Raw genomic sequence first — 57,671 nt, 5'->3', positions numbered from 1 at the left:
GGCAAATAATTTCAGTGATGGATGAAATAGTTATAGATGACAATTCAGAAATTTATATTACCTACTGGCATCCACAAACTAAAAGACAGATTTTGACAGGCCTAAAAAAGAATAAGGTTAATAACACGATTTGGGATACTATCAAACCAGCTAACTTCGAAAAGAGCGCAAGTTCTTATTTTTCAACTAACACTGTGGTTGGCGGTGGCTCTCGTGATGATGGTGAAACTAAATGCTTACTTCCTGAAACATTAAAACTTCCTACAGGCGTTGGAAAAATTAGTCTCACTGCAGCAAACTGTGCCATAGCCGAGCAAATTGGCATGACTGCCAAGCTGGTCTACTTAAAAAAAGCAGAGTCTATTGATGGTTTAGCAATCAATACCGATACCATTGCACCAGGTATTTACGCCATCGAATTTAGATTTGATAAAAAAGTTATTCACACCTCAAAGTTAGAAATAACACCATTAGACGAAATAAAAGAAGCAATTCAAAAAGTGGCTTCAAACCAACAGCTTGCTAGTGAATACGATTTTGAGGAGATACAAATTATAGCAAGCTATATTAATGGCTATACACTTTTAGCAGATAAATTAGTCCATCGAAGGATAAATAGTTCGAATAATATAGAGAGCGATGCAGATCAAGATTCGGCTTGGCCAGCAATCATAAAAGATTTCATTTCAAATAGTTTCGTTCCTATAGCATTACCTCAAAAATAGTTATCAAAAGCTGACCAGGCACGCGGCGGATACTGCTTTAACATACTCCGCCGGGTTTCCCATAGTGCCAAAGATGCATTTTCGTGTTTCTCAAGCATGGCGGACAACGTATCCATAAAATAAACAGTTTCTATACTGTTTACCTTCCAGTGACTTGCCAAAACACTATTCGCGCCGGCTAAACTAAATGATTCAAGTAAAGAGCCTAAATTGCTTCTACTGCCAATAGACAGTGCTGTGTCACACGCAGCTAATATAACCCAGGTTTGGTTTATAGACATTGCCGCAATATCATTGGATAACAGCAAGCCATCGTTAAGTTCTTCTGTAGACTCTGGCGTTAAAGCCAGCGCTGGATACTCTAATTGATTACTACTGTTTGGAAATACTGTGTGGGTAGAGAAAATCGCAATATCCCAGTTTTCAGTCAGTTTTTCCCGGATATTTTGTTCAGTGGCTTTTTTTGCCGTCAGCAGAGTGCCATGGCTAGTGTTTTGTATAAAACTCTTTGCTTCTAATTCTGTTTCAGGCAATGCACTTAACGAAAGCAAAGAGTTTGATGCAGAACGACTATCTTGCTTATAAGCAATATTAAGACTATCTAACCCTGAATAATCTACTTTTGCCATAAGTAAATTGTTATAAAGCGGATTAGCAACAGCAAGCCGGCGCAAAAATTTATTTTTATTTGGTGAATATTCTGCAGTAAATAAGGAAAGATTAAGTAGTCTGGCCACATTGTACTTTTCGGCTAACCAGGATTTATTCTCAGGCTCTGTTAACACATTTACCGGCAATCCATTCAGCAACTCCTGAGAATATAAATAGACTTCCGATTTAGTAGTATTGATCAGTGTTCCCAGAGCTAAGTATGCCGATACATTCGCACTAGTTTGTGGAATATCCACATCATTGCTTATCACCGATTGACGTAATGCCGACACGCGTTCAAACCACTTTGCTTTACTAAAGTTATTACAGGTGCCTTTAGTCTGTGTATTTGTAATATTTACACCGCAAAATGTATTGTCAGTACTGGTGAACATAATGATCTGCCCGTTACCTGGTAAAAACTGTTTTATATCCTTAACTGCAACAGCCCGCTTAAAATTGGCACTCAGCAACTTCGGATACTCGACACTGATGCGTTTAGTTAACGCATTTAGTTGGTTTCTGACTTTAGCCAAGTGTGTATTTTCTGAAGAATAGTGGTTGGCGCTTAATTTAAAATACAAATTGGATAACTGCTCTTGTTCTACAAACGCCTTTCTGGCGTTTAAATCTCCTAAGCCATCAGCGTCAAATCTCGCAGGTGACCGCGCAACTGAACCAATTTCCTTAAGTTGAATCAGCTTTACCAAATGGTCCCAGCCATTACTCAAAGCTGGCCAGGAAATATTTTCTATTAGGTCATTGCTGCTCTGTCTTATGGGTAACAATACTTCAATCGAAAATTGCGGCGGCATTGCACCATAGTACTCATCAAGCAGCTGAAGATAATTTGCTAAATGTTGCTCTGATTCGACTTTTGAATTCTGACACTGCGCAATTAACGCGGTTGCAGCAATAAGGTTGATTTGCGATTCAATTTGGCTTTGCCGAAATTTTTCCTGAATAAAGCGGGCTGATGACGACGTACATCTGTTTTTTTCGAAAGGTAAGCGAGCCAAAGCATAGCTAAGATATAACTCATCAGTGTTTTCTCGCCCGATTTTATGCGTTATCCACCAGTCTAAATCTGATATAGCATCTTCATTTATGCTTTTGTTACCTTTAAATACCTGATACTGCAGCCAGCGGGTCAAACGTCTTAACTCGTCTCGGTACAACAAGTCACTATCGAGGCCATCATTGTTGGTATGGGCTGATTTTCTGTCCAAGCTAACGTAAAACACAGACAGGTCAGATTTTGGATTGTACCCTGACACGTCAATATCTATGATGCTATCCAGAGCAATAGCCAGCAGCAGCAATAAAGATGCAGCATCTTGTTTCAGCGTATTTGGCAGGTCTGTGTATTGCTTTGTGAGATCATCAAACTCATTTATCAGACTCAATGATATTTGAAACCGTCCATTGAGATAATTTGACTCTGCCAAACCCAGAATTGCCTTAGCGTATTTAAGCCGGTTCCATTTAATATTTTTAGCATAAAAATGTTTAACTTCAGTTAAATAGTCGACCGCTTTACTGCTTTCGACACCAAACTGAGACCAGAATATGCCTAACTCGTATTGTGCTTCCATTAGCGCTTTGTCAGATGCAGCACACTGTTTTAACCGCTCATGTTTGTTCACTAACAGTTTTTCAGCGGCAAGCGTATGTGAATACATTTTGCCTAAATCAACACTGCTTACTTCACCGTATACCAGACATTGAGATAAAACCCATGGGCTAAAAAGAGCAAGCAGTACCCCAAACACAGCATGTTTCATAGTGGCAAATATTGCAGTACTTTATGTTGCAAAACCGGCTCAAAATACTGTGCCGAAACCAGCGCCTGCTTTCGGCTATTTTTGCTAATCGATTTCTGAATATCGTCAACTTTTGCTTTTAACTCCTCAGGAGCTCTTTCTGTATTATCTGAAGCCACCAGATACAACGCATAAGCATTGCCAACAACATTTACTAATGCGTCAACTCCAGATTGATTCGCTAAGCTAAAACTGTCGGCCAACAGAGCTAAATTTGGCGCTGTCGCCACCGGACCAAACATTTGTTTAATTGACATATTAGGATTATTGGGTTGTGGCCGTACCACAAACGATTCGTGAATAACTTTAAACCACATACTTTCTGCTTCAATCGCCAGCTTTACGCTATTTGTATTGGCTAAACTTACCGCGTGCGCTACTTGTTTCTCAAACTGTTCTGGCTTGCTATCTACCACATATGCAAATATTGCCGCGGCATTTGCAGGCAGATTTTTATTGCCAGTTTTCTTTATAAGTTCATCAGCTTGCGCACTTGGGCTCTTATCTTGGTTGTCCAACTCCATAACATTCGCCATCCAAGGCATTGCATGCTGACGCATCCCCGCTTTTTGCATTAGCGGAAGCAGCTGCATTTCGTCGATCAATTTTTTAAATTCCACAACGTTTAATCCGCCAGCTAAGTTTTCCGCAGTAAAATGTGTCGAATAATAATCGACGCTTGCCACAAGCCAGGCCGTAGTACCGTCCGCATCACCGGAGGCTAAAACAGTATTCGCCCCACCAATGTATCGATATAAATTATTTATATGCTGATAAGCCAGTGTATACATGCCAGAAAGCATCATGGTGCCTTCTCGCATACGCCGGAAACCGTTATCATGCGACATTGGCTTTCCGTCTTCATCTACAAATTTGAACTCAGGCCCAAGCACCAGCTCTCTTCCCTCCAACCAGTGTTTTTTATACTGCTGCTTTTTTGCGGTGTTTAAACTTGCAAACTTCCGCTGTTCATCCAAAAATGGATTGGCCTTTTGTTGTTCAGAGCCGCGTGCTAAATAATCTTCAGCACAATGCGATAGTTTCACCATTGCATCGGAATATTCATTAGGTTCATCATCATTAATACCGGCATCCCGCTTAGCTACACCAAGCTTCCTCTTCATGTCCTCTGCCGATTCGTACATTTGCTTATTTAATTCTTTGGTATCGCCTTCAAACTTCTTATCTGAAAATTGACTCACCAAACTACCAACAGACTCCAATACAGCGTCACGCATTTTTTGTGTTTTTTCTGACTTACTGTGCGCTTCTAATTCAGGCTGTACCTGAGCCAGGCACTTTTTTGTCGCAGCATCTTCGGCTGTTACATCACGCTGCTGTTCACTCACAGCAGATGCTGATATTACCCGGGCGATGGCCTTGTCGTTGAAATACTGATCCCAGAGCAATTTTAATTCCAGCCCGTGTGCGGCTTTAGTTGCAGCCAAAGCACTTTCCAGAGTCGTCAACGTTTGCTCATACTCCATTTTTTCATGAGTTGTAAGGGCCAATGCAACCTGACATCCCATTTGCTTTGTTACATTGGGGTCAGCATCGCATAATTGCGGGGTTATCTGTTCGAAAGCAGTGAGACGGCCTGATTGTTGATAATCTGCATAAGCTTTGTCGATTAGGTTTATAGCAGCCTGAGCTGAAGCGGCGTTAAGCAGAAAAAGCATACTTACTTGCAGCGTTGTTCGCATCATAATCCCTTATTTAGTAAACTAGCATCCTAAACTGGCTAAAATATAAGCACTAAACTGAAATTAGTTCAACCCATTTGTTTCAAAACAGGGGGATAGATAAATTAAGCAGCACCTTATCGAACATAGAAATTATCTTTTATTTTCAACATTTTTTTGATTGTGAAAGTTCTCTACGCGCTTCATATCTACAATTTTCTTTATCACGTGGTAGAAAAACATCAGAATGTAAATCCAGAACGACACCAGCAAATACGATCTTATATAAGTTACACCGTTAACCCTGCCGGGATTTTCTACACCTCTTATAGTTTCGTGAATGACTTTAAAATCGAATAAATCAAAATAATATATGGCAAAAGTCGCAGGGAAACCCAAAAATGCAGCAACGCCAATCACTGAAATTGATATCTCCATTAAGTCATCGAATTTCAATCTGGATACCCCGGTAGTTAAAGAAGCAATTATCAAACTTATAAGTATGGCAATAAGTTGAACAACACCGACTACCGCTAAACCACCTAAAACGAAATATATAATTGCCATTTCATTACCTCTAACGAACCATTTTAATGAATTAAGGTACATCTCGACTCAATAAATGACTGTAGTACAAGCAATTAGCGATAGCCAGAATCTATATAACAAGCATAAGTGCAACCAAACACTATAAAAACAGCAAGGATTTCATAAGAAAAGAATTTAGCGATACGGCCGGTATTTATTACTTTTCATTTACCATCAGCATCTTACGTATAAACAACAAAGGCGCCAACGGGCGCCTTTGTTCAATGGCAAAAGCTTATTCCGTCGCTGTTACTTCCTGCTCTTTTACCAGCCATACTGACAACGCCCCCAGCACCATAGCAGCGCCGGCTAACATCACGATATATACTGCCTGGTTTTGAAATACCGAGCCTAAGATCCAGCCGGCAATTAAGCCGGAGATAATTTGCGGTGCGGCGATGGTAAAGTTGAAAATGCCCATATAAACGCCGGTTTTCTCCGGCGGTAAGGCGCCGGCTAAAATGGCATATGGCATGGCCAATATAGCGGCCCAGGCGATACCGACACCTAGCATAGGGATCATTAACCCCAGCGCGCCTTTAGGAATTTCAACCTGAGTAATTAACAGATTTACCTGAGTCATAGTCGGGTCGGTAAATAACACAAAACTTAAATAACCTGCGCCACCGGCCAGCAGCGCCATTGAGTAGACAAACTTACGGCCAAACAGGTTGGCTAATTTTGCCATCACTAATGAGAACAACACGGCAAACAGCGAGTAACCGGCGTATAAAATACCCACCCAGTCACCGGCTGCGCCTTTGGCGGCAGCGATATGCGCTGGCACGCCGCCCATCTGGTTAATATAGTCACCGTTATACCACTCAACGCCGACACCCCAGGTGTTTTGCGCAATAGCGGCAGGGAAGTAAGTCCACATAATAAACAGCGCAAACCAGCTAAAAAACTGCACCAGCGCCAGCTGTTGCATAATTTTTGGCATACCCAGCATGGTTTGCCAGAAGTCGCTTAGTTTCTCGCCCAGACTGCGGGATTTACGCACCTGCTCGGCCAGAGTTTGCGCTTCACTGTCCAGGCCTTTATAGGCATAGTACTGCTCTGGCGCATATTCTTTGGTACGAAACACTGTCCACAATACGCTGCCTAACAGCACAGTAGCACCGATATAAAAGGCCCACACTACTGATGGCGCTACTTCACCGGCTTTGGAAGCATTATCCAGCCCAACCACGTTAGTCAATACGAATGGCAAAATTGAGCCAAACACCGCACCGATATTAATCAGTAAGGTTTGAACCGAATAGCCCAGGTTACGCTGCTCTGGCGGCACCATGTCGGATACCAGCGAACGAAACGGCTGAAAAGTAACATTAAAAGCGGCATCTTTAATGGCGAAAATCAGCAAACCAAATAACATTGGCGGAATAAAGGCCACCACCATTGACGAGTTGGGCAGCAATACCATAGCCGCTGCAGCAATAACAGCACCGCCAAGCATAAACGGCAGCCGGCGGCCGAGCTTATTCCAGGTGCGGTCAGAGGCGGCGCCAACAATAGGCTGTACCAACAGCCCCATAATGGGCGCAGCCAGCCAGAATAACGATAACGACGATAAATCGGCGCCCAGATCAGACAAAATACGGCTGACGTTGCCGTTTTGCAGCGCAAAGCCAATCTGCACCCCTAAAAAGCCGAAGCTAAGGTTCCAGATCTGCCAAAAGGATAACTTAGGTTGTTTCATACCCGCTCCCCGGATGATTTTATTATTCTGTGTAAGCGCACAGATCGGTCTAAGCTACACGATAGCGCCCATTTTGCGCAAAATTGTGCATACGTATTCATCTTGTTGTTGCACTATTTTGGCGTTATTACCAAAGCTTAATCAGCATAGCAGTGCATCCGCGCGTTAAGATGGTGCACGCAATAAATAGCACGGGGACATAATGAAAACCTTTACGTTAAGTGCCATAGCGCTGTCATTGTTACTAGCCGGATGCCAGCCAGCCACTAACAGCACAGTGGCAGAAACGCCACAACTGCCTACTGAAACCGTCGCACAGAGCAAAAGCCCCTGGTGGCAGGACGCCGTGTTTTATCAGATCTGGCCGCGCAGTTTTTATGATACCAATGGCGATGGCCACGGCGACTTTAATGGCATGACCGCCAAACTGCCTTATCTGGCTGAATTGGGCGTTAATGCTTTATGGCTAACGCCGATGTTTGAAGCACCCTCGTACCATGGTTACGACTTTACCGAGTTTTATCAGGTAGAAAGCGACTACGGCACTATGGCGGAGTTTGAAGCCTTTATTAAAGCCGCAGATAGCCGCGGCATGAAGGTGATCCTGGATTTGGTGATTAACCATATCTCCAGTGAGCATGACTGGTTTAAACGTTCCGCTGCAGGCGAAGCGCCATACAAGGACTACTTTATCTGGCGTGACGATATGCCAGCAGCAGGCAGCGGCTGGGGCCATGCCTGGAGCAACAACGATAAGCCGGATGCAGTCTGGCATTACAACGATACGCGTAAAGCTTATTACTATGCCGCCTTTGGTGCCAGCCAGCCGGATTTGAATTTACGTCACCCCGACGTGGTGGCCGAAATGAAAAAGATGGCCAAATTCTGGCTGGATAAAGGCGTGGCCGGTTTTCGTTTAGATGCAGTGCGCTTTGCGATGGAAGGCGGGCCGGATGCGCAGGCAGATACGGCAGAAACCATAAGGTACTGGCAGGATTTTAACCAGTACGTGAAAAGCGTGAACCCCGAGGCCTATTTAGTCGGTGAAGCCTGGACCGATATCCCGGTAGCAGCGCGCTATTATGGTGACGGCACCGGCCTGGATCAGGGCTTTGATTTTGAAGTGGGTTATAAAATTCTCGGCCTGCTAAAGCCTGATGCCAGTGCGGAAGCCCAGTTTGGCACCATGAATTCCAATGCTAAAGCACTGGCCAATGCCGCTGTATTACAACAAAACGTGCAGCAGCGCAGCGATTCTGTCGCACCACTGAGCTTTTTTGCACCGTTTTTAACCAACCATGATCAGGAGCGTATCGGCTATCAGCTGCAACAACATGATGCAAAAGCCAAACTGGCAGCTGCTATGTTATTTAGCTCTCCCGGCACACCTTACATTTACTACGGTGAAGAAATTGGCCTGACACAAGGTGGCACGGGCCACGATGTATATAAGCGCGCGCCTATGCTGTGGGACAACAGCACACAGGCGGGCTTTAGCCAAAGCGCCAACAGCTGGGTAGAGCAGCGGGAGCTATTTGGCGCTAACTTTCCGAACTGGTACCCGCAGTTTCTTGCCGGGCAACTGCAAGCCACAGATCGCAGTGTTGCGACCCAGCAAGCGCAACCCGACTCCATCTGGCAGCTATATAAGTTATTAATCACACAGAAAAAGCAGCGGCCAGAGCTGACAACCGCCGGTAGCTATGTGGTAACACAGCAGGAAAATGGCGTAGTGCAAATTGAGCGGGTGCTAAACGGCAGTAAAACGCTGTTTGTGCTTAACCTTAGCAACGCCGCGGCTGATATCAGCGCTATTGAGCATAATGGCCTAACCGCCAGCTGGGCCTTTGATGTCGATGGCAACATGCTGGCAGCAAATGGCTTGCTGATCCTGCAAAGCCAACTTTAAGCGTCGATCTTTCTTTTCTATCTCCCTGAGTAACCGCCGGTTTGGTAAACGGCGGTTACACTTTCCCTCTTGCCTGTAACATTTTGCTAAATTACTGTACTGCCATCATTTACCGCTTGTTCCACACAAAGGATAACTATGAAACCAGTATGGCTTTTGCTTGGTACTTTATTAGTTGCCAATACAGTCGCAGCGAAACAAAGTCCTGAATTGCTGCCGGCGTTTTCGACTGCGCAAACATCAAAAAAGCAATTTCAGTTGCTATAGTGGCCCTTTCGCCAGCTATGACAGCTGGTTGGCTATGATGAGCAAAAAACCAAAATTTAATGCTGCAATGTTTGGCCAACGTTTCTCCAGAAGCGATGTTGAACGGCGGCAGCAGACGCTGGATTGCCGGGTATTTGTTTATGAATCAGACGGCATTCTGGTGGAAGGCATAATGGTGCGGCCGAAAACTGCTGCAGCGGATGCAAAATTGCCTGTCGTCATATACAACCGCGGCGGCAATGCTAAAGGCGGCACCTTGGTATATGGCTCCATACAGCACAATTTGATGCCGCTGGCGGAGTTGGGCTATATCGTGATTGCCAGCCAGTATCGCGGTGCTAAAGCCTTTCCAACTTCAGTGAGCGGCGAAATCCGGCTTGATCAGTTTGGCGGTAACGACGTTAACGACATTAAAAACCTGCTGCCAATTATAAACGGGATGCCCGAAGCCGACAGCGAGCGTATTGCGATGAAGGGTTTTAGCCGTGGCGGCATGATGAGCTACCTGGCAGCACGTGATATGCCGCAGTTAAAAGCCCTGATAGTTGAAGCTGGCGTAGCCGACTTAGAGGCCAGCTTGGCGGTGCGTCAGGCAATGGAGAATATCTACACCCGCTTTATACCTGACTACGCTACAGAGAAAACAGCACAGTTAAAAGCGCGCTCGGTGCTGCACTGGCTGGATAAGTTAGCGCCACAGCTACCGATACTGCTGTTACACGGAGAAAAGGATGTGCGGGTTGAAGTCGCGCAATCGCAAAATCTGGCCAAAGCACTGGCGGAAAAAGGCCAGCCACATAAATTAGTGGTGTACCCGGAAGCCGATCATGATCTATACCCTAACCGCGCTGAGGCCGATGCCGAAACCGCAGCCTGGTTAAAACGGTATCTGTAATCGCTTTTGCCGCTGCGGCAACCAACTGCAGCGGCAGAAAATAGTTATTGTCAGACTAATAGCGCATACCGCCCTGCAGCGTAGTTAGCTACACTTCCGTCACCTGTTCTGCTGTGGCTGAGTTGTGGTGTCTGACCGTTCTCATCTGTTTTCGCTGCGACTTGGCCATGCGCTGCGCGAGGTGCTGGCCGAAGGCTATGATCGCAAAAAACTGAGCAAAGATCTGCTGGCTGGCATTACCGTTGGCATCATCGCCATACCGCTGGCGATGGCGTTGGCAATTGCCTCGGGCGTAGCGCCACAATACGGCTTATATACCGCCATTATTGCCGGTTTTGTCATTGCCCTGACCGGCGGCTCACGTTATAGCATCAGCGGTCCAACGGCCGCCTTTGTGGTGATACTGTATCCGGTTGCGCTTAAATACGGCTTAAGCGGCTTACTGCTGGCAACCGTATTGTCCGGTGTGATGCTACTGCTGATGGCGATGTTCCGCTTGGGCCGCTTAATTGAATATATCCCCGAACCGGTTACCCTGGGCTTTACCGCCGGCATTGCTGTGGTCATTGCCAGTTTGCAGATAAAGGACTTTTTGGGCCTGACAATAGCCGATTTGCCAGAACACTTTGTCGAAAAAATTGCCGTACTGGCCCAGCACGCACCGCAGCTGTCCTGGGCCAGTCTGCTGATTGGCTGCGTTACGCTGGCGGTAATGTTGTGCTGGCGCAAATTTAACAGCCTGGTACCGGCGCATTTGCCGGCGCTGTTTATCGGCACCTTGTTAGCCTTGCTGCTGTTAAGTGCCGGTGTCGAGCTGGATACCATAGGCTCGCGTTTTAGTTACACCACTGTCGATGGCAACAGCGCAACAGGCATTCCGCCCTATTTACCTTATTTTGACTGGCCCTGGCTGCGGCCAGGGCCGGATGGCGAACTGCTGACGTTTAGCTGGCAGCTGGTAAAAGACTTACTCGCCGCCGCCTTTGCGATGGCGATGCTGGGCGCGATTGAATCATTGCTCTGCGCAGTGGTACTGGATGGCATGTCTGGCCGGCGCCACAGCGCCAACAGTGAGTTATTCGGCCAGGGCATCGGCAATATCATTACACCTTTTTTCGGCGGCATTACCGCTACGGCGGCGCTGGCACGTTCGTCGGCAAATTTTAAAGCCGGTGCCCAATCACCTGTAGCGGCCATGGTGCATGCGCTGGTGCTGCTATTGGCGTTAGTGCTGCTAGCGCCGGTGCTGTCCTATGTACCGATGGCGGCACTGGCCGCTTTGCTGCTGATGGTTGCCTGGCATATGAGCGAAGCGCAAAAAGCGCTGCATTTACTGAAAACCGCACCAGGCAGCGATATCTGGGTGTTTATCACCTGTTTTAGCCTTACCGTGCTGTTTGATATGGTGATTGCCATCACCGCCGGCATTCTGTTAGCGGCGCTGCTGTTTGTTAAAGAAATTGCGCAGATGAGCAAGGTTACCGATATCAGTAGCAACCGTAAGCAGGTAGACCAGCCGATACCGGACGGCTGGCAGGTATTAAAAATCAGCGGGCCGCTGTTTTTTGCCGCCGCCGAGCGTATTTTCGCTGATATTGCCCACCTAAGTGGCCCAAGCCGTGGCTTAGTGTTGTACATGGATGGCGTGCCGCTGCTCGATGCCGGTGGCCTGGCGGCGCTGAACAAACTGATAAGCCAGTGTCAGAGAAATAATACCGAGTTAATGATTGCTGATTTGCAGTTTCAGCCGCTGAAAACCCTGGCCCGCGCCGGGGTTAAACCCATAGCAGGAGTGGTAAGTTTTTACCCGACACTACGCGAAGCCTTAGAACAGCTTTACTCGCGGGCACCGCAGGACTGACGGATAATCAGCTTGGGTTCAATCTGGCTGACGGTAATAGGCTGATTGTTGATCAGCTGCAACAGGTTATTCACCAGCAATTCACCGGCCTGAGTGGTGTCCTGCTGTATAGTGCTTAGCGCCGGTGTTGCAAACGACGCCACCGGAATATCATCAAAGCCCATTACCGCAATGTCTTCCGGCACCCGCAGCTTACGCCGTTTCAGGCAACGCATAACGCCTATTGCGATAAGATCGCTGGCACAGAAAATCGCATCAACCTGATGGCCAGCGGCCAATAATTGTTCGGTCGCGCTATCGCCGGCACTTTCGGTCGATATCGCATCAAAATGCGGTACCTGGGCTTCCTGAATACCAGCCATATTTAACGCATCAATAAAGCCGCGGTAACGGGCGCTGAATTCCGGGCTGCCTTCAGAGGCATTGCCAATAAAGGCAAATTTCTTATGGCCGGTAGCCAGCAAATGCTCGCCGGCTAAGCGGCCACCTTCACGGTTGTTACTGCGCAGCGTAAATTCAGGGTGCCCCAACACCTCGGCTCCCCAACAGACAAAGTGCGTTTCCTGCGCCAATAATTTAGCCAGTTTTTCTTCGTAATCTTTGTAATCGCCATAGCCGAGTAAAATAATACCGTCGGCTTTATTGCTATCTTCATAGTCGGCGTGCCAGTCGTCGCTAAGCTGCTGAAACGACACCAGCAAATCCTGGCCACGTTTGGCACAGGCGCGGGTGATACTACCGAGCATGGATAAAAAAAACGGGTTAATTAACGACTCGTCAGTGGTGGGATCTTCAAACAGCAATAACGCCAGAGTGCTGCTGCGTTGCTGGCGCAGGTTACTGGCATTTTTATCCACTTTATAGTTAAGTTGCCGGGCTATCGCCTGCACTTTTTCCCTGGTGGCTTTATTTACCTGCGGGCTGTTACGCAGCGCCCGTGACACAGTAGACTGCGATACCCCTGCCATGTAAGCAATATCGAATGAAGTAGCCTTGTCTTTCATCTGAGTGCTCTGTTGTGGCAGCGCATATACTGCACCTTGCCGTCCTGGTCAGCCTGTTACGCTGCCAGTGCGTTGTTGTTGTGGCGTTATCATAGAGTGAATTGCTGCAGGATTCAATTTCCAAATCATTTGCACTGCGCTAGTGGCTCGTTTCGGCTATCAGCATGCGCGTATCTCAGCCAGCTCACTGATAACCAAAGGTTTATCCACTTTAGGAAACAGCACCAACAACCAGGGCTGGCTATTAGCACTGTTAGCGTTGCAACCGCTGGCGTTGTAGCTTGTCTGCAGCCTGATTTGCACCTGATTATCCAAACCGGTAAAACCGACAACGTTTAGCTCTAACGCTTTTTGCGCACTGCCCGCCATCACCAGCAACACCTGATACTGGTTAAAGTCGATAGTTTGCGGAGTCGCATTCAGGTTTAACACCCGATAATAAATGTCGTCATAGCTGCTTTGACTGCTGATAATCTGAATACGTTTATCATCAGCCAGTGCTGTGTCGCCACGCTGCAGATACTGAAAGGCACTGCTATCATCAGCGGTGATATCCTCAACACAGCCAATTAACAACATAGATGCAGACAACAACGGCAATAAAACAGCCTTCATCGGGAACCTCCGTATTTTTTGCCAGTCTAGTCAGCATGCCGCAGGCTTACTGTGACTAATCACAGCAAATTGTGAAACATTGTTATATTGGTTTAAGTCTGACGCCGCATCTTGCTAAACTGGCATGGCTAAAATTTTGTCTGTCAGAAGGTGTAATGTGCGTTATTGGTTTTTGTTGCTGTTAAGCCTGGCTTTACCTGTACAGGCAGATGATGTCCCGTCTGACTGTGACGCCGGCGCGCATTGCGTTACCGAACAGCAACTCTATTTGAGTTGGGCGCTCGGCTATGGCCAACGCAGTAACCCACTGTACGGTGGTGAAGCGTTGCCACTGGTAATATTGCCAGAAGTGTATTATTACGCTGAACACTGGTTTTTTGACAACGGCGTGCTGGGCAGCAGCTGGCAACTAGACCCGCAATTTACGCTGAGCCTGGTTGGCCAGTTTAATCAGGAAAAAGGCTATTTTCAGAAGTGGTTTGCCGGTAACGCTTTTCAGTTTCGCAGCACCAATGCCAGCATTTCCAGCCCGATACTGCAGGATGATCGTTACGGGCCACAACAGGCCTCGGTACGTGAAGCGCGTAAAAGACCTACGGCGTTCGATTTAGGTGTGCAGTTAGACTGGTTTAATAACAACTGGCAGGTACAAGGGCTGGTTTGGCAGGATGTCAGTAACAGTTACAACGGTCAGCATGCCGGCATCAGCGCAACCCGTTTCTGGCAAACGGTCAGCGGTAAATGGCAACTGAGTAGCCGGCTACACTGGAAAAGTAATAAGTTGATTGATACTTACTACGGTATTGATAATAATGAAGCATTTTATTTACCCCGTTATAACGGTAAAGCCAGCTGGCAACCCGAGATACGCCTTGGCTGGCAGTATCCGCTGTCAACGCGTGTAGCGCTGCTGGCTTTTTTACGCTATTTACATCTGGATGATGCAATGACAGACAGTCCGCTGGTGCAGGATAATAATGTAACAACCTGGTTTTTTGGCATAAGTTACCGGTTGTTTTAATGCTCGGCCCCTGGATATTACTGGTACTGAACGGAATCACAGTCCAACACTCAGCACTTTGCTCCGAACTGTGTTGGGACGTCAGCCCACAAATCTGTATCACTGAGCAGCAGCAACAAAGCTGTCAGGCTACCCTGCAGTTAAGCTGGCGTAGCACTGCACCACAAAACCTGTGTCTGTATCTGGCCGGGCAACAATTGCAATGCTGGCAAGACAGCACCGCAGGCCAGTGGCAACAACAATTACAGTGGCAAAACGCTTTGCTGACACTACGTGATGCCAATGATCAGGTACTATTACAAACCGAACTACAGGTGCAAAGCCGCAAACCGGCGCGGCGCCGGTTAAGCAGCCCATGGAGTATTTTCTGATGGCAAAAATTCTGTTAGTAGAAGACGACACCCGCCTTGCTTCCCTGGTGCAGAGTTTTCTTACCCAACATGGCTTTAGTGTACAACTGCAAACTCAGGGCGATGCGGTAGCCGAGCATTGCCGCCAGTTTCAGCCCGATTTGGTAGTGCTGGATTTAATGTTGCCAGGCCTGGATGGTTTTGGCGTATGTCGTCAGCTACGCCCCTGGTATAAAGGGCCGATTTTGATCCTGACGGCAAAACAAAGTGATATTGACCAGGTGCTGGGGCTGGAGCTTGGCGCCGACGATTATGTTATAAAACCGGTTGAGCCGCGGGTGCTGGTGGCGCGGATCAATGCACTGCTGCGCCGTACTCAAACCCCTGCCAGGGCCGAGCAGCAAGAACTGCAGTTTGGTGCCCTAACGCTAAAACAACGAGCGCGTGAAGCCTGGTATAACCAACAGCGGGTCGAACTAACCAGCTATGAGTTTGATTTGCTGTGGATGCTGGCACGCCATGCCGGCCAGACAGTAAAGCGCGAAGCCATTCATCAACAGATAATAGGCCGCGAATACGACGGTCTGGACCGCACCGTAGACGTACGTATTTCCCACCTGCGGCGTAAACTGGGTGACAACGCCGAAACGCCTTTTCGTATTAAAACAGTTTGGGGCAAAGGCTACCTGTTTGTTGCCGATGCCTGGTAGCAGAAAAAGCTGACGCCATTATGCAGCGCTTATTCTGGCATTTTTATTTGTTTATATTTTTGGTACTGCTTGGTCTGGGCTGGGCGGTAGAACAGCTATGGCAACAGTGGCAGCCTGCTGCCGAACCTGGTTGGTTGGCAAGCTACAGTGCCTTGCTGCAACAACAGGTGCAGCAAAATGATATGGACTGGGCCGGGCAAGCCGGGCTTACTGCCGTCAAGCTGCCGCTGGACTCCGTCAGCTGGCTGGTACATGAGCAACAACAGCTGCAAAACGGTGAGGTTATCGCGCTGTTTGAAACTGACAAGGTGTATTTTTATTATCAGTCTGCCACCGATTTATGGCGCTTTGGCCCGGTAGCGCTGGTACAGGACGATGGTGCAACCTGGTTTAGCTTGCTGTTTTTTGTGCTGTTGGCCATCGCAATTGCACTCTGGCTGTGGCCGGTGGCACGGGATATCGCCAAGCTGCAACAACGATTACAGCAGTTTGCCGGCAACCCTGATACACCGCTTAATTTGCCGGCGCATTCTTTTATCGCCCCGATTGCCAGCAGCTTTCAGCAGATGAGCGATCAAATCCGCGATTTGGTGACCTTGCAGCGCGAAATGACCCACGCCGTATCACACGAATTACGCACGCCAATAGCCCGGCTCAGCTTTGCGCTGGAAATGGCAGAGCAGCTGCCAGCAACAGATCGCAGCGCCATGTTGCAGGACGTGCGTGAATTGCAGCAGTTGGTTGACGAAATTCTTGATTATGCCAGGCTGGAAGCCGGCCAGTTACCGTTGCAGCTGCAACAGGTAAACCTGACGGAGCTGCTGACAAACCTGCAGGAAAAGCTAACGCCTTTGCCCGGTGCAGCTATTACCTTGCAACTGCCAGACAGTGCTATCTGTTATTGCGACGGCCACTATCTTGAACGTGCAGTGCAAAACTTGCTGGTTAACGCCAAAAAATTCGCCCGCAACCAGATCAGACTAAGCCTTAGCAACGCAGCGCAGCACTGGCTAATTACCGTTGACGATGACGGCCCCGGCATAGCGCCGGCGCAGCGCGAGCAGGTGTTACAGCCGTTTTATCGGATTGAAGCCAGCCGTAATAAGCAGGCTGGTGGTTTTGGATTAGGTTTAGCCATAGTCCAGCGCGTTATGCACTGGCATCAGGGCTCTGTGCGGATCAGCGAGTCGCCGTCGGGCGGCGCCCGCTTCGAGCTGCGCCTGCCACTACGACGTTAATATCCTTATAAACCGAGGTTTTTCAAAAAGTCGTCATCAACTTCAACGTCAGCACTGACGGTGTTCTCCGGCGTATAATTTTGTGCATTGGCCAGAATATCATCCGGATGCTGTTGTTCTACTTTGTCGAATTCGTGTAACTGAATAAACTCGGTTTTGTCCATCGCCAGTTCCAGATAAAAAATATTGTGTTCTGGCGTACTAAACGTGACCCGCCGGGCCTGCGGCTGATCCAGCTGGGTGTTGATCAGGATTTGCACCTGTTTATTAATCGCCATCATTTTAGGCTGGCTTTGATTGATTGACGTTTGCAGATCGTAACGCACGGTGTTGGTAAAATCGCCGACAATCTGGTTCATCAATTCGCCCATCACATTACCCACTTCGTCGGAGGTATGAAACTGTGCCAGTTCCGACTCAGGCATACCCATGCTCATCAGGTACTTTTTATAAATTTCCATCGCAGCCTGGGCGGTAAAGTTAATAATGACCAGGCCGGAAAAACCGCCATCAAACAGCACAAAGCAGCCCAGATCCGGCCGCAGGCAGGTTTTCTGGATTTTTTGCACCATAGGTGAATAGTCAACATTATGGTTGCCGGCGCCAGCCAGCACCTTGGTTACAGACTGACACAGAGTCAACAGTATTTCGTCTGTGGTAATAATTTTAGTTTTTTTCATGCCTTCTTCCTGTACAGCGCAGTTCACCTGAGTATAAGCGCTTTAACGTATTTCACTAGTGCGCTGAGCTGAGGATTTGCTCCAGTTCACCGCTACTTGCCATCTGTTGTAAGCCCGCATTAAAAGCCGCTGTCAATTCAGGCATCCAGCACGCCGCCGGATAACCTTGCTCCGCAAACAGTGGATGCAGCTGTATTGGTTGCTGCGGTGCCTGCTGCGCGGCCAGATATTGCAACACCCGGCGCTCGCCGATAACGACATCAACCCGGTGGTTAAATAACAGTTCCAGCTGGCGCTCGCGCTCGGCCATTTCGACATAGCTGGCCTGTGCTACCGCCTGCTGAAATTGCTCGCCTAAAACCTGTTGTGCCTGCTGATAAGCGACAATGCGCAACGTCGACAACTGTGATATTGAGGTTAACTGCAGCTCGCGTGACGCCAGACTGACGGCAACGTCCTGAAATGGCAGATAGGCAGCAGTGTAATAAGCACCGTCAATCTGCACCGCCACCGGTGACGCGCAATCGAGCTTCTTATCACTGAACTGCTTTAACAACCTACTGTAACTGTGTAATTCATAGCTGACTTCGTAGCCGGCCCGGCTGAAAATGCGCGATACCAACTGATATTCTAACCCGGTAAGTTCGCCATGCTGATCGTAATACGACCAGGGAGCCGATAAATGTAAACCGATACGCAGAGGCTTGGCCGCACAGACAGGCAGAGAGCTTAGCAACAACAATAGCAACATGTAGCTGCACTTAATCAAAACATCACTCCGAACGGTTCTATCGCGCTATTACAATGTTTTATCCGGCTAAAAGCAAACTTCTTCGCCCGACAGACACATCTGCTAACGTTTTTTTACCGCTTCGCATTAGCCCCTCTGGCAAAAAAACCTTATTATAGCGCGCCGCAAATTAATGAGTTGACCACCGATGACTGCCAAACCTGCAGGCTGGATTATAGTGTTACTGGCCGCTATCGTAGCCACCACGCCACTGGCCATCGATATGTATTTACCGGCTATGCCTTTGATGGCGCAGCAACTTAATACCTCCATCGGCATGGTGCAGCAGTCGCTCAGTATCTTCTTAGCCTTCTTTGGTATCAGTATGTTGTTGTGTGGCCCGCTGGCAGACAGCCTGGGCCGCCGGCCACTGGCCATTTTTGGTTTAACCGGTTTTGTGCTGGCCAGTATTGCGCTGAGCCTGGTGAGCAGTATTGAGTGGTTTTTGTTTTGGCGTGCCATACAAGCGCTGTGTGGCGCTGCAGCCACAGTAGTGGTACCGGGAATTGTCCGGCATATCTATCAGGAACATACCGCGAAAGGGATGTCCTACGTGTCAATGATCATGATGCTGGCTCCGTTGCTGGCACCGGCCATTGGCAGTGGCATTCTATGGCTGGCAAACTGGCAGATGATTTTCGTTACCCTGGCCGCTTATGCTGCACTGGTATTACTGATAAGCATTAAGGCGCTACCGGAAATTAAAGCCGCTGACAGCCCGAAAAAAATTGCTCTGCTGGCTGGCTATAAAATTGTGTTTGCCAATAAATCGGCATGGCCGGATATTGCCACCTCAATGTTTGCCTCGTTCTCGTTTTTTTGCTTTTTAACCGCCGTGCCCTTTGTCTACATTCAATTTTTCGGTGTCGATGAGCAGCAGTTCAGTGTGTTATTTGGCTTTAATGTGCTGATGTTAATGCTGGCAAACCTGATCAACAGCCGGCTGGTAACCAGACTGGGGCCGCAGCGCATGCTACGCGCCGGTCTGGCTCTGGCTTTAGTTAGCGCCAGCGCACTGACCTTCTTTAGCCTATGGCAACTTGAGCTGTACTACACCGTTCTGGCAATAGCCCCGCTAATGGCTTGCTTAAGTTTGATTGCCACCAATGCCGATGCGATGATCCTGATGAAATTTCCCGATAACAGCGGCAGCGCTACCGCTGTAATTGGTACCCTGCGTTTTGGCATTGGCTCCCTGGCCGGCCCGTTACTGGCGTTATTTTATACCGGCACTGCGGTACCTTTTGCCTTGCTGATGTTAGCCGGAGTGCTGTTGATAGCCGTTAGCCAGCTTTGGCATACGTCCGGTAACCAAACTGCCGGCTAGATTTTACAAGCGCCCCCGCTGCATTCATCGTCGTCGTCACCAAACTGCGGCTCAACCGCACGATCTTGCAGGGCTTGCTGCTGTTGTTCAACATTTTGCTCTGCCTGAGCAAAATCCAGATGATCCAGGTCGAAATCTAAATCTGACATTATTTCTACTCCGCTGTAGTTAACCTGGCAAAGTGTAGCAAAAGCCCAGCAGGGTCAAAAGCAGATTTATCCGATGCGCCTGTGGCATGAACTTGTTAGAATAGCCGGCAGTTTACGCCCTACCGCCTGCAGGAGCCCGCATGACAACTTTAACCATTCAAACCCCGGATGATTGGCATTTACATTTTCGTGATGGCGATATGCTACGCGAAACCGTGCCGGCGACAGCGCGCCAGTTTGCCCGCGCCATAGTAATGCCTAATTTAGTGCCGCCGGTGACCACAGCGGCATTGGCAATAGCATACCGCGAGCGTATTCTGGCTGCACGTCCAGCCGGTAGCCACTTTGAACCCCTGGTAACCTTATACCTGACCGATAAAACCAGCGCGCAGGATATTATTGATGCTAAAGCCGCAGGTGTAGTGGCTGCCAAGCTGTATCCAGCCGGGGCCACCACTAACTCCAGCCATGGCGTAGGCGCACTGGACGCGCTGTATCCGGTGTTTGAAGTGATGGCCGAGCAAGGCATGCTACTGCTAATTCACGGCGAAGTAACTGAGCACGAGATTGATATTTTCGACCGCGAAAAAGTGTTTATCGACCGTTACCTGCAACATATAGTGGCACGTATTCCCAGCCTGAAAGTGGTATTTGAGCATATCACCACCGCCGACGCCGCCGCGTTTGTCGCCGAAGCCTCTGCTAACGTTGCAGCTACCATTACACCGCAGCATTTGTTGTTAAATCGCAACGATTTGTTGGTGGGCGGCGTAAGACCACATAATTATTGTCTGCCGGTGTTAAAACGCCGTACCCATCAGGAAGCTCTGCGTGCTGCAGTAGCGACCGGTTCAACTAAGTTCTTTTTAGGCACAGATTCAGCACCACACGAAAAGCACCGCAAAGAATCAGCCTGCGGGTGCGCCGGTTGTTACAGCGCGCACAGTGCCATTGAATTATATGCTCAGGTATTTGATGATTTGGGCTGTCTGGACAAGCTGGAAGGTTTTGCCAGCCATTACGGCGCCGATTTTTACGGTTTACCACGTAACAGCGGCACTATAACGCTGCAAAAACAGCAGTGGCAGGTACCCGCTGAAATCAGCCTGCCAAACGGTAACCCTATAGTGCCGTTTTATGCCGGCGAAACGCTAAACTGGAAGTTAATCTGATAACACCCTCTGCAGTGCTGAACTTTAGTGCTGCAGAGCGTTTTCGTATTCCTGATAAAACTGATCAAATTCCTGCGCCGACATTTTCAGCACCACATCGGCGCCGGTAAAATACAGCTCGCCTAAATTCTCAAAATAGATTGGCTGACCAAAGCTTTTTGGTGAGACCGTCAGCGCGGTTTTGCTATCCCGCAATACTCCTTCATCACGAATCCACATACGCTTATCCTTAAACATCCGTTTTATGTGACCGCAGACATTTTACCTATTAACGCCACCGTGTAAATAATATTTATACAAAAAAACAACCTGAGCGTACGTTTATTTAAATTAATATTGGGCAAGCTTTGTTCACCAAGTTACACTAACTGAGTTTTTAATCATCACATTTTCGAGAAGGAAGATGTCTGGACCTCTCTATTATTGAAGGCTCCGCATGCCGTTCTACTTACTTATAAGCGCTTGATAATATTTTAATAAATGAGGAATGTATGAAAATTAGGGTGTTGCTGTTACTTGGTATAATCTTAGCTGGCGCTGTATCGGCGGTATTCTACTTCACATCAGAACATCGGCAAGATGGCGATAACAGTGCTCTGCAAACACAAGCAGTTGAACTGAAGGATGATAGTTTAAAACATAAGAGCCGCGAAAGTACCGCAAAAATCAGCGAGACCAAGATGTCTAGCCGCAATGCTGCAGATCAGCAGTCTGAATCAGAAACAAACAACGATCACAGAGCAGATCCCGAACCTTTTTATAGCAAACTCACAACCGAAAGCGAGATTAACTCTTATTTCATCCGAAATGACGACGCAATATATGAAAAAACTCTAGTATCTTCATTTCAAACCCAAGACTTCAATCAATTTATCATGTCTCTTGACTCGATAGCCAAAGACTACACCGCAATTGAAAACGAACAGCAGTTAAGTAATTATCTACTTCAACACTATGGTTCTCGAATTAACAACGAGATATATAGTTGTGCGGGCAGGATCTGTGCAGTGAGTTTTAATTATGCTTCAAACCGTGATACAGAAAGTTTTAAAACATTAAATGAGGCCGGCTCATACTTTAGTTTTTACAGCACTAGCCTGGACGAGCATGGTAACCCTGTGATGAAAGCAATACTGATAACTACTGAAGCTGCTGAAAGTCTCACAATTGCAAGGTAATGAACTCGTCGCCTCCGACAAGTTTTGCATCCTTTAGTCCAGGTTAATTTTTCAGGTAGCTAAGCAGGCGCTCCAGCGCGCGGTAACTTAGCGCCTCCATTAAATGGGCGCGGCTGATCTGCGTTTGCTGTTGCAGATCAGCGATGCTGCGCGCCACTTTAATAATTTTGTGGTAGGTGCGGGCCGACAGTTTAAAGCGGTGGATGGTGTCTTCCAAAAACCGCGCATCGGCCTGTTGCAGCGGGCAAAAGTCAGCAATTTCACTGCCGGTTAAACGGGCATTGGCCTTACCCTGCCGCACCAGCTGCAGCTGCCTTGCCGCTAACACCCGCTGACGCACACTGGCGCTGCTTTCTTCCTGAGTGTGTTGGCTTAGCATGCCCTTGGGCAGCAGCGGTACTTCTATTTGCAATTCAATACGATCAATAAAGGGGCCGGATAAGCGGTTTAAATAACGCATCACTTGCTCGGGCGTGGCGCGGCCATCCTGATGATGGCCGGTAGGGCTGGGGTTTAATGCCGCCACCAACTGAAACTGTGCCGGAAATTCTGCCTGGCGTGCGGCGCGGCTGATATGCACCACACCGGTTTCCAGCGGCTCGCGCAGTACATCCAGTACCTTACGCGGAAATTCCGGTAACTCGTCTAAAAACAAAATGCCATGATGCGACAAGGAAATTTCACCTGGCCTGGGCACAGAACCACCGCCAACCAAAGCGACCGCCGAACTGGTGTGATGCGGGCTGCGAAATGGCCGTTGCTGCCAGTCGGTTAAATTGCGTTTAAGGCCGGCAATCGAATAAATCGCTGCGGTGGCCAATGCTTCCTGCTCAGTTAACGGTGGCATTATGCCCGGCAGGCGCTGCGCCAGCATCGACTTGCCGGTACCGGCCGGACCAAGCATCAACAGGTTATGCTCGCCGGCAGCGCAAATTTCCAGCACGCGCTTGGCATGCGCCTGGCCTTTAACATCAGCCAGATCAGGCAAATGCTGCTGCTCGCGCTGCGGCAGCGCCGGTATCGCCGGTAGCGGCTGCTGCGCCAGCAAAAAGCTGTGTACCTGCAGCAAGTGCTCTGCTCCATGCACCGCCACTTTCGGCACTTGCTGTGCCTGCTGCGCATTTAACATTGGCAGCACAACTTCACGGCCGGCATCGCGGCAGGCAATAGCAACCGGAATTTCGCCGACTATGGTGCGGATCTCACCAGACAGCGCCAGTTCACCGCAAAACTCATAACCGTTAAGGCTTTTCTCTGCCAATTGACCGGAAGCAACAATAATACCCAGCGCTATCGGCAAATCGAAGCGGCCGCCTTCTTTGGGTAAATCTGCCGGGGCTAAATTGACGGTAATTTTACGGTCGGGAAAGGCAAAGCCACTGTTTACCATAGCACTGCGAACCCGGTCGCGAGACTCTTTGACCGACGTTTCCGGCAGGCCAACTAACTGAAATGCCGGCAGGCCATTGCTGATATGTACCTCTACAGTAACAAGAGGCGCGTCCAACCCATGGCGGGCGCGGCTGAATACAACGGCCAGTGACATCCCTGTCTCCTGCGCACAAAAAAAGATAATTAATATTTGCTCAATTGTTAATATTAAGCAAGTAATGTGCGGTTATTTAGTCAACAAAAGGCGGCGCCGGCTTGCCAATGTAATACCATCACTTAAACAAAAGCTTATGCTAAGCTTGATGCTAAACCCTAACCGGCCTCAGGCCAGGTAACCAGTGCGCCAAGCCGCCGGAGGATAGATGACCGTTTCAGGTTTTGCCCTTAGTTTACGCTACCCAAAAACAGCGGCGTTGTGTTGTTTACTGCTGATAGTGCTGTGTAGCCTTGGCATGCAAAAGCTGTATTTCCGTGGCGATTACCGTATCTTTTTTTCGCCGGATAATCCGCAGTTACTCGCCTTCGAGCAGATGCAACATAACTTCAATAAGAGTGATAATCTGCTGATTGGCATAGCCCCCCGCGATGGCCAGGTATTCAATAGCGAGATATTAACACTGGTACACCAGCTAACCGACGCAGCCTGGTACACCCCCTATGTTACCCGGGTAGACTCCCTGACAAACTACCAGCACACCGAGGCAGCAGACGACGATTTACGGGTGGCCGACTTGTTGTTTGACCCTGCCATCCTTAGCGCCAACTCGCTTGAACGAATACGCCAGATTGCGTTACACGAGCCGGTACTGGTCAATCGGCTGGTTTCCCCCAGCGGGGCAGTAACGGCCATTAATATTACCGTACAGCTGCCGGAAAAAAACCAGCAACAGGAAGTTATGGATGTCTGGCACTACGTGCGGCAGCATCTTGATAGCATCGCTAAAGACTACCCCAACGTCGATTTTCATCTGACCGGTGTCATAGCACTTAACCAGGCGTTTGCCAGCGAAGCCGAGCAGGACGCTAAACAGTTGGTACCATTAATGTTTATTACAATTTTACTGGTACTGGCCTGGCTACTGCGCTCGGTGACCGCATCGCTGGCAACCCTGATTATTATTGTGGTGTCGCTGACCTCTGCGCTGGGCCTGGCCGGTTGGGCCGGCATTTTTCTTAGCACAGCCACCATTAATGCCCCGACTATTTTAATGACACTGGCAGTGGCAGACTCAGTACATATTATTGCCTCTACCCAGTTTGCCCTGCGCCGCGGCGACAGCAAATTGCAGGCGCTGCAATATAGCCTGCAGCGCAATGTCAAACCGGTGCTGATCACCAGTATTACTACCGCCATCGGCTTTTTAACGCTGAATTTCTCTGAAGTGCCTATCTTACGTGACCTGGGTAACGTCACCGCAGTAGGGATAATGCTGGCCTGTCTGTACAGCTTGTTGCTGCTGCCGGTATTGCTACTGGCTTTGCCACTGAAAGCTTCTGCCAAAGTGAACACTGAAGATAAAAACATGACAGCACTGGCCAACTGGGTAATACGCTATCAACGCCTGCTGTTACCTGTGCTCAGTGTACTGGTGTTAGTGTGCGGAGCCTTACTCAGCCTGAATAAGGTTAATGATGAAGCAATAAAGTACTTTGCTGAAAGTACCGAATTTCGCCAGTCTAACGATTTTCTTGAACAAAACCTCAGTGGCTTTACGCTGATCGATTTTGCCGTCGCAGGCAATGACAGCAACGCTGTCAGTCAACCGGACTTTTTGCGGGCGGTGGCCGATTTTAGCCAGTGGTTATTGGCCCAGCCCGAGATCACTCACGTTAACAGCATTAGCGATGTGCTAAAACGGCTGAACAAAAATATGCACGGCGATGACCCGGACTACTACCGTTTGCCCGACAGCAGCGAGCAGGCAGCGCAATTTCTGTTGATGTACGAGATGTCGCTCCCCTTTGGCCTGGATTTAAACAACCAGCTAAACATAGATAAAAGCGCTACCCGTATCAGTACCACACTGCAAAATCTCGGCAGCAAGGAGCTGACCGGGCTGGAACAGCGGGCACTGCAGTATATGGCCGACAATCACCCGCAATATCAGGTAACCGCTGCCAGTGCCGCACTGATGTTTGCTCATATTGGTGAGCGCAATATGGCGTCGATGCTAAAAACATTACCCGTGGCGCTGCTCTTAATATCACTTTTGCTGGTGTTCAGCCTTAAGTCCTGGCGTTTAGGCTTGCTTAGTGTCATTCCTAATCTGGTGCCGGCCATTATAGGTTTTGGTCTCTGGGGTCTGCTAAGTGGAGAGATAAACCTGGCCCTGTCAGTAGTAGCCGGCATGAGCCTGGGCATTATTGTCGACGACACCGTGCACTTTCTCAGTAAATATCAGTATGCGCGCCAGGAGGGCCGCGACACCGAAGCGGCGGTGCGTTATGCTTTTAGCAGTGTTGGCCGGGCGTTATGGATCACCACAGCGGTACTCTGTATTGGTTTTGCCGTACTGATGTTTTCCGGCTTCCGGCTTAATTCCGATATGGGCATGCTTACCGCTCTGATTATCGTAATAGCACTGGTTATTGATTTTCTGCTGCTACCAGCTTGCTTATTGCGCTTTGATAAAACCACGGAGAAAAACCATGTTTAGTTTGCTACGCACAGTCAGCGTTTTCTGTTTAATCTGGCTGGCCTTGCCATTGCTGGCTGATGATGCCGCCAAAGGCCGGCAAATAGCCGAAGAATTTAAACAGCGTGATCGTGGCTGGGGCGACAGTGAAAGTGAGCTTCTGATGATTTTACGCAACGCCGCTGGCCAGCAAAGCGAAAGACGGATGCGGACCTTAAGCTATGAAATGCAAGACGATGGCGACAAAGCACTGACCATTTTTGATGAGCCGCGCGATATCCGTGGCTCGGCATTTCTCAGCCATTCGCACCCTAATGCAGAAGATGATCAATGGCTATATTTGCCCAGCTTAAAACGTACCCGCCGCATTGCCAGCCGCAATAAGTCCGGCCCTTTTATGGCCAGTGAATTTGCCTATGAAGATATGACCTCGTTCGAGCTGGAAAAATTTGCCTTTAACTACCTGCGCGATGAAAACCTGAACGGCGAGCTGTGCTTTGTCATAGAACAAAAACCAACAGACAGTTTCTCCGGTTACAGCACCACTCACGTCTGGATTGATCAACAGCACTACCGGCTGCAAAAAGTCGATTACTATGATCGCAAAGGCAGTTTACTGAAAACACTTACACTACATGATTATCAGCAATATCTGGATAAGTTCTGGCGGCCGCACCGGATGACAATGCTTAACCACCAAACCGGCAAGAGCACGGATCTGTTACTGCAATCTATCCGCTTTGGCACTGGCCGTGTCGAAGCCGATTTTGACGTTGCCGCTTTGGAGCGGGTGCGGTGAAACCATTTTGGCCAGTGCTGATCTGGCTGCTGGCAGCATTTGCCATAAGCCCGTCAGGCCGTGCTGACAGTACAACTGACAGCATCATTGTTGCGCCGGGCGAAACCCTGTGGCGTATTGCCAGCCGGGTAAGACCGGATAACGATGTGGCCATGGTGCAGGTTATTTATGCTCTGTGGCAGGCCAACCCTGCTCTGCAACAAGCGCCGTCGCTACACCAGCTGGCCAGTGGCAGTCTATTGCGGCTGCCATCACGCGAGCTCATGTTACAAACACCGGTGGCTAAAGCCCGCCACTGGTACAATCAGGCTCTGTCAGCTGTGGCTATGGCTCCGGCCGTGCAGCCAGCACGGGCCACCACTAAGGTAGCAGCCAAAGCTGTAACTACTGCCACCAGCGAAGTTAGCCAGGCAACCAGCACCGCTGCCAAACCTGAGGTCGTCAGTAGCACAGCTGCACAACCTGTCATGCAGGATACTAAGCCGCCAGCACCCGCTATGCCCTGGTATCAGGATATTCAGGCGGATTACACACTGGAGCTACAGCAACGCTACTTTAGTGCCGATGGTGCGCAGGGCCAATCACGCCATCATAGCAGTGCAGCCTTTAGCGCCGAATGGTACTGGCAAAGTGCTGATCGCCGCCATCAATTGGCTTTACAGCCCTATATGCGTTGGGACGCACGCGACACCGAACGCAGCCTGCTGGATTTGCGACAGGCTTATTGGCAATACGTTGGTGACGGTTACGATATTAAAGCCGGCGTCGACATAGTATTTTGGGGCGTGACCGAGTCGCAGCATTTGGTTGATGTGATCAACCAAACCGATATTCTGGCCGATATTGATACTGAAACTAAACTGGGCCAGCCCATGCTGAACTGGAACCTGCATGGTAGCAACGGCAGCCTGGCCTTGTATTTATTGCCTTATTTTCGTGAGCGGCCTCAGGCAGGCCCGGACGGCCGCCTGCGACCACCGATGTTGGTCGACAGCAATAACACACTTTATGAGTCTGGCCAGCAAGACAAAAATCTTGATTTTGCCCTACGCTTCAGCCGCCGGCTTGGTGCTGTGGATCTGGGCCTGAGCTATTTTGAAGGTAACAACCGTGACCCGCTATATCAACTAACCACTACAGGCAAGTTGCAACCGGTATATCTGCAAATGCAGCAGCTGGGTATCGACAGCCTGTGGATCTCGGGCAGCTGGTTATGGAAGTTAGAAAGCATCTATCGGAAGACCCGGCAGCAGGACTTTGTCGCCGCCACCGCCGGTTTTGAATACACCCATGTCGGCTTATTCGAGTCAAACTGGGACTTAGGCTGGATTGCTGAGTACCAATACGATAGCCGCGGTCAGCAAGCAACAGGGCCCGGGCAAAATGATATCTTTATTGGCGGCCGCTTTGTGGCAAACGATGCCGCCGGCAGTGAAATACTATTGGGTATACTGCAGGATTTAGACCACAGCAGCAGCCAAAGCGGTAAGCTGGAAGCCTCTATGCGTCTATCCAATAGCCTGCGCTTACGTCTGGATGCCTGGTTTTTCCGCAGCGATCAGCCAACCGAACCTGGTTATATGATCCGAAACGACGACTACCTGCAGCTAAGTCTGGATTACTTCTTCTGACACCGTTACTGTACCTCTGCCTCTTGCACCGGTGCCTCCAGGATCAATTTCAGGTTATCCAGCCCTTGCTGTAAATCTGCGGCGATGATGTTTTCCACATCCATCACCAATAGCATCAAATTCATCGGATAGGGCATATGGCCACTAAAGCCCCAGCTGACCCGGGTTTGCTGCGCTGTTATCGCCTCTGTCGTCATATAGGCCGGCGATACTGCGGCAAAGGGTTCCAAAAAGCGCAGTTCAAACTCTATGCGTTCGCCTTCCACTATGGCTTTAATTTCCTGCTCACCAACCCCAACATCCGGGTTGTCACTGTGCCAGGCCGATACAAAGCCAACAGTGCCGTCTACGCCACGGTAAGATTTCTGCATCTGCGGGTCCATTGCCGCCCATACGCTGAAGTTGTCCTGATTACCGAGAAAACGGATATAGTCAAACACCAGCTGTGCCGGCTGTTGAATAACCACCTGGGTTTCTACTTTATAGTCTTGCTTAACAAATAACGCTGTTAGCAGCGGTATCGCCAGCAGCACAACGATGACCAGCAGTATTTTTTTTAGCATATTGCATTATCCTTATTGTTATACGCTCACAACAATGCCGGCATTACGCCGCGGCTATTTTTCCGCTTAAACATAGCTGGCTTTTTATTAACACTCCAGTCAGCTATGCCAGCGTGGAGATGTCAGCCTCAGGCGATGGCTAAATTCACCAGATGTTAGTAATTTAAACCAAACAGCCCGAACATGGATTTTAGCTAACCACATGAATACTATACCATTACACTTTGGCGTCAATTTTGCTATTACTCTGCCAGACAGTAATAAAACGACAAACCACAAGGACCTTTAATGAAAACTTCAATCTTAACTATCGCCACAGCAACCTTACTCAGTGGCTGCGTGATCTATGTCGGTAATGGCCATGCCGGCGACCTACAGCATGAAGAGCGCAAACTGGCCGTTAACGCGGTCGACTTACAACAATTAGTTGCCGACACCGGTGCCGGCAAACTGGCTATCCATGGCGAAGCAGGCCGCGACACTGTCGAGCTGGTGGCGAATATTTACTACTACGATGCGGCAGATATTCGTCTGTCACTGCAAAGCCGCGGCAAGGCAGCTGTACTGGAAGCCGGCTTTAGTCAGTCGTTTTATCAGGGCAATAGCCCCTATATCGATCTGGTCGTGAAGGTTCCGGCACAGTTTGGCCTGAAACTGGACGACGGCTCAGGTGACAGCACTATCAGCGGCCTGCAAGGCGATTTAGATATTGAAGACGGCTCGGGTGAATTGCGGGTTGAAGGTGGCAATAATGCCAATATTAAAGATGGCTCCGGCGAGCTTACAGTCAGCCAGCTCACTGGCTCGCTGCGGGTAGAAGATGGTTCAGGCAGCCTGCAAATCAAAAATATCGCCGGTGACGTAACAGTTGATGACGGCTCGGGTGATCTTACTGTGCGCGCTGTCGCCGGTAAAGTGACTATCGACGATGGCAGCGGCGATATTGAGATTGACGGTGCCGGCAGCCTGACCATTGTCGATAGCGGTTCAGGCGGCCTGAAACTGAATGCCATAGCCGGCGCGGTGCAAATTAACGATTAACTGCACAGTTTTGTTTTATTTTACGCCTGTGCATTTGGCTTAAGGCAAAACTACGGTAGCATTACGCCTTTGTGCTTAACATTCAGGCGTTATGACTACCGATACCGTATTTCCGCTTACCCAGCGCCAGCTGGAGCTCTGGTTTGACAGCCAAACCTTTCACCGTGCCCAGGCATATATGCAGGCCGGCAAGGTGGTAAAGCTGGAATACAACAGTGATTTGTCTGACATCAGCGCTCAGGTATGGGGCGCTGCCTTTACGCCCTACCGTCAATTTATTCAGTTAAAGCACAACGACAACGGCTGGCAATTGCAAAACCGTTGTACCTGTCCGGTGGGTGCCAATTGTAAACACGTACTGGCGGTGCTGTTGCGTCTGCAGCGTGACTATCAGCAAGATAAGCTGAAACTGGAACAACAACCGGTGCGGCAGCTAAACCAGTGGTTTGAGCAGGCCGAGCAACAACTGGCACCGCCGGTTGAAGTAAAAGATGTGGTGCTGTACTTACTGTCTTATGGCCAGGCTGGTTTGCAACTTAGCGCCCGTCGCGTACGCGAGAGTAAAAAAGGCGGTTACACCAAAGGCGTCGCAATAGGTAAATATGATTTAGTCAGCCCGGTGATACCCGCCTGGATAGAGCAGCAGGATTACCGCTTACTCAGCTATTTTAGGGCACAGAGTCTGCGCGATTTACCGCTGCTGGAAGGTGACTGGGGTTATCAGTTACTGCAGCAGCTGCTGGACAGCGGCCGCTGCTTTTTTTCCGAGTCGCGTTTTAGTGTAGAGCGCGGCCCCAAACGGCCACTGCAGTTTTACTGGCAGGAAACCGCCGCCGGCCAACAACTGTGCTGGCAGCTGGACGACAGCGACCGCGATTTTGAATTGGTATATACCGATCCGCCTTGCTACTTCGACACCAGCTATTATCAAATCGGTGAGCTGGATACCGTACTTAGCGCCGCCCAGCTTAAACTGCTGAATAAAATACCACCGGTTCCCATGCAGGCACTGGCACCAACACTAAGCCGCTTGCAGCAAATGTTTAGCCAAACCAGCCTGCCATTACCCAAGGTGGACGGCATTGCGCATATTACCGCGCCCCCCCGGCCGGTATTGCAACTTAAAATGCTGCCGCATGCAGCAAAAGGCCGCAGCGAGCCAACGGCGTTGCTGCAGTTTCAATATCAAAACCATTTATTGCCGCTGGATTTATTTACCGCCCAAACCGAACTGAACCTTAATGGCCAGCAGCTGTTTATCCGCCGCGACCGGGCGGCGGAAACTGCCGCCGTCGAGCAACTGCTCAGCTTTGAACTGGTGCAACTGTCCGCCTTGCCCGAGCCTTACCAGCAGCATAGTGCCTTTGGTACTGCCGCCGGGCCGGATAACCCGCTGTTATGGCAACCATTATTAGATGCGCTGCCAGAGCTGGCTAACCAGGGTTGGCATATTGCCCGCGACGACAACTTTAAGCTGGATATATTAAACGGCGACCCCTACCTGCAAGTACAGGATAACGCCGCCGGTGGTTTTGCTCTGGCAATACAGGTTGATATTGACGGCACTCAGGTACCGCTGTTACCGCTGATCAGTCAATGGCTGCGCCAGTATGGCTTGCCCGACGCCGGCAAACCGATTTGGCTGTCACTACCACAGGGCAAGCTGGCATTAAACGCCAGCCTGATCCAGCCGTTTATTGATACCATTATTGAGCTGCTAAACCCGAATAGGCCGCAATTCAGTATTGACCTGCCCGCCTACAAAGCGGCCTTACTGCCCGGCGAAAGCAGCAAGGATATTCAATATTTAAACGCCCAGCGCGCCCAGCGCTTAAGTAGCCAACTGCATGACTTTAATGGCATTAGCCAGTGTGATGTCCCCACCGGCTTACAGGCGCAACTACGGCCCTATCAGTTGCAGGGGTTAAGCTGGCTGAATTTTCTGGTTGAATTTGGCCTAGGCGGCATACTGGCCGACGATATGGGCCTGGGTAAAACTCTGCAAACCTTAAGTCTTTTGCTGTGGCAAAAACAAAGTGGCCGCTTTATGCATCCGGTATTAATTGTCTGCCCAACCAGCTTATTGGGTAACTGGCTGGCTGAGGCCGCCCGTTTTACGCCACAATTGCGGGTACTACAAATTCACGGTAATAAACGCCAGCCGCTGTTCAATGAACTGGCCGACTACGATGTAATTGTTACCAGTTACCCACTGGTAGTGCGCGACCACAAATACTATCAAAACCAACCGCTTAGCGCAGTCATTCTGGATGAGGCCCAGCATATAAAAAATGCCGGCAGCCAGGCAGCAAAAGCCGTGCGCTTACTAAAAGCCGACTTTAAACTGGCGCTATCGGGCACACCACTGGAAAACCACCTGGGTGAATTAAAATCTATTTTTGATTTTGTCTTGCCCGGCCTGCTGGGCAACGACAATCATTTTAATCAGGTATACCGCAAACCGATTGAAAAACACGCTGACACCGAGCGGGCTCACGCGCTGAAAAGCCGTATTGCGCCCTTTATGTTGCGCCGCACCAAGGCGCAGGTGGCCAGCGAGTTGCCGGATAAAACTGAAATTGTGCAACTGCTGGAGCTGGAAAGTGATCAGCGCAACCTGTACGAAAGTATCCGCCTGGTAATGGAAACCAAGGTGCGCGAAATGTTTGTGCAAAAAGGCGTGGCCGCCAGCCAAATTCAGTTTCTTGATGCCTTATTAAAACTACGTCAGGCTTGTTGCGATGCACGTTTAGTGCCGGTAGAACATGCGCGCTCAGTGCAAAGCAATGCCAAGCTGCAATGGCTGCGCGACACCCTGCCCGACATGCTGGAAGAAGGCCGCAACATTTTATTGTTCAGCCAGTTTGCCAGCATGCTAACGCTGATTGAAGACGAGCTGAACGCGCTGGGCATCAGCTACAGCAAACTAACCGGCCAAACCAAACATCGCCAGCAGCAAATCGATGCCTTTCAAAATGGTGAAACCCGGGTGTTTTTAATCAGCTTAAAGGCCGGCGGCACCGGCTTAAACCTAACGGCCGCCGATACGGTAATTCATTACGATCCCTGGTGGAACCCGGCAGCCGAAGCCCAGGCAACCGATCGGGCCCACCGCATTGGCCAACACAAGGCGGTGTTTGTATATAAACTGATTGCCGCCAACACGGTAGAGCAAAAGGTTCAATTATTACAACAACATAAACGCCAACTAGCCGACCAGCTCTTTGCCGGCGGTCAGGGGCAGCCGTGGCAGGGCAAAGCCGAAGATCTGCTGTCTCTGTTTAGCTAGGCAGACGTGGCAAGCGCAGCTGGCCAAACTATTTTGGCATTTTGCAAAACAGGCGTTACGCTTGATTAATTACCGCAATGACAAAAGGTTAGCCTATGCGCTTATTGGCAATAATATATTTCAGCCTGGCTTTGGCCGGCTGTGGCGGCAGTGATAACGATAATACTGTCAGTGGCGGCGGCAATGTTAATTGGCAACCGACAGCGGGCAACGACTGGGGCATCAGCACCGCCGCAGCTGAAGGCCTGGATGCCGACCGCTTAACCACCGCCTTTAACGACGCCGCCAACCTGGCCCCCATGTATGCGATGCTGGTGGTACGTAACGGTAAATTGGTCGCCGAAGCCTATTATCACGGCCAAAACAGCGCGACCTTACAACATCTGCGTTCGATCACGAAAACCATTACCATGTTAATGATAGGCAAGGCGCTGGAGCAGGGTGCGATAACTTCACTGCAGCAGCCAATCAGCGATTTTTTTGATGCCGACTACGCTGATCTGCTGGGCGACAAAGCCACTATTACGCTGGCGCAATTACTGGATATGAGTAGTGGTATCAGCTGGGATGAAAGCACCGCACAAGGTTATAACGACTGGGTAACGGCCGCCGATCCGGTGCAGTATGTATTACAGCGCCAGGTGGTGACCACCCCGGGCAGTCACTTTAACTATAATTCCGGCACCTCACACCTGTTGTCCTACATTCTAACTAAAGCAACCGGCCTGTCGCTGGCGGAATATAGCCGGCAGCATTTGTTTCAACCGCTGGGGATCAGCCAATACAGCTGGGAAACCCTCAATGACGGGCTAACTAATGGGGCCGCCGGTCTGACGTTACGCGCCCGCGATCTGGCCAAAATAGGCCTGTTACTGCAACAACAGGGCCGCTGGCAATCCCAGCAAATTATAGCCGCCAGTTGGCTGTTACAGGCCGCTGAAGTTAGTCAGAGTCTGACATCAGCCGTCGGTGGCCTGACACTGCACGGTTATGGTCAACAATGGTGGCTGGGCAACAGCAGCGTAGGCGCGGCACAGCTGGCCTGGGGCTATGGCGGCCAGTTTGTATTAACCATTCCCGAGCAAAACCTGACGGTAGTTCTGTATCAAAATTTTCGCGCCGGCGTTGCCGGCCAGTCTGACAGCGCTATGCAGGTTATACGGCAGCATATTTTGCCGGCGCTGCAGTAGCACTGCGCGTTGTTTGCCAGTGCGCTAGTTATTTAGCATAAACACTATGCTTACAAATTAGCCACATTGAGTACAAAGTGTCTCATTGACCCTGTGTCATAGTGGCTTTAGGCTTAGTAGTTACTTACTTCACACTGTTAAGCCGCAGGTATAACGACAATGAAAAACCTGACCGAACACCTAAGCCAGTATGCACGCTATCACCGCGACGAGCGCAATATACTGACCCATTATTTTGGCATTCCGTTGATTGTGATTGCGATTTTCGGCCTACTCTGGTGGCCGCTATTTACCGTTGCCGGTGTCAGCGTAACGCCCAGCTTAATCCTGTTTGTTGTCTCCGCGTTGTTTTATTTCAGCCTTGATCTGCGTTTTGGTATCGTTATGCTGTTGTTCAGCGGCGGCTGTCTGGCCGTAGCAGCTAACTTTGCCGCGCAAAGCGATGTGATCTGGCTCGGTGGCTCAGCGGCGTTATTCGTTATCGGTTGGATACTGCAGTTTGTTGGCCATTATTTCGAGGGTAAAAAGCCGGCTTTTGTCGATGATCTGGTCGGCCTGTTAATAGGGCCTTTGTTTATCATGGCAGAACTGGGCTTTTTACTTGGCCTGCGTAAACCACTGCAGCAGGATATTGAGCAAATAGCCGGTAAAACCCATTAGTCAGCCTGGGTTCAGGCGTAATCGTTAAAACAGACGACGAATAAATCACTGAAGTAAGCGGTAGTGAATGCAGTATTTCTCTTATTTAATTAGCAGCTTATTGCTGCTTATCTCCAGCTTTTGCCTGGCAGCACCGGCTAACTTTGACCAGGCAAAAAAGCTGTCGCAGCAAATTCATGCGCCTGAAGCCACAAGCTTTTATTGCGACTGCGACATTCATTGGCAGGGTAAAAAAGGCCTGCCGGATTTAGCCGGCTGTGGTTATCAGGCGCGTAAAAATGCACAACGCGCCGCCAGAATAGAATGGGAGCACGTGATGCCTGCCTACCACTTTGGCCACCAGCGCCAGTGCTGGCAGGATGGCGGTCGCAAAAACTGTGTAAAAACCGACAGTGTGTTTCGCGCCATGGAAGCCGATTTATACAATCTGGTGCCAGCCATTGGCGAGGTAAACGGCGATCGCAGCAACTACCGCTTTGGTGTATTACCATCCACCGCAGCGCAACACGGTGCCTGCCCGGTAAAAGTCGATTTTAAACAAAAAGTGTTCGAACCCGCCCCTAAGGTGCGCGGCGATATAGCGCGGATATACTTTTACATGGCCGACAAATACAACCTTAACCTGTCACGCGCCCAGCAACAGCTGTTTATCGCCTGGCACAAACAAGACCCGGTAACCGAGCAAGAGCGCGAGCTAAACCAGCGTATTGCCCGCGAAATGGGCCACGACAACCCCTTTGTTAGCGGCGTACGGGAGTGGAATTTAGGCTACAGACCAACGGGGTATGGGTTAACGGCCAGCCAATAAAGTGATTTCATATACTGCTTATAAGGGTTCATCACATAACTAAATGACGGTAACTAGTTAAACCGCGTTAGTTAGTGCAGCCCTGCTTTAACTAAACCGGTGAACTCCGTTTTGCTCATGCCATTGGCATGAACTGTCAAAATGTATTCGGATACGTTGTGTTTTACTACATAAGCCAGACAGCGCTGCGCTTTGCATAAGCTGTACAGTGTCCAACCTTGTAGTTGTTCGGTACTTACATCAGATAAATCAAAGCTGTCGCTAATCTCATCTGCTGTATGACTAAACAACTGCGTGTTTTGAGGGCTTAGGCCACTGACAGCTTTGAGTTTCAGCACATATTGCGGATATAACCGCATATCGACATCGGCCGGTAATTGCTCAGACTCTGCCGACAATACTTTGCCGGAAAACAACTGGCCGGACGCTGTCTTTACAGACAGCTCATCAGCAGCAAACACTGTAGCGCCAGCAATTACCGACGGCGGCAGGTCAATTTTAAAATCAGCACTAAAAGACAATGTTGTATCAGCCTGCGTACTACAAGCTACTAAGATGCCTGACAGGATAAACGCGGATAGTTTTTTCATACAAAACAAATAAGGGCCGTGACATTTGATTTTAAAGCTGCTCTTCTGGACCTTAACAAGGTAATGCAATGAGCTGGCACCCAGTCCATAACAGCTGGCAATAGCGTCAAGTTTGGTTGACTGAGCCAGAAACACCACCCCACTTTATTGATTAGCCATTCATTAGCTTTAAAGCGATAGCCTAAATTAACTAAAAAGTCTGTTGCTGCTGCATAAAGCAACACAGCCCTATACTTCCTCCCAGGAATCGGTGCTGACATCAGTTTTTTGCCGCTCACTAACCTGCTCAGTGTCAAATTCAGGCCAGGCTATCGGAATTTGCCGCACAAAATCTTGCAGCGAAACATAGGCCACAACTTCACCTTCGTATTGAGTGTCCCAGACACTGCCGTTCCAGCTAATAAAATCAAATACGCCAGCGCCTTTACCATAGCGCACTGCCACGAAGTGTAAGCCAGTTTCTTTGGGGCTACCTTTTTGCCAGTTTAAAGTTTGCATGTTTTGTTTACTCATTAAAACGACTCTCTGAATTTCTCTGCGATATCAGCAAGATCAACCAGATAAAGTGGCATGGACCTATAGGTTTGATGCGCATTTTCCAGCACGGCTATCAGCAGGTAGCAATTGCTTTGTATCGCGCCCCTGGGCTTTTTCAACTATTAATGGTTTTACTTTTTGCATGATAGCGATTCCACACCAAATGAAACGGTAAAATACCACACCCAAAGCAACAAAATAAACACAGCATTAACCATTAAGTTTCATATAAATCATTTCTACACCTACTGTCATACAAGTCTTTCTTGAAATCCGTACCAAAAGCATGCAAAGTTGTAAAAAATTACCATCAGACTTAATTGCAGCATACAGGGAACATGGCGATGGACAGTATTCACATTGATGGTTTAGCGGTAACCCCGGTGTCGCTGCGGATATACGAAGAACTGATAGATATTGAATTACCGCATGCTGAAGTAAGCACAGTATTTCCGAAAAAGGCCCATACACTAAGCTATGCCTTTGCCAAAGACGGTATTGCTATGGGTTACTACAAGATACTGTCAACAGAGAGCTCAGCAAACCAAGACCTGACAGTGTTTACCTTACATAAGCAGTAGCCCTTGGTGAATATTATTCCGTCAGTTAAATCGATGAAATCTGCGTATATCATCAGTGATCAGCCACCCACTGCGGCTGAATATATTGCTCTGCGCGGCAAAGTTGGCTGGGACAGCGTTGCACATAAGGTGGCACAAAGCAGCCTGAATAACTCGCTGTTCCATACCACCGTGCGGCTTGATAACAAGCTTATTGCTATGGCGCGCGTGGTCGGTGATGGCTTTATGTACTTTTATATTCAGGATGTCGTGGTTGCCCCCGATTATCAGGGCCTTGGCATCGGTGCCGCGTTGATGACCAGAGTAGAAGCTTATTTGGCCCAAACTTGCATGCCGGGTGCAACAGTTGGTTTGTTAGCAGCCAAAGGCAAAGAAGCATTCTACCGCCGCTATGGTTATCTTGAGCGGGACGGCATAAAACTTGGTAAAGGTATGTGCCGTTTTTATAAGGAATAACCCTGAAATTAGGGTACGTCTCTCTTTAACACGGGCACATACTTAGCTGTTAGATATCTTACTCGCTGGAGCGTACTAACCTTACTCTTCCCAGGCCGTAAACTTTATTGCCATAGTAAACACTGCCGTTTTCAAAGCTCACACGCCAGGCACTGCCGGTAGATTCTTCGTGTGATGTTGCAGACCAATACCAGTCTTTCGCTGTGGCAGGAAATGCTTCTGCATTTATAGTAGGCTGTTCTGGTTCGCCCAGGCACTGAGCATTGGTGTCGTTAATATATTCGTCTTCAGCCCGCTTGTCTGGCTGGCGTTCCCCTTGGCACTGCACCAAGGTATCCAGCTCTGCTATCGATGGCAGGCGCCATCCTGCTTTAACCAGTTCTATCGCTTGCTCTCCCCGGTATCTGGCAGCTTTGCCGCTACATGCCGAAGCCAGCCAAGTTTGCCCCAGACTGCATCGTTGCCAGGTAAGACTGGTAACGGTATCGGTGATAGTGCCATCGTTATTATCTACATAACGAGCATTAATTAACGTATTGGCCTGCGCCGATGACATACTCAACAAACACAGCAGCGTCGCAGCGGTTACTGAAACAACATTAAACTTCTTGATCATCATTAATAAAGATCCCTTTTAAAAATTATTAGCGTGTAATTACCCGACTGATTTATATCAGCAAAGCAATTACTTAGTGAACTACTATTTTCAGATCACTGTTGTAAGGGTTGCGAAAGACACAAACGACAGCAGCAGAGCCAGGCTCTACTGCTGTTATTTATCAGACGCTATAAACTTACCGCTTTGTTAATTGCAGTTACCTAAATTGGTCCAGACAGCCCAGGGCCCTGAGTTCTGTGCCGGGTTGTTATTCTGCGTCCACCAGTTGGCACGGTAGCGTACATTTTGGTAACTGACTTGGTCATCCTTCAGATATACCGCTGCGCTGTTCCATGCCGCTAAGCCACCACAGCCGTTATCCTCTGCGGATACCGTAACGGTTTTACTGCTGACGTTGCTGGCACCATCTGCATCGGTTACCGTTAAACTGACATCGTAACTGCCCGCCTGGCTGTAATTATTTTGCGGATGCTGCGCTGTCGCCGTACGGCCGTCGCCAAAATTCCACTGCCAGCTTACGACAGCCTGATCATCCGTACTCAGATCTGTAAATTGCACCGCTAAGCCATTAGCAGCAAAACTGAAGTTAGCAACCGGCGCGGCATTGCCTCCGCCATCGCAGGGGCCGGTATCACGCCATACATTGCTGAAAACATCCGGCCGGGCGCCGGTAGACCACCAGGTCGCTTCATACACCCGCTGATTGTAAACAACCCGGTTGCCGGCCTGATACGACGTACTGGCACTCCAGGCCGCTACACCATTACAGCTGCCACCATCACCACCAGAGCTAACCGTGATGCTGCGGCTAGCCGTGCTCTGTAAGCCTTGTTGATCGGCCACCGTTAAGCTGACGGTATAACTGCCAGCCTGAGCATAACTGTGGATCGGGTTTTCTGCTGCCGAGCCATTACCATCGCCAAAATTCCAGCTGCGCGAGACCACGCCCTGATCGTCAGTCGAGGTGTCTTGCAGGCTCACCGTTAAGCCATTAATACTATGGCTAAAGCTGGCAACCGGTGGCTGATTGTCGCCGCCGTCACCGCCAAATAAAAATTCGGTATTGGCTAACAGATTAACAGTGCCATTTGTACCCGAGATTTTACCACTGGCAGCATTAGTGTAGATAGCTTGCGCCACCTGCGCTGGTGTGGCATTAGGGTATTGCTGCAAATACAGCGCAGAAACACCGGCAACATGCGGGCTGGCCATCGATGTACCGCTAATGGTTCGGCTGGCTGAACTTCCGCCAATCCAGGTAGACAAGATGTCTGAGCCCGGGGCGAAAATATTGACGCAACTACCCCAGTTGGAGAAGCTGGAGCGGGCATCTGTACGCGTGGTAGAACCAACGGTAATAGCCGCTGCTACTCTGGCCGGCGAAATATTACAGGCATTGGTATTATCGTTGCCTGCGGCAACTACGGTAGACACACCGCGCTGAATTAATCGGTTGGTGGCCTGATCTAACGCCGCCGAAACACCGCCCCCCAGGCTCATATTGGCTACGGCTGGCAGTACCGCATTGGCTGCCACCCAATCAATGCCCTGCACTATCGCAGTACTGGTGGTTTCGCCACTGCAACCAAACACTTTTACCGAGTGCAGCCGGACCTGTTTAGCAACACCATAAGTGCTGGCCCCTATAGTACCGGCAACATGGGTTCCGTGGCCGTTACAATCTTGCGCATCATTACCAATAGTCGTCACTACCTGACCGATACGGCCGCTAAACTGACTATGGCTGGTGTTAATGCCGGTATCAATGACATAGGCATTCACACCTGCACCGGTAAGATCGTAACGATATACACTGTTAAGTGGCTGATTTTGTTGATCAAGCCTGTCAAGCCCCCAGGGGGCATTGTTTTGCTGTGCGGTTAAACTTATTCTTTGTACCGGCTCAATGTAATCAACTTCATCCTGCGCCAACAGCCAATTGACACCGCTGTCATCTGTGGCAATAGCAAAGCCTTTTAACGCATGATTAAACTCAGCCTCTATAGTGCCTTGCGTCATGACTTTAAAATCGTTTGCCATCTGAGTAACGTAGCTCGTTCCCAGCGTCTGGTACTGCAGGTTATTTTCTTTCAATACCACGATGTATTTGTCTGGCACCACCCTGGCTGATGGGGCTTGCAACAAGGTAGCCTGGGCACTGGCAGCTTGACTAAATATCAGTCCACTCAACCAGGCACAGCACAGCATGCTCTTTTTTATGGTAAACATTTTAGTTCCTCGAATTATTATGATTATTGTTGCTTCGGAACGAACCGCTAAAACGCTTGAAGCGGTTAAATAACTAGTCTGTAACAAAAGCTTCCGCAAGAATTCACATTAGATCGGATATCGCTTAAATAGAGCGATTTAACATATGGAGGTTTTAACGTCTTATAGTAAAGATGTTTGGACGTCTTTGTGTATGTAAGCTGACAACCGTTGCTATTACTGCTACAGGCTATCAAGAATGGTTTTGCTAGGGCTGCGCCGGCTTAGCTGCCGCTTTTTGCTGGGTTTTGACATAATGCATGATATTGATAAAGGTATCAGTCCAGTAAATGTCGCGGTTAGCGGCCAGATAGGCCAGCAACTGGGCGTGAGCTTCAGTAGACACCGATAAATGATCACCGCCAATGCCATGAAAGGTAAAGTTAACCATAGTGCCATAGCGGGCAGCCTGTTTTACCAGCGCGATAAGCTCGGCAGCACTGCTGCCAACCGGCGCAATAACTTCTACCGCATGCACATTAAAACCTGCCATATCGGCGATAATAGCCCCAGGTTTGGCCTTTATTGCCACAAAATCATTATATATAAGCGGCAAGTATGGCTGGCCGCCGGCCAGCGCATCGCCACAGGGCGCGGTAAAGGTACGCTCTGTTTGGCCGTCGATAGCGAATAACATGCTGTTGCCCAGCCGAATTTGTTGCACCAGCTGTACTGCGCTTAGTTTATCCAGATCGTTTTCTGCGGCCACCCAGCTACGGCCCGGTTTAGCCGCCGAGCACTGATGAAACAAAGTATGGTTACCCAGCTCGTGGCCCTGGGCCGCCGCTTTGCGCCAATCGCTTAAGCGTGCGGTTAACAGCGGGCTGGATAACTGCAGATAAAAGCTGGCTTTCAGCCCGTAGGCATTAAGCGCTGGTATGGCGACATCCAGTTGTGACGCCAGCGTATCGTCGTAAGCCAGGCTGACCGCCGCTTTGACACTACCGGGCCAGCTAAAGCCGTGTTTTGCTGCAGTATCGGCAGCTTGCAGCATACTGCTGAGGCCTAACAGAACAATGAGTATCAATCGCGACATAGCTAACCTTTATTATGCTGTACGGCGCCGCTGTTATTACAGGCTGGCACTACACTCTACTTCTACTTTAGCGTTAAGTGCCAGGCCGCTGGCCGCAAAGGCACTGCGGGCCGGTAAAGCCTTACTGAAATAGCCTTTGTAAATTTCGCTGGCCTTGGCCCAGTCGTTAATATCTGCCAACAACAAGGTGCATTTAACCACATCTTTCGCCGTTAACTGATGCTCCTGCAACACCGCCATTATATTGTCCATCGCCTGCGTCATCTGGCTGCCGATATCAGTACCGGCCAGTGTCATGGTGCCAGGAAAATTACCAAGCTGGCCGGATAACCACAGCATACCGCCCGCCTTTCTGGCGGCAGAAAACGGCAGAGTGCTATCATCGCCGCGGTACACAAAGCGGCCATTTTTCACTACATGAGCGATATCACTGCTGTTGCGGATATCGTCAAAAGGATTGCTATGCAGGATCAGCAAATTGGCTTTTTTAGCCTCGCCAATAGTACCAACTTCATCTTCAATGCCTATAGCTTTTGCACTGTTCAGTGTGGCGGCCTGCAAAGCCTGCGCCGGTGTCAGGCCAGCGAGCTTTACCAGCAGCTGTAACTCGTGGTGCAGCTCTGGCAGCGCTGCACCATCATCAAATGCATCGGTGCCTGCCGCTATAGCAATGCCATACTGCACCGCCAGCTTGGTCAGAAAAATACCGTGTTGCAGCATCAGCTCACGGTTCGGGCCCTTATTACGCTGCTGCTCAAACACTGTCAGGGTGGCGTCCAGCACTATGCCTTGTTGCTGTATGCTGCGCAGCAAGCTGTGATAATTGCTGCTGTCGAACGATGCCGTTTTAACCGCCTCACTAATGGTGGCATCTTTGCGCCGCCAGGCTTTGTAGTCAGGGATCACCTCTGCCGATAAATCCGGCACATGCGATATCACTTCAATGCCGGCGGCGACCACGGCAGAGGGTTTGTCCGGGCCGATAAAGGCATGCGACCACACTTTTACACCGGCCTGTTTCGCGGCTGCCGCCAGCTGCGTTAACGTGGCGGCCGGCACATCGGCGTAAATTTTAATGCCACTAGCTCCTGTGCCGAGTGTGCGCTGCATTAATGCACTGAAGTCAGTATTGCTATCAACGGCACGCATCCAGTCGGTATGGCCCGGCGTTTCGCCTTTGGCCGCGGCAGCGGTTCTTGGATCACTGAAAAATTCCGGCCCGCCCAAAATGACGGCATAGTAAATGTCCGGCGCCTGGATCAGACCAAGCTGTGCGCTGCGTTTTAAACCCGCCAACACGCGCACATCGCCGGCCATATCGCGCACTGAGGTTACACCACCACGTAGCTGCTTTTGCAGGCGCTGACGGGTAATAGCGGCATTGTTGTAATTTTCCGGTTCTGTAGCATGGTGCACATGAGAGTCGATTAAGCCAGGCAGAATATATTTACCAGCCAGATCTACTATCTGGTAGCCTGCAGGTATCGCTTTAGCGGCCGGGTTTATTGCCACTATACGGTCGTCCTGCAATAACAGGGTTTGATTAGGCCGGATGTTCAGAGCCTCAACATTCACCAGGTTGGCGTTGCTAAGCGCAATATTTGCGCTATTAACCGGCAGTGACACCGATGCCATTGCCAGGGCCACAGCTGCGGTTTTAAGCTTGAAACAACTCAGCATAGTCATACTCACTCTGGTTAGTGTCTGCTGCACTATAAAACGATTTAGCAACCGAAGGCACGGTATTTCACCGCTAAAACCGGCCATCTGCCGGCTTAAATTAGCCGCAACGGCCAGCAACAGCTGACACAGGCAAAATTACCGCTTATGCTAACGGCTTCTTAAGCAAACGGATAAAGGTATGATTACAGCAATTTACGCCGCCCTGTTCGGGCTGATGTTTGTGGTATTAAGTATTAAAGTGGTCGCAAAACGCCGCCAGTTTATGATTGGCCTGGGCAGTAACGGCGAAGTGTCGCTGCAGCGGGCAATACGGGTACATGGCAACTTTGCCGAATACGTGCCTTTTGCACTGTTGCTGATGTTTCTGGCTGAATATAGCGGCCTGGCTGCGCACTATGTGCATACTCTGGGTATGGTATTGCTGTTGGGTCGGTTAAGCCATGCCTATGGCGTACAACAAGTTAAAGAGCCGCTGAAGTTTCGCGTCTTTGGTATGCTGCTAACCTTTGGCGTACTGCTGTTTTCGGCTGTGACAATTTTAGTACTGCATTGGCTAAGGCAAGCTATTTAACCTTTTCAGCTTAGCTGACGTTGCCGCCAGGCCCACTGATAGTAGCCACCTTGACATGACCGGCGCGGATAGCACCGGTCAGATCGCTGTACAGCTGCGACTCTGCTTCGGCAAAGCTAACGTGCAGGCCTTCAACCACACAGCATTGATTACGGCCATGGGTTTTACTTAAATACAATGCCATATCGGCAATTTGCAGCACCTTCTCCCAGCCCAGCTGTGTTTCACTAACACCGGCAAAGGGTAAGTGAATAAAGCCACCACTGACCGTTACTGTAATCTGCTGGCCATCAAAACTCACCGGGCTGCCGGCTACTGTATCCAGAACCCGCTGCACCAGAGTGGTAGCATTAGCCGGCTCGACATTGTCCAATACCAGCAAAATTTCCTCGCCGCCCCAGCGTACTACTATGTCTTTATCGCGGCAGGTGTCTTGTAGCCGCTGCGCCACAACCTGTAGCACCGCATCACCGGCAGCATGGCCAAAATTGTCATTAATGCGTTTAAAAAAGTCGACGTCCAGCAATAAAAAACCTGTCTTGCTGTTATTAACATTATCGCCTTCGCGACGCTTTAACGCCCTTTTTTGCAGATATTCCTGCAGGGCACGGCGGTTATAAAGCCCGGTTAGCACATCGCGCTGCGATTGATAGGCCAGTTGCTTATTGGTTTCAAACAATTTTTTATTAGACCGGCGCACCTTGCGATACAGCTGTAGCAGTAAAATAGCCGCAAAGGCAACTATCACTACAACCAACCACACCAGTTGTTGCTGCAAGCGTTGGTTCTGAAGCAGTTGCGCTTTTAACGCGTTTTCCTGCTCTAAAATAGTAATGTGCTGCGCTTTGGCTTTAGAGTCGAAGCGGTCCTGTAACACCGCCAACCGCTGCTCGCTGTCGGCTTTGCGGATATCAGCTTGCAGCGCCATTTGTTCCAGCAGGGTATCGGCCTGCTCCTTGTAACGACCGGCGGCAGCATAAGCTTTAGCCAACCATTCATAGTAAGGCTCGTATGCTGCTTTTGGCGAATTCTGACTTAAATAACGCATACTGATTTGCATTTGCTCAATGCCGGCATCCGGTTCACCCTGCATAACGCGGATAAAGCCCAGATTTTGCTTAATTAATTGAATACTGTATTCGTCTTGCAGCTGCTCGGCACGTTGCAGTGCTTGCTGTAGGATGACTTTAGCTTCATCGTATTGCTGCAGCTCAATGTAGGTAGCACCGAGATTATTTTCAAATGTTAAGGCCATGCCCTGCTGTTTATCCGCCAGCGCCACAGCTAAACCCTGTTTGTTGACACTGATAGCTTGCGGATAATCTTTCTCTGAGCCGGCGATATAGCCCAGTAACAAATACAGTTCGGGTAAAAAGTTATCATGCTGATACTTTTTCGCCTCGGCTATCATTTGCTCGGTCAGGCTTTTCGCCTGCTGCCAGTTGCGCAGGTCTGTGTGCACATGGGCAATATTGAAGTTTAAAAAAGCCCGCCGGCGTAGCGTAAAAGCATCATCCGTTTCACTTACGGCATCCAGGGCTAAAATGTAGTGCTGCAGTGCCTGTTCAAACTGGTTGTCAGCTTTGTATAAGCGGCCTAATACATTGTTAGCGTAATAACGCACCCTGGGGCTGATGGCTTTGCGGGCATACTGCTGCGCCCGCTCAATATGCATAAAGGCATCATTTAACCTGACCTGATACATACGGATTTCCAGCTCGGTGGCATAGATCTCTGCCAGCGTATCGGCATCTTCGGTAAGGTCGGCCTGGGCCAGCAAATGTTGTAACCGTTGCTCCAGCTGCTCCGGGCTTTGGTGATAAAACTGGTAATTTACCAGATAACTGAGTAGCCGCACCCGGCTTGATATGGCCGGGCTATCAGCATACCGCCGCTCCAGCTCCAATAGCTGCTGATCTGCCGTCTGAGTATCCTCTGCCGACAATAAAACATAAGCATCAAGCGCCGCCTCAAGTTCAGTATCGCGCGCTGACTGGGCCGATAGCGGTAGTGCCAGCAGCAAAAGTGTTAACGTCAGATAACGGCAAAAGGGCAAAACAAGCGACATTGCTACGGTGCCTTAACAGGTTTAGGGTATTAACAGCAAGATACCTTATCACCATAGGTTATGCACATCTTTGCGGCAAAGCGCCGGCATAAAAAAACCGTGCAAAGCGCGGCTTTTTAGTACTGTTATAGCCGCCAGCACGGCCTTAGCGTTAGCGGATTGGCTGGTTAATTTTGTTTTCCAAAATAAAGCTGCGCTTTTTAATGTCCGGCTGTTTTATCGCCAGACCACCAGTGCCCGGTTGTGGTTGCTGAGCCACGGCAGCCGAGGCTACTGTTACCGGGCAACTGTTGTTGGCCGCATAGTACAGCGCGGTTTTTAACATCCCTTCGTTTGCATCACCCAATGGCTTAGTTAAATCATCGGCGGCTGGACAACCTTTAACATCGGCAGCAAAAACCGGCGCCGCTTTAGGCGTAAAACCATCGGCGTAGTCACCAAAGCCTTTGGCATTAATACCACTAAACTGAATAGAAGAATAGGTGGTACCGCAGTTGTCAGTCGGGTAAAAGCCGTACGGCTTACCACAGGTTTGGCCACCAATCTGAATCACTTCAACATCAATGCCGCGCAGGCCATTAATAAAGGCCTCACTGGCTGAGCAGGTGTTTTCTGACGTCAGTACAAATACCCGGCTTAAACCCAGGCTTGGCAAATTAGTTGTTGTCAGTCGCCCCTGAGCGTAATCAATCACTTTGCTATAAAACGGCATCGGTGTTAACGGCTGGCCGGTTACCGGATCGGTGGTTGGATACTTATCGTTGAACTGGGTTTTCTCGAAAATACGGTCCTGAATAATATTGTCACCGGCCACCATATAGCCAAACTGTGACGCCAGCGCCAGCAAGCCGCCACCGTTGTAACGTAAATCAACAATCAGCTCTGAAACGTTCTGCTCGGCAAATTGCTCGACTGCAGCAATCAGCTGTGGCTGAGCATGGGCAATATGGCTGTTAAATTGCAGATAGCCCACTTTGCTACCGCCATTATCCAGAACCTGCACATTTTGCACCGGGCTGGTGCTGACATCAGCCGCCACCAGGTTAAAGGTTTGGCTGGCACCGCCAATACGCTCGAATACAAACTGATGCGGCTCGCCGACTGACGACGAAAACAAAACAGCATTCAGGGTGTCAACTTCAGCTTCGGAGTTTGCATTAACAAAGTCGATGCCATCAATAAATTTCAGACTGTCGCCGCGACGCACGCCAGCCGTTGCAGCTGGCGATTGAGGCTCGACATAAGTAACCATCAACTGACGGGGTGGTGTAGCCGACCGAAGTTGCCATTTTATGCCGTAGCCCGCTACAACGCCATCTGTAACAGTTTGCTGATATTCCGCAGTATTCTCAGCATAATGATACTGATCTTTAGCCGCTCCGGAGTCTGTCGTTTGGGCAGTTTTTAATAAGTCAAAATAATCCTCAACGCTGTAACCGGCAGGGTTTAGATCGGGTAATTCGCTGTACCACAGGTAAGTGCGGTTGCTCCAGCTACGTAACCACATCTTTTCGTACTGGGCACTACCAGCTTTATCCGGATAAGCCTGATTAGTATAAGGATCTGTACCGCTGCGTGGCACCGCACAGAAATTTTTTAACTGGGCTTCAGCGGGGTATACACCGGCAGTATAAGTGACGACAGTGTTGCCGCCGTTACCCGAGCCACCAGTGCCACCACCGGTTCCCGAACCACCGTTGCTGCCGGCGCTGCTGCCGCCGCCACAACCGGCCAGCGCTACTGCTGTCGCCAACAAAGACACTTTAAATAAACTGTTGAAGTAAAACATAATCTTCCTTATTTCTTTTTGTTACATTGCAGCTGACTGCAGTAAATTATTTGCAATTAAAATTGGCCCAGCAATGTAGCAAAATGTAAACAACGTCGCAATATCTATAAAATAACAACAACGCTATATCAAAAGATGTAAAGCAAGGTTATTTTGCCCTGCTCGCCACAGCCCGGCGCAAAATTATTTCTTTTCCCTGTCCTGACCAGCTATTTCTTAGCGCCGGTAACTAAGGTATAACGGCGCTATGAAAATACCAAAACGTATCCAGCCACTGGTTGATGAAGGCCTGGTGGATGAAGTCATACGCCCGCTAATGAGCGGCAAAGAAGCTGCGGTGTATATAGTGCGCTGCGGCGACGATATCCGCTGCGCTAAAGTGTATAAAGAAGCCGATAAACGCAGCTTTAAGCAGGCTGTGCTATATCAGGAAGGCCGCAAAGTGCGCAGCAGCCGCCGCGCCCGGGCGATGGAAAAAGGCTCTAAATTTGGCCGCGCTCAGCAAGAACAAAGCTGGCAAAATGCTGAAGTAGACGCGCTGTTTAAACTGGCTAAAGCCGGCGTAAGAGTGCCGCAGCCCTACGGTTGTTACGATGGTGTACTGCTAATGGAGCTGGTATGTGATGACGAAGGCATGGTCGCACCCAGGCTGGCCGATGTGGCAATGGACGCCGATTTAGCCCTGGCCGACCACGCTACTATGTTGCAATACATTGTCATTATGCTGTGCGAAGGTCTGGTGCACGGCGATCTATCTGAATTTAATGTGCTGGTAGACAGCCTGGGCCCGGTGGTCATTGACTTGCCCCAGGCGGTAGACGCCGCCGCCAACAATAATGCCAAATGGATGTTTGTCCGCGATGTAAATAATATGCGCGATTATTACGGCCAGTACGCGCCGCAGTTACTTAGCACACATTACGCCGAAGAAATTTGGGCGCTGTATGAAGCGGGTGAGTTAACCGCCGATGCTCCGCTAAGCGGCGAGTTTATTGCTGATACCAGCGCCGCCGACGTTGATTCGGTGCTGGAGCAGATAAAAGCCGCCTTTGCAGAGGCGGAAGAACGCAAAGCGCGTGCGGCTGAACAGGACGATTAACTAAGACGCAGGCGGATAATATATAAAAAACAGCGTTTTTGCCCCCGGCAAACGTTTCTGCCCGGCCGCTGATGCCGGCTGAATGTAAACATGCGCAATACTAAAAGCCCGCCCCATATCTTTTGCATAATCAAAACCGGCTGGCAGGTGTTGCATCAGGGCCACTTCACCTGCTTTAGCCAGCGATGAGCGATGCAATTTGTAATCAGGTAGTTGCTGTCGGTAATATTGCAACACTTGCTCTGGGCTGTCTGTCGTCACAAAAGACGCCCCCGGCAACGTGGCATAAGCCTGCTCGCCGATCTCGATTTCGCCCTGCGCCGGTATATTAATCAGTAATTGTGCTTGCGGATACAGTGGTAAGGTTATTGAACTCTCACTGCCCTGACTGCCGGCAATCAGCCCCTTGACCATCTGCTCCATATCATCGGCACCACGCTGTTGCATCCGGGCGATAATGTCATCCATTTGCTGCTGTTCGGCTGCCGTTGGCTCCCGCTCACCAATACGCTCAGATAACGCGTCCAGTTCGGCCAGTAACGGGTCGTCCTGCCCATCATCGTCATCCGTTTCACACTCTTGCCAGCGTGATGCCGGTAAGCCACTGTGGCGCACTATGCTTTGTTGCAGACAAGTTTCATAAGCCGGATCCGGCTCATCAGCCATCATGTCACCCATGCCACAATCGGTATACGTTTGGCGTAGCAGTTGCTTAACACGCTGTGTTGGCAGGTTAATGCATTGCGACAGCCTGTCCAGCTCGCCCATGCTTTCCATCATCGACAACATCATATTCAGTTGTTGTTCTTGCGACGGCGGGTTGGCCAACGCAGAGGCGCTTATTAACACGACTAAAGCCAGTTTTTTCATGCAGGATCTCCAACACCGGTAAAGCTCAAATGCTAACCTTGCAACTACCTTCCAGTAAATATGTATTTACACTTAATTAGCGTTGCAGATAGTCGCCTGTATCAAGCAAATGCCGCATCACGCGGTTATTCCAGTGCTGAATAATAATCTGCGAGCGCAGCAACTGGTAAAACTCCACTGCAGCTATAGCCAGCAGCATCAACAGCCCCACTAGCCAGGCAGAGGTAAACAGTAAGCCAACACCGGCAACCGACACCAACAGGTTAAACAAACCACGTAACCACTGATCGAGATAAAAATGGTGTAAGCCGGCGAAAAAGCACCAGTTTAACGTGGCATAAGTATCGGGATCTTTTAACCGCCGTTTCGCCATCTGATAAAACGCCTGGCGTTGAAAATCCGGTAAATCTGCTGCTTGCTGGCGCAAACGCTCTTCTTCAGCATCGACTTCAATCTGATTTAACATTGCTAAGCTCCGGTACTGGCTCAATACATTTACAAAAACTGTCGCTGTGGCAACAACGGCGGATACGGTTAAACCCCAGCATTACGCCGCGACGGGCACCAAAGCGCTCAATAGCGGTATAGGTATAGGCCGAGCAGCTTGGCTCGAAGTTGCAATCTATACCAAACCAGCGCATGCCGCCGCCGGTAGTGCGGTAACGGCTAATTAGCCACAGCAGCAAGCGCCTGATCATATTAACGACCTAAGGTCACAATCATGGCTTCACGGCTCCAGAACAACCAAAAACGCTTTTGTTCAATCACCTGAAATATAACCTGCCAACCCTGCGCTGCCTGAGCGTTAAGTTCGGCTTCAATTTTCTTTAGTGGTAAGCCAGAAGCGCCCAAAAAGATAGTTCCGCAACCACCTTCGGCAATATGAATAACTTTATATTCTTTATATGCTGATGCCATGTTGAAATTCCTTAATAATACATCAGCAAAACGTTTGCAGATGTTACTGATAACACTACTGTTTTCCAAATCAAATCGCAAGATGCTAAAGCAGGGTTATTTACTGCCTAAAAGTTTAAAGCCTGCCTATACTGACATAACCTGTTTCTACCTGCGCACGGCTGCAGTGATGTTGATATGATGCAACCTTACTTGCTTTGTTGCTACATAGTGCTGCTTAGTAGCTTTAATAATATAAATGCCGAACCGGTAATTATTGTTGATGCCGTAGCGTTGTTACAAGCACCGACCGGCAACGAAGCGCAGATCCTGCATCAGTTGCTGGCAGCTTACCCGGCGCAGTACAGCATTACCGACATCAGCCGTAACCGTGCGCGGGAATGGGTTAAAACCGCCGAAAATGCCTGCATACCCTGGCTGAAAAAAACCACCACCCGCGAACAGGATTTTCTGTTCAGCTTACCTTATATGGTAGAAGATGCGCTGCAATTGGTAGTGCCGGCAGATTCCAGATGGCACAGTACGTTGCAGACCTTACAGCAGCATAATCCGCACATTTCCCTGCTACAGATCCTCAGCCTTAAACCTGGCCCGGTAATTGGCATTGAAATTAACCGTAGCTATGGCGAGACACTGGATCAGCTGTTGTCTCAACGCCAGAGCAGTTGGTCTATTTATACCCGCACCACTTCAAGCAACGAAACCGGCAGTATGCTGCCTATGCTACAACGCGGCTTTATCGATGCCACACTGGAATATCGCAAAGTGGCGCAGCGTACAGACAGCAGCCTGCGCTTTTACTCACTGCTTGAAGCCGAGCCGGTTAATCTGGTGCATTTTGCCTGCTCTAAAGGCGAACGAGGCCAGCGTGTCGTCAATTTACTTAATCAGGTAATACTCAGCAAAAGCCAGCAGCCAGATTATCAGCAACTGGTATTGCAGGGCATAAAAGGAGCAAACCAACAGCTTGCTCTGCAGATCTGGTTAAAAGCATTAACAACTGTACCTTAAAAGCCGCTAGCCAATGGGCACCAGCTAAGGTAAAACTATATTATTCCCACTTGATCCCGGATGACTTACCTTGCCCGATGCAGTAGCAATGCCGGTATGCCTCCGATGCTTGTAGCCCGGTTACTGCGTCTATTGCTGTATTTAGCGCTGGTGCTGTCACTTGGCACTGGCTACACAGCAGTACCGCAGACAGAACAAGCCGGCAGTTTACCGGAGCTGCAAATTAGCGCCGGCGAATGGCCGCCCTTTCTGAGTGAGCATTTGCCGCATCAGGGTGTAGTGGCGCATTTAATCCGCGATATTTTTGCAGCTGCCGGTTACAAGGTTAGCTTTAGCTTTTTGCCCTGGGCTCGGGCTTATCACGATAGTGCCAACGGCAAATATGCGGCTAGTGCCGTATGGATGCTGGCTGAAGAGCGCACCAAAGATTTTCTTTACAGTGAACCGGTGCTAAGCGAGCAGTTTGTGTTTTTTCATTTAAAGCAGCGTCGTTTTGACTGGCAGCAACTTACCGATTTGCGCGGCTTATTGCTTGGCGGCGGCCTCGGTTACAGCTACGGACCGGCCTTTGACCAAGCACTGGAAGACAAAGTATTTAAAATGTCGCGCGTCGGCAGTACCGAGCAGAACTTCCGCCGCCTGGCCGCCGGGCGCATTGATGTGTTCGCCGAAGAGATGAGTGTTGGCTACTACACGTTAAACCATCAGTTACCACAACTGGCCGCTGAGATAAGCCACCATCCCAGGCCACTGCTTATTAACCAGAGCTTTTTACTGTTTCCGCAAAATGCTGCTGGCAGTGCCCGGTTGTTACAGCTGTTTAACCAGCATTTGCAGCAGTTTAAGCAAAGCGGCCGTTATCAAAGTTACTTTGACCGCCTGGCAGAGGGCGGCTACCAGTAATGGTTTAATCATCCGGCTGTGACAACAACCCCGCCAGCCCCAATTTATACAACTTACCCACTTTTACCGGCTGGCCTCCCGCCAGCCGCAACAGATCACTGTCTTGTGCGATAATTTTGTTTTTATTCACTACATAAGATTTATGTACCTGTACAAACTGTTGTGCAGGCAACTGCTGCAACAGGCGTTTCAGCGTACTGCTGACTAGTGTCACCTGTTGCCCCTGCCAGACTTTGACGTAGTTGCCGTAGGCCTCCAGCAGGTCGATGTCAGTAAGCAAAAACCGGCGTTTTTCGCGGTCAACCTTTAACACGATATAGGGTTCAACAATTGGCGTCTGGCTCGCAAGACGCCGCTGCACTTTGCTGATGGCATCTAACAAGCGCGCCCGGCTGACCGGCTTCACCAGATAATCGACCACGTCCAGTTCAAAGCCTTCTATGGCGAATTCTTTATAGGCGCTGATCAGGATCACCGCCGGCCGGTTGTGCAGCACTTTTAGCAGTTCAATACCGCTAAGTGCCGGCATATTGATGTCCAGCAACAACAAATCAACGGGCTGCTGTGCCAGAAAGCGCAGCGCCTCCGTCGCGTTGTAGCAGCTGCCCAGCAGCGCAATATCGGCATTGTCCTGCAAATGATGCTGCAGCACCTGATGTGCCAGCGGCTCATCATCGACAATCAAGGTCTTTAACACGGTTCCAGCTCCAGTGTCAGATCAACGCACCAGACACCCTCTTCCATGGCGCTGCTAAAACTATGCTTACCGGCATACAGCAAACTCAGTCGACGGCGCAGGTTTTCCAAACCAACGCCGGCCGCAGTCTGGCGAATATTATCCGGCACAGAATTACTGCAGTGCAGGTGCAGCCAACCGTTTTCCACTGTAAGGCTTAGCTCAACATGACAGCCAGACTGACTTGGCTCTACGCCATGCTTAAAAGCATTTTCCAGCACGATTATCAGCAGCAAGGGCGCGATTTGCCAGCGCTCGGCTTGCTCAGGCCAGGTCAGCGACAGCTGGCATTTGTCGGCGCTGCGAATGCTTTGCAGGGCGAGAAAATCCTGCAGGTACTGTACTTCCTGTGCCAGCGTCACACGCGGCGCTTGGCCGTCGTACACGGTATAACGCAGTAAATTCGCCAGTTGCATTACCATGGCCGGCGCCTGAGCGGAGTTGGCCAGTGTCAGCGCATATAAGTTATTTAGTGTATTAAATAAAAAATGCGGATTCACCTGCTGCTGCAGTAGCTGCAATTCGGTGACACTGTGCTGCTGGGCAATTTCTGCCAAAGCCTTCTCTTGTTGTTGCCGCTCAAATGCCAGGATCACCGGTGCACTTAGCAGCAACACAAAAAAACAAAAGCGAAAATTATCCGCCGCAAAAATATTATGATCCTGTGATGGCAGGAAGGTAAATTCAGCGATATTCATAGGCAGGCTCAGCACTACCGATCCCAGCAGCGGTGTCAGGACAATAATGCTGATAAGGCAACCAGCGACATAGGCAAAGACACCTTTTTGAGCCAACAATTTGCGGATCAGCCAATACCGGTTTACCCAGCACAGCAATAACACCGCACTACCAAGTAGCAAAAACTGCCATAAGTACATTAAAAACATCTTGAAATTGACGATAACGGCTTCGCTGTCAATCACGGCGCGCAGCGGTTGATTGCGCACCGGATCATCATAAGAAGCAAAGATCGCTGCACAGAAAAAGGCCCAAATCAGCATTAACAATAGCAGCACCGCATTAAGGGAAAACAGCCGCGATATTAACTGGAAACGCGCCGTACCACTGCGCCTTGCTAACCAACGGCTAAGACCATAACCACCGCTGGCCAGCGTTAATAATATCCAGCCCTGCCCCGAAAACAGGCTCCAACTGGCATAAGCCGGCACATAGCTGGCCAGCGTGAACAGCAATATCGGATAAAGCACAAAGCCGCTGCACCAAATCGCTGCGGCGACAAGGTTGCGCCGGCCAGCAAAACGGCAACCGACGTAATGTGCCAGCATTAGCGGCGCACTTTCAGCCAGCAATTGCACGCTAATCAGCAGATAGTCCAGGCCACTTTGGCTGTGCTGGGAAAAGTGCCGGATAGCCGCTTCCAGCAATAGCGCTGCCACCAGCGCAAGTTGATTATCGGCGACAGCATTAAGTATGTCTTTAGCTTTGGCGAAAGCCGGGTTACGCATGGTGTTTTCCTGCCAGATTTTTACATAGCGTGGCGCAACCCGCCCCAGCCGTCAGCTAATGGATGACGAAGTTAGCGCTTTTACTGACGAAAGTAAATTTGCTTGCCACATTCCGCCCTTAGTCAGTTTTGTCATGTTAATCCGCTACTTCGTCATCACTGACTTGTTGCCTACTGCTGCAGTGCCTAGGCTGGGCTTAATTTTTTACAGGACACACTTATGCTGACAATTAACCAACTCTCTGTTACCTACGCGGATGGCACCCGGGCCTTACAGGACATCAATCTGCAGTTACCCGCCGGTATGGTAGGTTTATTGGGTGCCAATGGTGCCGGTAAATCGACACTAATGCGCACCCTGGCTACGCTGCAAAAACCCGATAGCGGCCAGATACAATTTGCCGATCTGGATCTACTACAACAACCAGACAGTTTGCGTCAGCAACTGGGTTACCTGCCACAGTATTTCGGCGTCTATCCGCATATGAGCTGCGTTGCTTTATTGCGGCATATGGCGGTATTAAAGGGTATTCATAATAAAGCCGAGCAACAACAACAGATTGACACTCTGCTGCAACTGACCAACCTTAGCGCCGTGGCGAAGAAACAAGTCTCCAGCTTTTCCGGCGGTATGCGCCAGCGCTTTGGTATTGCCCAGGCCCTGCTGGGTAACCCACGGTTATTGATTATGGACGAGCCCACCGCCGGGCTGGATCCGGCCGAGCGCGAGCGCTTGCACGCCTTACTGGTCACTATCAGCCGCGACAAGCTTATTTTGCTATCGACCCATATTGTGGAGGACATTGAAAATCTGTGCCCTTTTGTCGCGTTAATCAATCAAGGGCAGATTGTGCAAAGCGGCCCGGTGCCCAGCCTGCTCACGCCGTTACAAGGCCGGATCTGGCAAAGCCCGCTGCGCCCGGACGACAGCAGTATCCTGCTTAGTGAAAGCTACCGCTTTGGCATACCGACATACCGGCTGTTAAGCCAGCAACAGCCCTGCGCTGCGGCGGTGCCGGTAGCGGCCACTTTGCAAGACCGCTATTTTTTTGAACTGCAACATAAGGCGGTTACCGATGTTGCTGCTTAAACTGCTAGCTGGTCTGGTAAAAAACGAATGGCGCTATCTGCAGCGCCAACCGCTGCTATGGCTGGCGTTAATACTGCTGCCGTTAGCGGCTTATATTTTTGCTAGCGGTATTACCGGCATTGACACCATTGCCGATAAACGGCTGCAAGCGTTGCATATGACACTGCTGATGTTCTATTTGCCTCTGCTGTGCGGCGCTCTGGCACCTGTGGTGTTGCTGCGCGATCACAACCATAACATGACCGAACTTATCCACAGCACACCAGTGCCGCTGGCTCAGCGCTTGCTGGCTAGAGCCGGTAGCTTGTTTTTGCTCTGTGCCGGTTTAATGCTGACAGGCTTTATTGTCATCTATTGCCAGCTGAGCCGGCAGTTTGGTTTTCAGTCCTCGTTGTTGCTGCTGGGGCTGTGGGACTTTGCCTTGATGGCCCTGCCGGCTTGCGCCTTTTATGCCACGCTGGCGACCTGTCTGGCGCAGCGCTTTTGCAGCAATGTAACGCTGTATGCCGTATTTGCCGCGCTATGGCTAGTGTATCTGGTGTTGGCCAATCTAAACGGCGCGCCCATGTTAGCCAGCAGTACTATCCGCTACGACTGGCTGTTTAATGCTATGCGTCTGCTCGACCCCTTCGGCAATACCGGCCTGATTGCGCTGTATCAGCTGACTCCAGCACAGCTGTATGGCGACAGCATTTTTTATCTGAACCGGCTGTGTTACTGCTTGCTGGCAGGCGGGCTGTTTTATCTCAGCTTACGGCTAAAACCCTATCAGCATAGTGTCAAACCGCTGTTAGACGACAATGGCCACAAGCTGGCGGCAACACTGTCTTATCAGGCCGTAACGCCGCAGCACTCCAACGTACGCCAATTGTGGCAGCTAACGCGCACCGTTGTTACCACCCTACTGAAACAGCGACTGAACCAATTGATCCTGCTGGGTTGGACCTTACTGCTGGGCAGTGAAGTGCTGTCGGGTATTAACTATGCCGAACCGCTGGCGGTGCTAAATGCCACCAGTCTGGATGCACTTAACCG

General features: G+C 49.7%; 53 protein-coding genes (2 of these 53 cut by a window edge). 27 read left to right on the top strand and 26 right to left on the bottom strand.

What is annotated here, in order from left to right:
- Positions 1-725, top strand: the 3' portion of a protein-coding gene (locus MN202_RS14450) for a hypothetical protein (protein ID WP_335736841.1). Its footprint begins 145 nt before the window's first position; only the last 725 of its 870 coding nucleotides appear in the window; its start codon lies off the left edge, out of view; the stop codon is at positions 723-725.
- On the opposite strand, the gene MN202_RS14445 is transcribed toward MN202_RS14450, so the two are convergent.
- From MN202_RS14445 to MN202_RS14430, 4 genes are all read right to left on the bottom strand, one after another.
- The gene (locus tag MN202_RS14445) at positions 716-3,160 is read right to left on the bottom strand and encodes a CHAT domain-containing protein (RefSeq protein WP_335736840.1); all 2,445 of its coding nucleotides are present in this window, start codon (positions 3,158-3,160) and stop codon (positions 716-718) included. The genes MN202_RS14450 and MN202_RS14445 overlap by 10 nt on opposite strands.
- Complete coding sequence (locus tag MN202_RS14440) at positions 3,157-4,905, bottom strand: hypothetical protein (protein WP_335736839.1); 1,749 nt, start codon at positions 4,903-4,905, stop codon at positions 3,157-3,159. The genes MN202_RS14445 and MN202_RS14440 overlap by 4 nt, the downstream gene beginning before the upstream one ends.
- A 129-nt stretch (positions 4,906-5,034) precedes the next feature.
- Entirely contained in the window at positions 5,035-5,448 is a 414-nt protein-coding gene (locus tag MN202_RS14435; protein WP_335736838.1) for a hypothetical protein, read from the bottom strand.
- Positions 5,449-5,704: 256 nt separating this feature from the next.
- A complete protein-coding gene (locus tag MN202_RS14430) occupies positions 5,705-7,171 on the bottom strand; it encodes an MFS transporter (protein ID WP_335736837.1) in 1,467 nt (488 codons plus the stop codon).
- 202 nt (positions 7,172-7,373) lie between these two features.
- On the opposite strand from MN202_RS14430, the gene MN202_RS14425 reads away from it, so the two are divergent.
- The 3 genes from MN202_RS14425 (at position 7,374) to dauA (ending at position 12,103) form a co-directional block, all read left to right on the top strand.
- Positions 7,374-9,080, top strand: coding sequence for an alpha-amylase family glycosyl hydrolase (locus tag MN202_RS14425; protein ID WP_335736836.1), 1,707 nt, complete (start codon positions 7,374-7,376; stop codon positions 9,078-9,080).
- Positions 9,081-9,381: 301 nt separating this feature from the next.
- The gene (locus tag MN202_RS14420) at positions 9,382-10,242 is read left to right on the top strand and encodes an alpha/beta hydrolase family protein (RefSeq protein WP_335736835.1); all 861 of its coding nucleotides are present in this window, start codon (positions 9,382-9,384) and stop codon (positions 10,240-10,242) included.
- Between the two features lie 127 nt (positions 10,243-10,369).
- Positions 10,370-12,103 (top strand): C4-dicarboxylic acid transporter DauA, encoded by a 1,734-nt coding sequence (gene dauA, locus MN202_RS14415; protein ID WP_335736834.1) that lies wholly within the window; start codon positions 10,370-10,372, stop codon positions 12,101-12,103.
- Here dauA and MN202_RS14410 read toward each other — a convergent pair.
- Both MN202_RS14410 and MN202_RS14405 read right to left on the bottom strand, forming a co-directional pair.
- Positions 12,079-13,107, bottom strand: a complete 1,029-nt coding sequence (locus MN202_RS14410) for a LacI family DNA-binding transcriptional regulator (RefSeq protein ID WP_335736833.1) — start codon at positions 13,105-13,107, stop codon at positions 12,079-12,081. The genes dauA and MN202_RS14410 overlap by 25 nt on opposite strands.
- Before the next feature lie 159 nt (positions 13,108-13,266).
- Entirely contained in the window at positions 13,267-13,722 is a 456-nt protein-coding gene (locus MN202_RS14405) for a hypothetical protein (RefSeq protein ID WP_335736832.1), read from the bottom strand.
- A 157-nt stretch (positions 13,723-13,879) separates the two neighbouring features.
- Between MN202_RS14405 and MN202_RS14400 the strand changes: the two genes are divergently transcribed.
- From MN202_RS14400 to MN202_RS14385, 4 genes are read left to right on the top strand one after another with little or no spacing between them, the layout of a single operon-like run.
- Positions 13,880-14,743 carry a MipA/OmpV family protein gene (locus MN202_RS14400; protein WP_335736831.1) on the top strand — a complete coding sequence of 288 codons (864 nt, stop codon included), beginning with the start codon at positions 13,880-13,882 and terminating at the stop codon, positions 14,741-14,743.
- Complete coding sequence (locus MN202_RS14395; RefSeq protein WP_335736830.1) at positions 14,743-15,114, top strand: DUF3019 domain-containing protein; 372 nt, start codon at positions 14,743-14,745, stop codon at positions 15,112-15,114. Before MN202_RS14400 ends, MN202_RS14395 begins: the two co-directional genes overlap by 1 nt.
- Positions 15,114-15,803 carry a response regulator gene (locus MN202_RS14390; RefSeq protein ID WP_335736829.1) on the top strand — a complete coding sequence of 230 codons (690 nt, stop codon included), beginning with the start codon at positions 15,114-15,116 and terminating at the stop codon, positions 15,801-15,803. Before MN202_RS14395 ends, MN202_RS14390 begins: the two co-directional genes overlap by 1 nt.
- A 20-nt stretch (positions 15,804-15,823) precedes the next feature.
- The gene (locus tag MN202_RS14385; protein ID WP_335736828.1) at positions 15,824-17,041 is read left to right on the top strand and encodes an ATP-binding protein; all 1,218 of its coding nucleotides are present in this window, start codon (positions 15,824-15,826) and stop codon (positions 17,039-17,041) included.
- A 5-nt stretch (positions 17,042-17,046) separates the two neighbouring features.
- Here the strand turns inward: MN202_RS14385 and MN202_RS14380 are convergent, their stop codons facing one another.
- Together MN202_RS14380 and MN202_RS14375 are read right to left on the bottom strand one after the other, a co-directional pair.
- The gene (locus tag MN202_RS14380; protein WP_335736827.1) at positions 17,047-17,721 is read right to left on the bottom strand and encodes a DUF3334 family protein; all 675 of its coding nucleotides are present in this window, start codon (positions 17,719-17,721) and stop codon (positions 17,047-17,049) included.
- Positions 17,722-17,776: 55 nt separating this feature from the next.
- Complete coding sequence (locus MN202_RS14375) at positions 17,777-18,490, bottom strand: substrate-binding periplasmic protein (RefSeq protein WP_335736826.1); 714 nt, start codon at positions 18,488-18,490, stop codon at positions 17,777-17,779.
- Positions 18,491-18,659: 169 nt separating this feature from the next.
- Between MN202_RS14375 and MN202_RS14370 the strand changes: the two genes are divergently transcribed.
- Positions 18,660-19,838: a Bcr/CflA family efflux MFS transporter gene (locus tag MN202_RS14370; RefSeq protein ID WP_335736825.1), complete on the top strand. Its 1,179-nt coding sequence runs from the start codon at positions 18,660-18,662 to the stop codon at positions 19,836-19,838.
- Here MN202_RS14370 and MN202_RS14365 read toward each other — a convergent pair.
- The gene (locus MN202_RS14365) at positions 19,835-19,987 is read right to left on the bottom strand and encodes a hypothetical protein (protein ID WP_335736824.1); all 153 of its coding nucleotides are present in this window, start codon (positions 19,985-19,987) and stop codon (positions 19,835-19,837) included. The two genes, MN202_RS14370 and MN202_RS14365, sit on opposite strands and share 4 nt — an antisense overlap.
- 140 nt (positions 19,988-20,127) lie before the next feature.
- On the opposite strand from MN202_RS14365, the gene pyrC reads away from it, so the two are divergent.
- Positions 20,128-21,159, top strand: a complete 1,032-nt coding sequence (gene pyrC, locus MN202_RS14360) for a dihydroorotase (RefSeq protein ID WP_335736823.1) — start codon at positions 20,128-20,130, stop codon at positions 21,157-21,159.
- Positions 21,160-21,183: 24 nt separating this feature from the next.
- Here the strand turns inward: pyrC and MN202_RS14355 are convergent, their stop codons facing one another.
- Entirely contained in the window at positions 21,184-21,378 is a 195-nt protein-coding gene (locus MN202_RS14355; protein ID WP_335736822.1) for a hypothetical protein, read from the bottom strand.
- 272 nt (positions 21,379-21,650) lie between these two features.
- Here MN202_RS14355 and MN202_RS14350 point away from each other — a divergent pair, with 272 nt between their 5' ends.
- Complete coding sequence (locus MN202_RS14350) at positions 21,651-22,337, top strand: hypothetical protein (protein WP_335736821.1); 687 nt, start codon at positions 21,651-21,653, stop codon at positions 22,335-22,337.
- A gap of 43 nt (positions 22,338-22,380) precedes the next feature.
- Here MN202_RS14350 and MN202_RS14345 read toward each other — a convergent pair whose 3' ends face one another.
- Positions 22,381-23,883: a YifB family Mg chelatase-like AAA ATPase gene (locus MN202_RS14345; protein WP_335736820.1), complete on the bottom strand. Its 1,503-nt coding sequence runs from the start codon at positions 23,881-23,883 to the stop codon at positions 22,381-22,383.
- A 208-nt stretch (positions 23,884-24,091) separates the two neighbouring features.
- Here MN202_RS14345 and MN202_RS14340 point away from each other — a divergent pair, with 208 nt between their 5' ends.
- The 3 genes from MN202_RS14340 to MN202_RS14330 are packed head-to-tail and all read left to right on the top strand — an operon-like array spanning position 24,092 to position 28,795.
- Entirely contained in the window at positions 24,092-26,386 is a 2,295-nt protein-coding gene (locus MN202_RS14340; protein WP_335736819.1) for an efflux RND transporter permease subunit, read from the top strand.
- Positions 26,379-27,164 (top strand): outer membrane lipoprotein-sorting protein, encoded by a 786-nt coding sequence (locus tag MN202_RS14335; protein WP_335736818.1) that lies wholly within the window; start codon positions 26,379-26,381, stop codon positions 27,162-27,164. Before MN202_RS14340 ends, MN202_RS14335 begins: the two co-directional genes overlap by 8 nt.
- A complete protein-coding gene (locus tag MN202_RS14330; RefSeq protein WP_335736817.1) occupies positions 27,161-28,795 on the top strand; it encodes a FimV/HubP family polar landmark protein in 1,635 nt (544 codons plus the stop codon). The genes MN202_RS14335 and MN202_RS14330 overlap by 4 nt, the downstream gene beginning before the upstream one ends.
- A gap of 5 nt (positions 28,796-28,800) precedes the next feature.
- On the opposite strand, the gene MN202_RS14325 is transcribed toward MN202_RS14330, so the two are convergent.
- Complete coding sequence (locus MN202_RS14325) at positions 28,801-29,358, bottom strand: SRPBCC family protein (RefSeq protein ID WP_335736816.1); 558 nt, start codon at positions 29,356-29,358, stop codon at positions 28,801-28,803.
- Between the two features lie 288 nt (positions 29,359-29,646).
- Between MN202_RS14325 and MN202_RS14320 the strand changes: the two genes are divergently transcribed.
- The 5 genes from MN202_RS14320 (at position 29,647) to MN202_RS14300 (ending at position 36,346) form a co-directional block, all read left to right on the top strand.
- Positions 29,647-30,399, top strand: a complete 753-nt coding sequence (locus tag MN202_RS14320) for a DUF4097 family beta strand repeat-containing protein (protein ID WP_335736815.1) — start codon at positions 29,647-29,649, stop codon at positions 30,397-30,399.
- 91 nt (positions 30,400-30,490) lie between these two features.
- Complete coding sequence (locus MN202_RS14315) at positions 30,491-33,688, top strand: DEAD/DEAH box helicase (RefSeq protein ID WP_335736814.1); 3,198 nt, start codon at positions 30,491-30,493, stop codon at positions 33,686-33,688.
- A gap of 95 nt (positions 33,689-33,783) precedes the next feature.
- On the top strand, positions 33,784-34,878 hold the full coding sequence (locus tag MN202_RS14310; protein ID WP_335736813.1) for a serine hydrolase domain-containing protein: 1,095 nt from the start codon (positions 33,784-33,786) through the stop codon (positions 34,876-34,878).
- 159 nt (positions 34,879-35,037) lie between these two features.
- Positions 35,038-35,538 carry an Mpo1 family 2-hydroxy fatty acid dioxygenase gene (locus MN202_RS14305; protein WP_335736812.1) on the top strand — a complete coding sequence of 167 codons (501 nt, stop codon included), beginning with the start codon at positions 35,038-35,040 and terminating at the stop codon, positions 35,536-35,538.
- Between the two features lie 67 nt (positions 35,539-35,605).
- Positions 35,606-36,346, top strand: coding sequence for an endonuclease (locus MN202_RS14300; RefSeq protein ID WP_335736811.1), 741 nt, complete (start codon positions 35,606-35,608; stop codon positions 36,344-36,346).
- A 71-nt stretch (positions 36,347-36,417) separates the two neighbouring features.
- On the opposite strand, the gene MN202_RS14295 is transcribed toward MN202_RS14300, so the two are convergent.
- Entirely contained in the window at positions 36,418-36,936 is a 519-nt protein-coding gene (locus MN202_RS14295; RefSeq protein ID WP_335736810.1) for a hypothetical protein, read from the bottom strand.
- A 228-nt stretch (positions 36,937-37,164) separates the two neighbouring features.
- Positions 37,165-37,449, bottom strand: coding sequence for a hypothetical protein (locus tag MN202_RS14290; RefSeq protein ID WP_335736809.1), 285 nt, complete (start codon positions 37,447-37,449; stop codon positions 37,165-37,167).
- 368 nt (positions 37,450-37,817) lie between these two features.
- Between MN202_RS14290 and MN202_RS14285 the strand changes: the two genes are divergently transcribed.
- Both MN202_RS14285 and MN202_RS14280 read left to right on the top strand, forming a co-directional pair.
- Complete coding sequence (locus MN202_RS14285; protein WP_335736808.1) at positions 37,818-38,054, top strand: hypothetical protein; 237 nt, start codon at positions 37,818-37,820, stop codon at positions 38,052-38,054.
- 33 nt (positions 38,055-38,087) lie between these two features.
- Positions 38,088-38,510, top strand: a complete 423-nt coding sequence (locus tag MN202_RS14280; RefSeq protein WP_335736807.1) for a GNAT family N-acetyltransferase — start codon at positions 38,088-38,090, stop codon at positions 38,508-38,510.
- Positions 38,511-38,568: 58 nt separating this feature from the next.
- Here the strand turns inward: MN202_RS14280 and MN202_RS14275 are convergent, their stop codons facing one another.
- The 4 genes from MN202_RS14275 to MN202_RS14260 form a co-directional block, all read right to left on the bottom strand.
- Entirely contained in the window at positions 38,569-39,129 is a 561-nt protein-coding gene (locus MN202_RS14275; RefSeq protein ID WP_335736806.1) for an Lcl C-terminal domain-containing protein, read from the bottom strand.
- 186 nt (positions 39,130-39,315) lie between these two features.
- The gene (locus MN202_RS14270; protein ID WP_335736805.1) at positions 39,316-41,358 is read right to left on the bottom strand and encodes a S8 family serine peptidase; all 2,043 of its coding nucleotides are present in this window, start codon (positions 41,356-41,358) and stop codon (positions 39,316-39,318) included.
- A gap of 247 nt (positions 41,359-41,605) precedes the next feature.
- Entirely contained in the window at positions 41,606-42,433 is an 828-nt protein-coding gene (locus tag MN202_RS14265; protein ID WP_335736804.1) for a polysaccharide deacetylase family protein, read from the bottom strand.
- Between the two features lie 36 nt (positions 42,434-42,469).
- Positions 42,470-44,119 (bottom strand): amidohydrolase family protein, encoded by a 1,650-nt coding sequence (locus tag MN202_RS14260; RefSeq protein WP_335736803.1) that lies wholly within the window; start codon positions 44,117-44,119, stop codon positions 42,470-42,472.
- A 175-nt stretch (positions 44,120-44,294) separates the two neighbouring features.
- On the opposite strand from MN202_RS14260, the gene MN202_RS14255 reads away from it, so the two are divergent.
- Entirely contained in the window at positions 44,295-44,687 is a 393-nt protein-coding gene (locus tag MN202_RS14255) for an MAPEG family protein (RefSeq protein ID WP_335736802.1), read from the top strand.
- Positions 44,688-44,697: 10 nt separating this feature from the next.
- Here the strand turns inward: MN202_RS14255 and MN202_RS14250 are convergent, their stop codons facing one another.
- Positions 44,698-46,755 (bottom strand): tetratricopeptide repeat-containing diguanylate cyclase, encoded by a 2,058-nt coding sequence (locus MN202_RS14250; protein WP_335736801.1) that lies wholly within the window; start codon positions 46,753-46,755, stop codon positions 44,698-44,700.
- A gap of 151 nt (positions 46,756-46,906) precedes the next feature.
- Entirely contained in the window at positions 46,907-48,544 is a 1,638-nt protein-coding gene (locus tag MN202_RS14245) for a S41 family peptidase (protein WP_335736800.1), read from the bottom strand.
- 247 nt (positions 48,545-48,791) lie between these two features.
- Here MN202_RS14245 and MN202_RS14240 point away from each other — a divergent pair, with 247 nt between their 5' ends.
- Entirely contained in the window at positions 48,792-49,643 is an 852-nt protein-coding gene (locus MN202_RS14240) for a PA4780 family RIO1-like protein kinase (protein WP_335736799.1), read from the top strand.
- Here the strand turns inward: MN202_RS14240 and MN202_RS14235 are convergent, their stop codons facing one another.
- The 4 genes from MN202_RS14235 to MN202_RS14220 form a co-directional block, all read right to left on the bottom strand.
- Positions 49,644-50,513 (bottom strand): hypothetical protein, encoded by an 870-nt coding sequence (locus tag MN202_RS14235; protein WP_335736798.1) that lies wholly within the window; start codon positions 50,511-50,513, stop codon positions 49,644-49,646.
- A 76-nt stretch (positions 50,514-50,589) separates the two neighbouring features.
- Positions 50,590-50,979, bottom strand: coding sequence for a TM2 domain-containing protein (locus tag MN202_RS14230; RefSeq protein ID WP_335736797.1), 390 nt, complete (start codon positions 50,977-50,979; stop codon positions 50,590-50,592).
- On the bottom strand, positions 50,963-51,211 hold the full coding sequence (gene yidD, locus MN202_RS14225) for a membrane protein insertion efficiency factor YidD (RefSeq protein ID WP_335736796.1): 249 nt from the start codon (positions 51,209-51,211) through the stop codon (positions 50,963-50,965). Before yidD ends, MN202_RS14230 begins: the two co-directional genes overlap by 17 nt.
- Position 51,212: 1 nt before the next feature.
- Complete coding sequence (locus MN202_RS14220; RefSeq protein WP_335736795.1) at positions 51,213-51,431, bottom strand: DUF4177 domain-containing protein; 219 nt, start codon at positions 51,429-51,431, stop codon at positions 51,213-51,215.
- Between the two features lie 177 nt (positions 51,432-51,608).
- Between MN202_RS14220 and MN202_RS14215 the strand changes: the two genes are divergently transcribed.
- Positions 51,609-52,442 (top strand): hypothetical protein, encoded by an 834-nt coding sequence (locus MN202_RS14215; RefSeq protein ID WP_335736794.1) that lies wholly within the window; start codon positions 51,609-51,611, stop codon positions 52,440-52,442.
- A 96-nt stretch (positions 52,443-52,538) separates the two neighbouring features.
- Complete coding sequence (locus MN202_RS14210) at positions 52,539-53,345, top strand: substrate-binding periplasmic protein (RefSeq protein ID WP_335736793.1); 807 nt, start codon at positions 52,539-52,541, stop codon at positions 53,343-53,345.
- A gap of 4 nt (positions 53,346-53,349) precedes the next feature.
- Here the strand turns inward: MN202_RS14210 and MN202_RS14205 are convergent, their stop codons facing one another.
- Positions 53,350-54,042, bottom strand: a complete 693-nt coding sequence (locus MN202_RS14205) for a LytR/AlgR family response regulator transcription factor (RefSeq protein ID WP_335736792.1) — start codon at positions 54,040-54,042, stop codon at positions 53,350-53,352.
- Positions 54,036-55,547 carry a sensor histidine kinase gene (locus tag MN202_RS14200; protein ID WP_335736791.1) on the bottom strand — a complete coding sequence of 504 codons (1,512 nt, stop codon included), beginning with the start codon at positions 55,545-55,547 and terminating at the stop codon, positions 54,036-54,038. The genes MN202_RS14205 and MN202_RS14200 overlap by 7 nt, the downstream gene beginning before the upstream one ends.
- Positions 55,548-55,766: 219 nt before the next feature.
- Between MN202_RS14200 and MN202_RS14195 the strand changes: the two genes are divergently transcribed.
- Positions 55,767-56,636, top strand: a complete 870-nt coding sequence (locus MN202_RS14195; protein ID WP_335736790.1) for an ABC transporter ATP-binding protein — start codon at positions 55,767-55,769, stop codon at positions 56,634-56,636.
- A protein-coding gene (locus MN202_RS14190; RefSeq protein WP_335736789.1) for a M1 family aminopeptidase crosses the window boundary here: on the top strand, positions 56,623-57,671 show its 5' end (the start). Its footprint extends 2,176 nt past the window's final position; only the first 1,049 of its 3,225 coding nucleotides appear in the window; its start codon is at positions 56,623-56,625; its stop codon lies beyond the right edge, outside the window. The genes MN202_RS14195 and MN202_RS14190 overlap by 14 nt, the downstream gene beginning before the upstream one ends.

This window comes from Rheinheimera muenzenbergensis, assembly GCF_036984005.1.
In the GTDB taxonomy this organism is placed as follows: Bacteria; Pseudomonadota; Gammaproteobacteria; order Enterobacterales; family Alteromonadaceae; genus Alishewanella; species Alishewanella muenzenbergensis.
Note: the sequence above shows the minus strand (reverse complement) of the source record. Positions and strands in the feature narration are given on the sequence as shown.

What these genes read in the sequence shown, in the direction of transcription:
- MN202_RS14410 (WP_335736833.1), bottom strand. Translation starts at nt 13,107, where the DNA reads ATGAAAGACAAGGCTACTTCATTCGATATTGCTTACATGGCAGGGGTA.
- MN202_RS14285 (WP_335736808.1), top strand. Translation starts at nt 37,818, where the DNA reads ATGGACAGTATTCACATTGATGGTTTAGCGGTAACCCCGGTGTCGCTG.
- MN202_RS14305 (WP_335736812.1), top strand. Translation starts at nt 35,038, where the DNA reads ATGAAAAACCTGACCGAACACCTAAGCCAGTATGCACGCTATCACCGC.
- MN202_RS14290 (WP_335736809.1), bottom strand. Translation starts at nt 37,449, where the DNA reads ATGAGTAAACAAAACATGCAAACTTTAAACTGGCAAAAAGGTAGCCCC.
- MN202_RS14335 (WP_335736818.1), top strand. Translation starts at nt 26,379, where the DNA reads ATGTTTAGTTTGCTACGCACAGTCAGCGTTTTCTGTTTAATCTGGCTG.
- MN202_RS14365 (WP_335736824.1), bottom strand. Translation starts at nt 19,987, where the DNA reads ATGTCAGATTTAGATTTCGACCTGGATCATCTGGATTTTGCTCAGGCA.
- MN202_RS14295 (WP_335736810.1), bottom strand. Translation starts at nt 36,936, where the DNA reads ATGAAAAAACTATCCGCGTTTATCCTGTCAGGCATCTTAGTAGCTTGT.
- MN202_RS14315 (WP_335736814.1), top strand. Translation starts at nt 30,491, where the DNA reads ATGACTACCGATACCGTATTTCCGCTTACCCAGCGCCAGCTGGAGCTC.
- MN202_RS14380 (WP_335736827.1), bottom strand. Translation starts at nt 17,721, where the DNA reads ATGAAAAAAACTAAAATTATTACCACAGACGAAATACTGTTGACTCTG.
- MN202_RS14390 (WP_335736829.1), top strand. Translation starts at nt 15,114, where the DNA reads ATGGCAAAAATTCTGTTAGTAGAAGACGACACCCGCCTTGCTTCCCTG.
- MN202_RS14350 (WP_335736821.1), top strand. Translation starts at nt 21,651, where the DNA reads ATGAAAATTAGGGTGTTGCTGTTACTTGGTATAATCTTAGCTGGCGCT.
- MN202_RS14320 (WP_335736815.1), top strand. Translation starts at nt 29,647, where the DNA reads ATGAAAACTTCAATCTTAACTATCGCCACAGCAACCTTACTCAGTGGC.
- MN202_RS14280 (WP_335736807.1), top strand. Translation starts at nt 38,088, where the DNA reads ATGAAATCTGCGTATATCATCAGTGATCAGCCACCCACTGCGGCTGAA.
- MN202_RS14345 (WP_335736820.1), bottom strand. Translation starts at nt 23,883, where the DNA reads ATGTCACTGGCCGTTGTATTCAGCCGCGCCCGCCATGGGTTGGACGCG.
- MN202_RS14385 (WP_335736828.1), top strand. Translation starts at nt 15,824, where the DNA reads ATGCAGCGCTTATTCTGGCATTTTTATTTGTTTATATTTTTGGTACTG.
- MN202_RS14370 (WP_335736825.1), top strand. Translation starts at nt 18,660, where the DNA reads ATGACTGCCAAACCTGCAGGCTGGATTATAGTGTTACTGGCCGCTATC.
- MN202_RS14405 (WP_335736832.1), bottom strand. Translation starts at nt 13,722, where the DNA reads ATGAAGGCTGTTTTATTGCCGTTGTTGTCTGCATCTATGTTGTTAATT.
- MN202_RS14425 (WP_335736836.1), top strand. Translation starts at nt 7,374, where the DNA reads ATGAAAACCTTTACGTTAAGTGCCATAGCGCTGTCATTGTTACTAGCC.
- MN202_RS14240 (WP_335736799.1), top strand. Translation starts at nt 48,792, where the DNA reads ATGAAAATACCAAAACGTATCCAGCCACTGGTTGATGAAGGCCTGGTG.
- MN202_RS14255 (WP_335736802.1), top strand. Translation starts at nt 44,295, where the DNA reads ATGATTACAGCAATTTACGCCGCCCTGTTCGGGCTGATGTTTGTGGTA.
- MN202_RS14430 (WP_335736837.1), bottom strand. Translation starts at nt 7,171, where the DNA reads ATGAAACAACCTAAGTTATCCTTTTGGCAGATCTGGAACCTTAGCTTC.
- MN202_RS14235 (WP_335736798.1), bottom strand. Translation starts at nt 50,513, where the DNA reads ATGAAAAAACTGGCTTTAGTCGTGTTAATAAGCGCCTCTGCGTTGGCC.
- MN202_RS14230 (WP_335736797.1), bottom strand. Translation starts at nt 50,979, where the DNA reads ATGTTAAATCAGATTGAAGTCGATGCTGAAGAAGAGCGTTTGCGCCAG.
- MN202_RS14265 (WP_335736804.1), bottom strand. Translation starts at nt 42,433, where the DNA reads ATGTCGCGATTGATACTCATTGTTCTGTTAGGCCTCAGCAGTATGCTG.
- MN202_RS14340 (WP_335736819.1), top strand. Translation starts at nt 24,092, where the DNA reads ATGACCGTTTCAGGTTTTGCCCTTAGTTTACGCTACCCAAAAACAGCG.
- MN202_RS14395 (WP_335736830.1), top strand. Translation starts at nt 14,743, where the DNA reads ATGCTCGGCCCCTGGATATTACTGGTACTGAACGGAATCACAGTCCAA.
- MN202_RS14245 (WP_335736800.1), bottom strand. Translation starts at nt 48,544, where the DNA reads ATGTTTTACTTCAACAGTTTATTTAAAGTGTCTTTGTTGGCGACAGCA.
- MN202_RS14200 (WP_335736791.1), bottom strand. Translation starts at nt 55,547, where the DNA reads ATGCGTAACCCGGCTTTCGCCAAAGCTAAAGACATACTTAATGCTGTC.
- MN202_RS14420 (WP_335736835.1), top strand. Translation starts at nt 9,382, where the DNA reads ATGATGAGCAAAAAACCAAAATTTAATGCTGCAATGTTTGGCCAACGT.
- MN202_RS14275 (WP_335736806.1), bottom strand. Translation starts at nt 39,129, where the DNA reads ATGATGATCAAGAAGTTTAATGTTGTTTCAGTAACCGCTGCGACGCTG.
- MN202_RS14195 (WP_335736790.1), top strand. Translation starts at nt 55,767, where the DNA reads ATGCTGACAATTAACCAACTCTCTGTTACCTACGCGGATGGCACCCGG.
- MN202_RS14300 (WP_335736811.1), top strand. Translation starts at nt 35,606, where the DNA reads ATGCAGTATTTCTCTTATTTAATTAGCAGCTTATTGCTGCTTATCTCC.
- MN202_RS14220 (WP_335736795.1), bottom strand. Translation starts at nt 51,431, where the DNA reads ATGGCATCAGCATATAAAGAATATAAAGTTATTCATATTGCCGAAGGT.
- MN202_RS14325 (WP_335736816.1), bottom strand. Translation starts at nt 29,358, where the DNA reads ATGCTAAAAAAAATACTGCTGGTCATCGTTGTGCTGCTGGCGATACCG.
- MN202_RS14215 (WP_335736794.1), top strand. Translation starts at nt 51,609, where the DNA reads ATGATGCAACCTTACTTGCTTTGTTGCTACATAGTGCTGCTTAGTAGC.
- MN202_RS14260 (WP_335736803.1), bottom strand. Translation starts at nt 44,119, where the DNA reads ATGACTATGCTGAGTTGTTTCAAGCTTAAAACCGCAGCTGTGGCCCTG.
- MN202_RS14445 (WP_335736840.1), bottom strand. Translation starts at nt 3,160, where the DNA reads ATGAAACATGCTGTGTTTGGGGTACTGCTTGCTCTTTTTAGCCCATGG.
- yidD (WP_335736796.1), bottom strand. Translation starts at nt 51,211, where the DNA reads ATGATCAGGCGCTTGCTGCTGTGGCTAATTAGCCGTTACCGCACTACC.
- MN202_RS14270 (WP_335736805.1), bottom strand. Translation starts at nt 41,358, where the DNA reads ATGTTTACCATAAAAAAGAGCATGCTGTGCTGTGCCTGGTTGAGTGGA.
- MN202_RS14435 (WP_335736838.1), bottom strand. Translation starts at nt 5,448, where the DNA reads ATGGCAATTATATATTTCGTTTTAGGTGGTTTAGCGGTAGTCGGTGTT.
- MN202_RS14310 (WP_335736813.1), top strand. Translation starts at nt 33,784, where the DNA reads ATGCGCTTATTGGCAATAATATATTTCAGCCTGGCTTTGGCCGGCTGT.
- pyrC (WP_335736823.1), top strand. Translation starts at nt 20,128, where the DNA reads ATGACAACTTTAACCATTCAAACCCCGGATGATTGGCATTTACATTTT.
- MN202_RS14250 (WP_335736801.1), bottom strand. Translation starts at nt 46,755, where the DNA reads ATGTCGCTTGTTTTGCCCTTTTGCCGTTATCTGACGTTAACACTTTTG.
- MN202_RS14210 (WP_335736793.1), top strand. Translation starts at nt 52,539, where the DNA reads ATGCCTCCGATGCTTGTAGCCCGGTTACTGCGTCTATTGCTGTATTTA.
- MN202_RS14355 (WP_335736822.1), bottom strand. Translation starts at nt 21,378, where the DNA reads ATGTGGATTCGTGATGAAGGAGTATTGCGGGATAGCAAAACCGCGCTG.
- MN202_RS14440 (WP_335736839.1), bottom strand. Translation starts at nt 4,905, where the DNA reads ATGATGCGAACAACGCTGCAAGTAAGTATGCTTTTTCTGCTTAACGCC.